Source organism: Phocaeicola plebeius DSM 17135 (assembly GCF_000187895.1).
In the GTDB taxonomy this organism is placed as follows: Bacteria; Bacteroidota; Bacteroidia; order Bacteroidales; family Bacteroidaceae; genus Phocaeicola; species Phocaeicola plebeius.
Map to the genome: position 1 here is coordinate 115,343 of NZ_DS990131.1, position 56,739 is coordinate 172,081.

Consider the following 56,739-nt stretch of genomic DNA (forward strand, 5'->3'; position numbering starts at 1 on the left):
GACAGAACGCCACGGCCACGGACGGATTGCTGAACGCAACCGCCGACCGAACCTTGGACAAAAGCAGCGTCGTCAGAAACGCCATGAGCCGCTGGAACGAATCGCGCCTTGCGGTGCGAGGTTCACAGTCGGACGGCGGTACTGGAACGGGCGACGGAGACGAGACGGTAAACAGAAGGAACTAAAAGCATATAACCTATGGCTGACGGAAATATTCTTTCGGATTTCGGTATCGACCTCTTGGAAGAGGAGATCGACGACGTGATTTTTCAGACCAATGAGTTCCTGACCGACGCGACCTTTACCGGCTCGCAAGGTCCATTTTGGTGGATATTGCAGATGTGCATGGCGCTGGCCGCCCTGTTCGCTATCGTCATGGCGGCAGGCATGGCGTACAAAATGATGGTCAAGCACGAGCCTTTGGACGTGATGAAGCTCTTCAGACCGCTGGCCGTATCGCTCATTCTCTGCTGGTGGTATCCTCCGGCAGATACGGGCATGGCAAACAGCGGGAGCAACTGGTGCTTTTTAGATTTCCTCTCCTATATCCCGAACTGCGTCGGTTCGTACACACATGACCTGTACGAGGCCGAAGCCTCGCAAATCTCGGACAAGTTCGAGGAAGTGCAGGAGTTGATTTACGTGCGCGACACGATGTACACTGCCCTGCAGGCACAAGCCGATGTCGCCCACACGGGTACGTCCGATCCCAACCTTATCGAGGCAACGATGGAACAGACGGGCGTAGACGAGGTGACGAATATGGAGAAGGACGCAGCGAAGCTGTGGTTCACGTCGCTGACATCGGGTGTCATCGTGGGAATAGACAAAATCATCATGCTTATCGCCTTGGTGGTGTTCCGTATCGGTTGGTGGGCGACGATATATTGTCAGCAAATTCTTTTGGGAATGCTCACCGTATTCGGGCCTATCCAGTGGGCGTTCTCGCTCCTGCCCAAATGGGAAGGTGCGTGGGCGAAGTGGCTCACGAGGTATCTGACGGTACATTTCTACGGGGCGATGCTCTACTTCGTGGGCTTCTACGTACTGCTGCTGTTCGACATCGTGCTCTGCATACAGGTGGAGAACCTGACGGCGATAACGACAAGCGAGCAGACGATGGCGGCCTACCTGCAAAACTCCTTCTTCTCGGCGGGCTATCTGATGGCGGCAAGCATCGTGGCCCTGAAATGCCTGAACCTCGTCCCCGACCTTGCGGCATGGATGATACCGGAGGGTGACACGGCGTTCTCAACCCGAAACTTCGGCGAGGGTGTGGCACAACAGGCTAAAATGACGGCAACAGGCGCAATGGGTACGGTAATGAGATAACAAAGTAACGATAAATATTCAAACAAAATGGTCATCAAGAATTTAGAGAACAAAATCAAACTGGTCGGAATTATTTGCTCTGCCTTTCTTGTGGGCTGCGTCATCATCAGCGTGTCGAGTATCTGGACGGCCCGCACGATGGTTACGGACGCTCAAAAGAAAGTGTATGTGCTGGACGGCAACGTGCCCATACTGGTACGCCGCACGACAATGGAGGAAACGCTCGACGTGGAAGCCAAGAGCCATGTCGAAATGTTCCACCACTACTTCTTTACCCTTGCTCCCGACGACAAGTACATCCGCTACACGATGGAGAAAGCGATGTACTTAGTGGACGAAACGGGCTTGGCGCAGTACAATACGCTCAAGGAGAAAGGCTTCTATTCCAACATCTTGGGAACGAGTGCCGTCTTTTCGATTTTCTGCGACAGTATCACCTTCAACAAGGAGAAGATGGAGTTCACTTACTACGGGCGGCAGCGTATCGAACGGCGCAGCAATATCCTGATGCGCGAACTGGTTACGGCGGGACAGCTCAAGCGTGTACCCCGGACGGAGAACAACCCGCACGGGCTGCTCATCGTGAACTGGCGCACGCTGCTGAACAAGGACATCGAGCAAAAGACAAAAAGCAACTATTAACTCTACCAGCCCTATGAATATCAAAGGATTCAGACGTATGCTGTTCGGCGAGAAGATGCCGGACAAAAACGACCCGAAATACAAGGAGCGCTACGAACGCGACGTGGACGCCGGGCGACGCTTCGCCAAGGCGACACGTATCGACAAGGCAGTGGCCAAAGTACAGGGTTTCGCCAACGCCCACCGGACGCTGTTTCTCGTCATCGTATTCGGCTTCGCCATCTGCGGGCTGACATGGAATATTTACCGCCTGACGGTGGTGTACCGCCATCATCCGGTCCGCCGAACGGCCACGGAAATGCAGGATTCCGTGCTCCGGGAACGGCATAAGATGCTTTCCGTACCGCATGTACGAAGATTCGATACGAAGGAAAGCGGTACGGAAAGGCCGGAATAGAACGGCAGGCTTATGAATATGCCGTTCGAGAGAACTATAAGCAAGTATGTGCAACTCAATTAAAGGGAAACAATGAACAATATCTTCAAGAGAATCAATTTCAGGCAGCCGAAGTATATGCTTCCAGCTATCCTCTATATTCCCCTTCTCGGCACGTCGTACTTCTTTTTCGACCTGTTCCATACCGAGAAGGCCGAGGTACAGGATAAGACACTCCAGACGACCGAGTTCCTGAATCCCGAATTGCCGGACGCCCAAATCAAGGGCGGCGACGGTATCGGCAGCAAGTATGAGAACATGGCCAAATCATGGGGCAAGATACAAGATTATTCTGCTGTGGACAACATCGAGCGGGACGAACCGGACAATAACCAAGAGGAATATGAATCGCAATACACCGAAGAGGATATCGCCCTGCTTGACCGGCAGGAAAAGGAGAAAGATCTGGCAGCGGAAGCGGCCGATGCCAAGAGACGGGAGCAGGAAGCTCTTGCAGAACTGGAAAAAGCACTCGCCGAAGCGAGGTTGAGAGGACAACGGGAGGTCATGCCGTCCGAAACGGACAGCACCGCAACGGCGGCTCCGCCGGACACGATGACGCAGGCCAAGGGAACCATCGACGAGGAAAGCCGTTCGGTCAAAGCTCCTGCGGAGACGGACAAGGCAAGTGAGGTGGTGAAGAAGGTAAAGACGACTTCGGACTACTTCAACACACTGGCGAAAGATGCACGGGAACCGAAACTCATCAAGGCGATCATCGACGAGAACATCAAGGCCGTGGACGGCTCGCGTGTGCGGCTGCGCCTGCTGGACGACATCGAAATCAACGAGAGCGTGGTCAGGCGTGGTACTTACCTGTATGCCACAGTCAGCGGTTTCTCTTCCGGACGTGTAAAAGGAAGCATCAACAGCATATTGGTGGAGGACGAACTGGTCAAGGTCAGCTTGTCAATCTACGATACGGACGGGCTGGAAGGACTTTACGTACCCATCAGCCAATTCCGCGAGACAAGCAAGGACGTGGCGAGCAGTGCCATGTCGGGCAGCATGAACATGAATACCAGCGGATACGGTAACAGCCTCGCCCAATGGGGTATGCAAGCGATGAACAATGCCTACCAGAAAACGAGTAACGCCATCAGCAAGGCCATCAAGAAAAACAAGGTGAAGCTGAAATACGGGACGTTTGTGTATCTGGTGAACGGCAGGGAAAACAGGAACTAAAAGGTCAGTGACAATGGAAACAGATATATCAAAACTTCATAGGGGAACGGACGGCTTCTATTACGAGGACTACATCGCTCCCGATAAGCCCGAAACATTCGTTGGGAAGCTCGTAAGTACCGAATGGTGGCACAAGGGGGTACGATTCGCCCTGATATGCAACTTTCAGGCAGTGGACGGGCGGAGGATTGCCTTATTCGCCTTCCAGAAGCATACCGGTTTTTACGGACCGAGAGACGGTGCGGTCAATTTCAAACATGTGGAGAAGAATACCCTCTGGGAGTGTGAAATCCGGAAAACCCGGACGGAACGCTGTACCTGGATGAGCGCCCGGCAAATTGTAGAACCGAAAACAGACTCAATATGATAGAGGCGGATCGCATTTACCTTATGGACTGCATGGAGGGCATGAAACAGATAGCGGATGGTAGCGTGGACGCCATAATCGCCGACCTGCCTTACGGGGTGTTAAATCGCAGCAATCCGTCGGTGAACTGGGACCGCCAGATACCGTTCGCAGCCTTGTGGGAGCAATATCAGCGGATTACCAAGCCGGACAGCCCCATTATCCTGTTCGGGCAGGGGCTTTTCTCCGCATGGCTCATGCTGTCGCAACCCCGGCTGTGGCGGTACAACCTCGTGTGGCAGAAAGATCGGGTGACGGGACATCTCAATGCCAAACGTATGCCGCTCCGGCAGCACGAGGATATTCTGGTATTCTATAAAAAACAGCCGGTCTATCATCCGCAGATGACACCGTGTCCTCCGGAACGGAGATATCACGGGAGGCGTAAAACGGAGGGATTTACCAACCGTTGTTACGGAACGATGAAACTCTCACCAGTACGCATAGCCGATGACAAATATCCGACCTCGGTCATCTTCATGCCGAAGGAACACAAGAAAGGTGCGTTCTACCACCCGACACAAAAGCCCGTGGCGTTGATGGAGTACCTGATACGGACCTACACTGACGAAGGCGATGTTGTACTGGACAACTGTATCGGGTCAGGCACAACCGCCGTGGCCGCTATCCGCACGGGACGGCACTACATCGGATTTGAAATCGAACAGGCGTACTGCGAGATTGCCGAGCGGCGGATTCAGGAGGAACTGGAATGCAGGAACAAGGCACAAGAGGAAAAAGAGATAAGGGAAGAAAAACAAAATCAATAAATCAATGACATGGACAAAAAAGGAATCGTAACGGCATTTCTTCTGGCGGCAGGGCTGCTGGGAACGCCGAATGTACAGGCACAACGAACCTACGAGGAGATGGAACAACTTACGGTAAATGAACAGGTAACGACGGTCATCACGGCCTCGGAACCGATACGCTTCGTGGACATCTCCACCGATAAGGTTGTCGGCGACCAACCGATAGACAACATCGTCCGCCTGAAACCGAAAGAGGGCGGACACGAGGACGGCGAGGTGCTGGCCATCGTGACCATCGTAACGGAATGCTACCGCACGCAGTATGCGCTGCTCTACACCACACGGGTGCGGGAGGCGGTAACAGACAAGGAAATCCAGTTGCAGGAACGGAACGCCTATCACAACCCGGCGGTCTCGATGTCCACCGTGGATATGACACGCTTCGCCCGGCGTATCTGGAACTCGCCCGCAAAGATCCGCAACGTCGCCACCAAGGCACATCGCATGACCATGCGGCTGAACAACATCTACTCCGTGGGCGAGTATTTCTTCATCGACTTCTCGATAGAGAACCGGACGAACATCCGCTTCGACATCGACGAGATACGGGTGAAGCTGGCAGACAAGAAACTGACCAAGGCGACCAACGCACAGGTCATCGAACTGACCCCGGCACTGGTGCTGGAGGCGGGCAAGACGTTCCGGCACGGCTACCGGAATGTGGTCGTGGTCAAGAAAATGACGTTCCCGAACGACAAGGTGCTGACCATCGAGATGACGGAGAAACAAATCAGCGGGCGTAACATCAGCCTGAATATCGACTATGAAGACGTGCTGTCAGCCGATTCGTTCAGCGCGGCATTGCTGGAGGAGGAATGACAATGAGAAAGACGATTATCCTGACGATTGCCTGCATGTGCCTCGCCGTAGGAGCGTATGCACAGCGAGGCAGCGGCCGCCTTTCGCTCGGTGCGGGGCTGCTGTACAAGAACGGGCTGGACGTGACGCTTGCCTACGAACACGAGATGAACTACCGCCATGCGTGGGAGTTCTTTGCCAACGGCTACCTGCAATGGGCGGAGTGCGAATCCTGCAAGCATGTATGCCCGAAATCTTTCTGGCGGAATTACCGTACCTACGGATTCGGCGTGGCTTACAAACCCTGCGTCACGAGGGGACGCAACCATTACGGAAGCCTCCGAATCGGGGCTTCGGGCGGAAGCGACACGAATAAATTCCTTGCAGGACTGCACTTCGGCTACGAACACAACTATGTGTTGCGGGCGGGCTGGACGCTATACTGGCAAGTCAAGGGAGACGTAATGATAAAGGGGGCCGATGTGCTGCGTACAGGGGTCGCCCTCGGTATTAAACTACCTATAAAATAAGGGAAAGATGAAACAGAACATTATCAGAAAAACGTGCCAGATAGTGCCGGTTCTCCTCATAACCGGGGCATTGGCTGCCTGCGACGCACATATAGAAGAACCCGACAAGACGGTACGTCCCGGACATGTCCTCTGCGTGGACGGCAAGGCCGTACCGTACAGCGAGTACGAAAGTTATGGGGAACAGGCGATTGCCGTCGTCTTCCATACCTATTCGGACGGGGAAACGGAAGGAAACGGCTATGCCGTCTATCTGTGGGATATGACGCCGAAGGCTTTTGCCGACAGCCTCGGTGTCGAGCAGGGTACGTCGGCGGACATAACGGCATACGACGGGAATGAAAACACGAATGCCCTGCACGCGACGGACGAAACGACTTCTCCGATGGCCCAATCCGTTTTTGCCCTGTGGAAATACGGGCAGAGCGCCTATGTTCCCTCGGTGGCTCAGATGCGCCTGCTGTATGCGGCACGTGGCATTATCAATCCGGTCATCGAGAAATGCGGTGGAGACCCGCTGCCGACCGAGGCCGACGAGTGCTGGTACTGGACATCGACGGAGGTGGAAGGACAGCAGACGGTCAAAGCATGGCTCTACTCGACAGCCAGCGGAGCCATGCAGGAAACGCCCAAGACGCAGGCGCATAAAGTGCGTCCCATTATAACCATCAACAACTGAATTTATGATTATGAACGGAATTAAAGATTTCAATGCACCACAATATGTGGATATAGTACATCCGGACAAAGGATTTTTCGGGTATCTGTTGAGATGCAAATGTCCTAAGCAAGAGGACGTTTCCGGTAATTACATATTCCTCGATGATGGAATAGACTGCTACGAGAGGTTTCCTTCCGCAAAGAACCGCAGGGAAGAAATCCGGACGGAATGGAACGGTCGTATCAGCCGTTACCATGATATTTTCCAAGGGCAGCTCTACTATGTCAATGAAGAATTGATTGAAGGTTTCATTGATTTCATGACTTGTGGCTCTGACGATGCTGTCCGGATTTTCCTTGAGAAGTTTACAGCGGAAGTACGGGCTTCTGCAATATATGACGCTTTAAGGCTTAAACCTCTATATGCAGTTTCCCATGTCTGCCAGCTTACTGCTGATAACCGTATGCAATGGCCTCATATCCATGTCCTCTGGGGCATTAAAAAGAATTGACATAGCAATGGAAGAGAGCAAGGAATTACAAGGGTTCTACAATATATTCCGTGCAGCAGTGTACGTCTCCGTGCTGATGGAGTTTTTCGAGTATGCCATTGACCCGGCGACATTGGACCACTGGGACGGTATCCTTTGCAATATTCACGGGCGTATCAAGCAATGGATGATATACAACGACGGGAATCTCGTGTACAGCAAGCTCGCCACGATACTGCTCATCTGTATCACCTGTCTCGGAACCCGGAACAAGAAGCATTTGGAGTTCAACGCCCGCCGCCAAGTGTTATACCCGCTCACGGGTGGCCTGTTGCTGCTGGCCCTGTCAGTATGGCTGTTCGGTCATCCGATAGAAACAAAGTTTTATACACTGCCTTTGAATGTCATTTTTTACATGACTACTTCCCTCGTAGGCGTGATACTGGTACATATCGCACTGGACAACATACCGAAGTTCACCAAGGACGGCCTGATGAAAGACCGCTTCAACTTCGAGAACGAAAGTTTTGAACAATGCGAAAAATTGATAGAGAACGAATACAGCGTAAATATCCCCATGCGATACTACTATAAGGGAAAATTTAGAAAAGGATTCGTTAATATAATAAACTGTTTTAGAGGAACTTGGTGCGTCGGAACTCCGGGCAGCGGTAAAACTTTTTCGCTAATAGAACCGTTCATCAGGCAACATTCGGCCAAAGGCTTCGCGATGGTCGTATATGATTACAAATTTCCGACACTGGCCACAAAGCTCTATTATCATTACAAGAAAAATCAAAAGCTCGGCAAAGTACCTAAAGGATGCACATTCAACATGATCAACTTCGTGGACGTCGAGTACAGTCGCCGGGTGAATCCCATTCAGGCAAAGTACATCAACAGTCTCGCCGCTGCGAGCGAAACGGCGGAAACGCTGTTGGAATCCCTGCAGAAAGGCAAGAAAGAGGGCGGCGGAGGCAGCGACCAGTTTTTCCAGACCTCGGCGGTGAACTTCCTTGCTGCCTGCATCTACTTTTTCGTGAATTACGAAAAAGAGCCTTACGATACCGACGGCAATATTCTATACGCGGAGAAGCAGCAAGATCCGGAAACAAAGTTCTGGAAGCCGACGGGCGTGGTACGAGACCGTGAAGGCGGCAACATCGTGGAACCGGCCTATTGGCTGGGCAAATATTCGGACATGCCGCATATCCTGTCGTTCCTGAACGAGAGTTACCAGACCATTTTCGAGGTACTGGAGACAGATAACGAGGTCGCCCCATTGCTCGGTCCGTTCCAGACGGCTTTCAAAAACAAGGCAATGGAGCAGCTGGAAGGTATGATAGGTACGCTGCGTGTCTATACCTCGCGCTTGGCGACTAAAGAGAGTTACTGGATATTCCATCGTGACGGCGACGACTTCGACCTGAAGGTGAGCGACCCGAAGAATCCGAGTTACCTGCTGATAGCGAACGACCCGGAGATGGAGAGCATCATCGGTGCGCTGAACGCCCTTATTTTAAACCGTCTCGTTACCCGTGTGAATACGGGACAGGGCAAGAATATTCCCGTGAGCATCATCGTGGATGAGCTGCCGACACTGTATTTCCACAAGATAGACCGCCTGATCGGTACGGCACGAAGCAACAAGGTAAGCGTGACGCTCGGCTTTCAAGAACTACCGCAGTTGGAAGCCGATTACGGCAAGGTGGGTATGCAGAAAATCATTACGACGGTGGGCAATGTGGTGAGCGGTTCAGCCCGTGCCAAGGAGACACTGGAATGGTTGTCCGGCGACATTTTCGGCAAGGTGGTACAGATTAAGAAGGGAGTTACGATAGACCGGGACAAAACCTCCTTCAACCTGAACGAGAACATGGACAGTCTCGTACCCGCTTCGAAAATCTCGGATATGCCAACGGGCTGGATATGCGGTCAGACGGCACGGGACTTCATCCAAACAAGAACCGGTATAGGCGATTCAATGAACGTACAGGAAGCGGAGGAGTTCAAGACCTCGAAGTTCTTCTGCAAAACGGATTTCGACATGAAGGAAATCAAGAAGGAGGAAGCGGCGTATGTACCGTTACCGAAGTTCTACACGTTCAAGTCGAGGGAGGAACGGGAACGCATTCTTTATCGGAATTTCGTGAATGTGGGAATGGAGGTAAAAGAAATGATAAAGGACGTGCTGAACAAACGGGGTGCGAAATAGAAAGCCGACTTTCGTTATGGAGGAAAGCAAAAACGCCTGCAATGATTCCGTGATTATTGCAGGCGTTTCGGTGTTTCCGGTCTATCTTAGAAAAATCCTGCGGAGTTGATTCTATCATTCAATACTACACAAAAAGTATATTATACTAAAACAAAATCAACTTTCATGACTCTTGAAACGGAAAATAATGCTACCTTTGCAGTTGAAACAGAAAACAAATCATATACTGTGGATATAGAACAAAAAAGCAAAATAAACCAACTGCTGCTTTCCGCCACTCCTAAAGGACTGTTGTTCTCTGAATGGCTGAAAAGGAACGGTTATTCCGACCAGTTGATAAAAAGATACCGGGAATCCGGCTGGCTTGAGATGTTGTCAAAAGGAGTCATGTACCGCACAGGAGACAGCCTGTCGGCATACGCCGCATTGTCCTGCTACAACAAGCAATTAGGCAGGATGTTCCGCATTGCAGCGCATTCCGCATTGGAGCTGTTCGGCTTCAATCACTATGTGCCTATGGGCAAGCCGTTGCTGATGGTGACACATGGCAAACAGCGTGTTCCGGAATGGATACGCAACGATGTTTTCGACAGGGTGATAAAACCGTTTTCCACCGATACCTTTTCAGAGCCGCAGACCACAACGATTGTGAAAGACGAAGTGGATCTGCTGGTCTCCACTCCCGAGCAGGCATTTTTGGAATGTCTGTTGCTCGCGCCGCAACAATATTCCTACATGGACTTATTCTATATGATGGAACAATTGACAACACTACGTCCCGAAATGCTACAGCGACTGCTTGAAACGACCAAGAGCCTGAAAGTAAAGCGCATGTTCCTTTATATGGCGGAAAAGTCGGGACACTATTGGCTTGATGCTCTCGATACCTCAAAAATAGAACTGGGAACTTCCAAATTGCAACTGGCAAAAAACGGGGTTTATATCTCCAAATACAAAATAACCGTACCCAAAGAACTGAACGAATATGAATGACATCTATAAAAAACAGGTGGCATTGCTGATACGCATTATGCCGTCCGTGTACCGCATCAAAGATTTTGCAGTGCATGGAGGTACGGCTATCAACCTGTTCCACAAAAATATGCCGCGGTATTCAGTCGATATAGACCTCACCTATATTCCCGTACAGGAAAGGACCGAGAGTCTGGAAACAATCAACAATCATCTGCAAACCCTGAAAACCAGCATAGAAAAATCCATACCGGGTATCAGGGTGATTCACAAGCCTGATGTCTGGAAATTACAGTGTACTTTGGGCGGTGCGACCGTCAAGATCGAAGTAAACGGAACAAAACGGGGCATCATCGGGGAAACAGAGGACAGGAAACTGTGCGAACGGGCTGAAACGGAGTTCAATATGACCTGTAAAGCACGTACCGTTTCTTATTCGCAACTTTACGGGGGTAAGATTGCGGCGGCATTAAGCCGCCAACACCCACGAGACTTATTCGATTGCAAATATATGGAAATGGCATCGTTCCATGATGTCAAAGACGGCTTCATGCTTTGCCTGTTAGGGAGCGACAAGCCTGTTATCGAATCTTTGCAGCCGAACGCCATCGACCAGACGGAAGCACTGGAGAACCAGTTTGAGGGAATGTCCGATACCCCATTCACGTATGCGGATTATGAAAAGGCAAGGCGTAACCTTATTCAACAGGTAAACGATAGCCTGACCGAAACGGACCGGGAATTTCTTCTGTCATTTGAAAACGGCGAACCCGATTGGGAAAAATGCTGTGCCGGGGATTTAAGCCGCTATCCGTCCGTAAAATGGAAGTTACAGAATATAGCCAAGCTGAAAAAGAGCAATCCTCAAAAGCACAAGGCGGGATTGGAAAAGCTACAGGCATTCTTATTTCCGGAGGAATGACAAGTTTTTATGGGCCCCAATACGAGTATAATATTTCAAAAGCGAGTCGGACGACAGATGCGGCATACGACATCGTGATAAATGGTAGGAAACCAGAAATGTGGAATTACAAGCTGATACTCGGCTTCATTCCAACCTGTCATTATTAGCCTATTTTTAAGCCGTGCCCTGCTCGTTTTCCGAAAGGCACGGCTTTCATCCCCCAAAAAGAGGAATCAGACAGTGACAACAGTTACATATAAATTCTGTCGCTCCTGTTCGCAGAATTTATCGTACTCGGCTTTGTCCGTACCGCTCTCGATAGCCCGGTCGATGACACCGCCCAGTTCGTCGAAACAAACCTCGTTGTTCACGCATTCCACGTCCATTCCCTTCACAAGATAAACCTCGTAATAATCCGAGCCATTGAGCACGACGATGACATATCCCGCGTGCAGTCGTCCGTTTACCTTGATGCGGAGTGCCGGCAAATCCCTGTATAGAGTGGCGGCAAATTCTTCGATACTCCATGACATGAGGACAGTCATAGGAGTTAATGTTACTAACTGTTCCTTAATAATCTGTGCGATCTGCATTACATATTCTTTTTCCATAACTCTAAATTTGTAAGTTTATAAATTATTATTCCATGATTCACTCGAACCAGTCCGGGTTATCCTTTTTGAGTTCGGCTACCAGCTCGTTTTCGGGCAGTTGAAGGGTTCTCTCATCGGTAAAGAAAAAAACTTCGTCATAAATGCTTTCGGCTTCTTTACTGGCGAAATCTTCATTTTCGTCATTGAAACTACCGGGCTGCAAGGCATCCAGCAGTGTGGTCGGGGCAATCAGCAGTTCTTCGCCATCGTTGGCTTCCACAACACGGCATACATAGCTCTTGCCGCCAAATTGAATTTCATTTGTTCTCATATTATCCTCCTTATTTTAATGGTATATTACGTCCGTGTTCATTGAGGTACTCCATGATGCGCTTCGCTTCCTCGTGCGAGACTTGGTTTCGTTCGTCATAGTGCCGCGTTTCGTCCGCCATGACCTTGATACACGCCTTAATCAGGCGATACAGGCTTTGCTGAAGCGTGGGGTGCATGTCGGGGATTGCTGCCGCGAACCGTTCGGGGTTGAAACTGAAACTGTTTACCGCCATTTCCCAATCTTTGGCGAGGCGGTACTCTTTGCTTTCTTTAATGTCCATATTCTTGAATTTTAATAGTTCTCGTTGCATATTCTGTCAAGTTCCCTAATTATGGGTGTCACCTCTTTGCCTGTAAGCCTTTCTATGTCATACAGCAAATGCTCCAAGCGGTCATACGCCTTTTCTCCCGCTTTTGTAAATTCTCCGGTGCTGTCGAATGCGTTACCTTCACACCCCAGTTCTTGCAATAATTCTTCTAATGTCTTCATTTGTTGAATTTTTAATGTTTGTTTTTCTTTCCCTCTGCTCGGCTTCCTTGTTACCGGAGCCGCTTCGGGTTTTATGGTGCTTTCCGGGGCTGGCGAAAAAGCCCTTTCCGACGTTTTTTCTTGCCAATTACGCTTCGTAGAAGGAAGAATTTGCAAGAAATACACTTCAAAACGACGGAATCAGGCGCGACAGCCCATATTTGCACCGATAAAAACCGATGCGGCGACGGACAGGAAAGCCAGACGGAAGAGAATATGGAAACCTGAAAGCAATAGAAAAGGAGGACTGGAAGCTAAAAAAGAGAATTATATATCTATATATGGATAATTGTTGCTATATTTGCATATAAATAGCGATATATTGATATTATGGAAGCAACGAACTATACCACAAACAGCGATATGCTGACGCTTCTGGCGTTGCGTGTCAAGGAGTACCGTCTGGCAGCTCGCATGAGCCAGAAGGAGCTGGCCGAACAGTCGGGCGTGAGCCAGACGACAATCAGCCATTTTGAACAAGGGGTCAGCCGTAACCTAACCTTGGCCAATTTCATCTCCCTGCTGCGTGCGCTCGGTCAGGAAGAACGGCTCGCGGAAATCCTGCCGGAACTGCCCATGCCGCCGATGGCACTTCGGGAAATCGAGAAACTGATACCTAAACGAGTTAGGAGGGGCAAGAAATGATAGAAAGTCTCGATGTGATACTATGGGATAAAAAGGTCGGCACGCTTGTCGCCAACCGGGAAGGACACCGCAGTAAAGCCTGTTTCTACTTCGACAGCGATTATGTCCGCGACGGCTATGATATCGCCCCGCTCCGTGCGCCGATAAAAGGGGTTGCCGCACAGCGTGGCCTACCGGTCTATCCCGATGAAGAGCGGCTTTTCGGCGGCCTGCCGTCGTTTATAGCCGATTCACTGCCCGACCATTGGGGAAACACCGTGTTCAACGAATGGGCCAAAGTGCATCATATCCGTATGAGGGACTTGTCCGCCCTCGACCGTCTCGCCTATATCGGACGGCGTGGCATGGGGGGATTGGAGTTCGTCCCGCCCGCTGCCGAGGAACTGGAGACACCGTTCAAGGTCGAGATCGCCGATCTCTACCAACTGGCCCGGCAGGCTTTCGAGGAAGCCGGACGGTTCAACGTCCCGGTATCGGGCAACCTGATGGTCGAAAGCCTGTTCAAGGTGGGTACGTCCGCAGGAGGGCGACGGCCCAAGGCAGTGGTCAACGTCAATTTCGAGGAGGGACAATGTTACTCCGGACAGGTGGCGACCCCTTATCCGGGCTACACGCCGATGATCGTCAAGTTCGACGAACACCAGAAAATGCCGACGACACGGATAGAATACAGCTATTACCTGATGGCCGTGGATGCCGGGCTTCAGATGATGCCGAGCCGCCTGCTTGAAGGCGAGCAGACAGCGCACTTCCTGACCGAGCGTTTCGACCGCCGGAACGGCAAGAAGGTGCATATCCAAACGTTGGCGGCCATGAATCCCTCGGCGGATTCTTACGAAGCACTGTTCGAGGCAGCTTGCCGTATCGGCGTGCCGCCGGGGGAACTCCGGCAACTGTTCCGCTCGATGGTGCTGAACGTGCTGGGCGGAAATGTCGATGACCACAACAAGAATTTCAGCTTCCTGATGGGCAATGACGGGCGTTGGCACGTTGCTCCGGCCTACGACTACACGTTCTCGGTCGATCCGGACGCGCCGTACTATGTAAACCGCCACAGCATGACGGTCAACAACAAAACGGAGGGTATTGCAGCAGAGGATTTGATGGAAGTAGCCCGCCGGTATGGTATAAAGGCCGCAGAGCCGTTCATAGAAAAGGCCATAGGCATCGTCTCGCATTACCCGGAATACGGCCGGGAGGCCGGTGTCGGAGAAGAATGGATAGGAACGATAGAAAAGGAAATCGCCGCACGAGTGGAATGCGTGAGCGACAACCGGGCAGACCGATTAAAATAGAGCATGGGATTTCATGTAGGGGAAATGAACCCACCCGACACAAAAGCGGGTGGGTTTGTCATTGTCATTCCGCCGCCCCTTTCTTGCTTAGGAGGGTCAACTGGTCGGGACGGTCGGGAAACCAATAGGCGTCGCTGTCAAGATACACGCATCTGTCACCGTTCCAAGGCTTCCTGAAAGCTAATACCTCTTGAGGGCCGAATACTACTCCATAATCGTTTGTAAATGCCACTATGTCGCCTACGGTCAAATCGTCCTCCGTATCCATGACTTCGGAAAGGCGATTGTAAAACTCCATACCTTCGGCCTCGCGTTCCGCTTTCCAGCGCAAAAAATCCTCTTTGTGACTTCTGCCCGTACTTATCGGTGATAATTCCGAAGGCAAAACCTCCGCTTCCGAAGTACCGGACGAAATCAGAATAATGCTGTCGTCTTCCACGTTTTCCGGTGCAGAAATCACTCGGTAAGCCCCGTCGGATAAACCGTTGTCCGGGTCATGCCAATAAAGCAGATTCCCGGTCTTGATAAAATCGTATTTTCCCATTGTCTTGTGAGTTATTGATTATTTATTTCCCTTTTTTCGATTCCTTTCCTTCGGAATCGCTTCGAGGTTTTACAGATGCAATGCACGGTTGTCGGCACGGCTTCATACGACGGCTCTTCTTGCCAATTACGCTTCACTTGGGAAGGAAGAATTTGCAAGAAGTGTACTTCAAGCCGGCGAATCAAGCGCGACGTCCGACTTTCGCATCGGATAAAACCCGTGCGGTGAGGGACGGAAAAGCCGGATGGGAAGAACAGGCGGTTCATACCGCTACAAAAGGGAAAGAATGCAATTATAAAAGGAAACGGGCGGTGGTGGGGTATTCGGGAGGCTGACTATAAAAGGACGAAAGCGGGCGATAAAGACAAAGGAGATAGCGCACCGCCTGTGTTATCGGTACGCTATCTTGTACATTCAATTTTCGGAACCCGAAGCTTTTCATTTTGAGGAACAACCCTTTTTAAAGACCTTCCTCTCCGAATAGCTCGATGTTCGCTTTTTGGAAAATTTGCGGGTTATGCTGATAAAGAAGCGGCAAGTTCAGCATAGCCATCGGATATTCTACGAATCCGCTTCTGCGTTTGTAGCCGGAATCGGTCGCCAGTCCGTTTTTCACCAAGAACTCCATTGCTTCGGGGTAATGATTGACGTCGATAAATGTACGGTCCGGCAGACCGAGTGCATCCATTTCCTCCAAATTGACGGAAAGCACGATATATTCGTCTTCATCTTCCACCATTACCAAGGTGAGAGCCAACCAACCATTGCGGTAAAACTCTGGTACAAAATAATACTTTTCGCCTCTGAACTCGTATTCTTTCTGCCTGAAAGAGCTGTCCGGCTCTACGATTTCAAATTCATCTTCACCTGCGGTAAAGGTAATCATGGGATTACTGGCATCTACATACGCTTCACCTGCTTTGTAGCACAAATACTCTCTGTTTTCGGAACGCACGATAGCAAATTGAATTTCCATAAAATTTTAACATTAATCAGTTGAACAATCTGTTTATTTTTTCCCTCCTTTCGGAAGCCTTCAGGCTTCTCCCGTCGGGATTTGATTTTTACGTGCATCAAAGATTGCCTTTCAGGGAGAAACAGGCAAGGAATTTGGGCAGAATTTTATAGCTGCGGTATTGAGCGTCCGCGAAATATGGACGATTGAAAATCGGGAAAGCTGCTGAAAAATTGTGTTCAAATAGCGTAGCGGTACTTGAATGTTCCTCCAAGGCAATACCTTTGCACCGGAAAAAGCATGTCCCGACGGGCAGAGCCGTTGGCGAAGGGATTTCCATACAAAAGGAAAACGAAGGGGTAAAAAGGGAGATCTGCCGGCGGCAGTGCTAAAAAAGACAGCCGCTCCTGCGGCTATCTCCCTGTAGCGTTGCGCTATTTTTTCCCGGCCTTGCTATCCGGCTTGTCTTTCCGTTTCTTCGGAGAAAACAATCCGTTGAAACAAACCGTCGTGGCAAAGGTACGTGCCTGTGTCGCATTGCACAATCCTGCTCCGGGCATTGTTGCACCGTTGTAATGTTTGCAGTCCTTACATTTCATCATTACCTCTTTTTAGAAACCAGCAGGGCGGATTTCTCCGTCCTGCTATTGAATTATGGTCAAGCAGCAACCTCTTCGGTTTGCGTATGTTCTTCGGGTTGTACCTCTGCCGTGGGTTGTGTATTTTCCGCCTCGGCGGCTTCTTCGGGCTTCGTCTGCCGTTCCTTTGCCAACAAGGCGGCTTTGCGTTCCTCGATACGTTTATGGCGTTTCTCATACACCTCATTATATCCACTTTCAATTTCGGCGAGCGTGTCGGGCATGTGCTTACGGGCAAAATCAAGCAAGAGGGTGGCAGCAGCGTTATTGCCGTATGCGCCTTTGAAGTTGTCTATCAAGAAATCCCTGCGGATAACGGCTTTCTGCTTGGCTGTTAGGTTGGCGATGATGTTCATTTTTTCTTCGTCCTCAAGGTGTTGGTAGGCTTTTTTCTCCCCGATACCGAATACCCCGAAGTGTTCCCTGCGGAGAGACGACAGCAGGAAGAAATATATCATCTTTTCTTCGTCCTGCGTGAATTTGCTTTCAGACGTATCAACGTCCAAAATCTGTTTCTGATAAAGGCGCACGTATGGGGCGGCTATATCGTGAACAAAATCAAGGAACTGACGAAATGAAAGAGTTACGTTCGATAACGGAATAAACTAATACGCGAGAAACATGGCTGCTACTGTCATCTGGCAGTAATAGCGGACTATCAGCCGCTCAAACCATTCAAGTCGCACGGAATAAAAGTCGCTCTCTACGGGCAAGTACCTCTATCTTTTACGATATACGGATCTGTTCGGTGATGATGAACAATAGAATCTCATTTTTTACATCATTTATTATAACTGATTTGTGTTCATTGAATTATCCCGCTATTTTTGCAAACATAATTCTTGCTTTCCAGAAAAGCCAAGAATATAGGGACAAGTATTTTTTAGTCGTTGCATTAAAAACATTATAATTTATGAAGAAAATCGTATTGACTTGTGTCCTCGTTTTTTCAGCCTGCTGTGTGACCCTGTTTGCACAAGAGGACAAAAAAGAAAAGGAAAAAGTGAAAATAGAATGCTGTTGCGAAGACTGTACCTGCCGCGAGTGTAAATGCGATACAAACTGCTCGGAATGCAAAAGTTGCCGCAAAAATGAAGAATGCAAAAGCTGTGTAGATTGTGAACATGAAGGTCGTTGCTGCGATTATCATCGTCATCACAAGAAACACAGAAGAGGCGGATGTTGCAGGGGATGTTAAACAATCGCCGTTCCAAATTATAAAAAGTGAGGTTATGTCAGGGTTTGACACAACCTCATTTTTTATGCGCAAAGAGACAACGTCCCCTTCCAGTCCTGCGTGAAAATAAGCAGGGCATTCTACCGTATGCCATCACATTTTGGGCAGAACCGGGTATGCTTAATCTTCAAGAGACTTTCTTAAAACAAGTTTTATTGCTTGTTTCCTTTTCTCACCCTATATCCTGTCCACAGACACCATACACATCCTCCTCCCACGAGAAAGATAAACACGTAAAAAGCCATTTTTTTACCATTCCCGTGAAATGATTAATGATTAACAAAAACAAACGGAATCATCTGTGTTTTCCACCCGCAGGACTTAATGCGGGGGCCTCTCTGGATTCGGCCAGTGCCGCCACGCACTCTTCGCATATGGACTTGATGTAATCCAGTACCATTAACGGATCGACGCTTTTGCCGTCGAGCTTGCAGGAAATATGCAGGTGTTCACCGGTGCTGCGTCCTGTAGAACCGGTAATGCCGACGACATCCCTCGGCCGGATAGCCGCTCCTTTCCGGGTAAGGATACGTGATAGGTGGCAATAGCTGACCGTGTAGTCTCCATGCCGTAAGGTCACATACTTGCCGGAGGATTTGTCCTGCCCGACTTTCACTACCACTCCCGCCATCATGGCCATTACCTCGTCGCCCCTCGCATGGAGGTCGATTCCGTTGTGAAACTTTCTTTTTCCGGTAAAAGGGTCTTTCCGATACCCATAAAGCGAGTTGATTTTCATCCGGCGCAGCGGATAGCTTACGCTAAGATAACGTTCTATCCATACGTGCTTGCAAGTGTCGGCGGACAATGCCGGAGCACCGACTCCTGCCGGCGGTAAAGTGTCTTGGACGGAAAGCGTGTATCCGGGCAAGGTTACCGCATTATCCCTACCGGCAGAAACGACTTCAACCCTGTATCGGAACGGCACGGTCGAAACCGTATTGAATTGTGCTTGAACGGGGCCTGCGACACTTGCAGCACCCGCCATCAAAAACAGTAGTTTCTTTCTCATGCGGCAAATATAACCAGCTCTGCCCAAGATGTCCCGTTTCCACGACCTTTTTCGACCAAAGTACAACAAAAAAAGCATTCAGAGTATGAATTTATGCATAAAATCATACTTTGAACATAAAAATAAACACTCTTAATACACTAATATTATTCTATTATATACAGCGAAATGAAAAGAATCTATCTTTGCAAAGTATAATTCAAAATACAAAATCAATTATGAATACAGTACGATTTGAACTAATTGAATTGCCCTATCCGACACTGGCCCGCTTCGGGCTTACACAGGAGATGATCGAGGACTTGCCGATGCGTGTCCTTGATGAGATTTGCGACGGTCGGCACTCTCCCGTGCTTCCGGTCCGTGTCCGTGACGAGAAGGGAGAACTGATAGAGAGCCGCAGTCGCTTCGCCCTTGTCCGCAGGGACGACGGCCGGCCGGACGTGGTGTTCTATCCCGTCCTGGAATCCTCGCCGCTGGAACGCTATGACGAGGCGCAACAGAAACAGCTTCTTGACGGCAAAGCCATCATTGCGGACGTGGAGACAGCGGACGGGCGGCACAGCAAGGCATTCGTGCAGATAGACGAGGGAACGAAGCAAGTGATGTATGTCCCCACGCCGATTATCGGGCGCAACCTGCAAGTGCTGGCCGAAATAATGCATCTCGGTCCGGTAGAGGTAAACGGAATGCAGAACGGCGAACCGCTGACGCTGGTCGTAGACGACGAACCCGTCACAGTGGGTATCGACCTGCACGACAAGACCGGCATCCGCTTCTGTTCGGGCGACAGCCAAAAATGGAAAGAACAACCCAAACGCGAGTGGGACAAATACACTTTCGGCGTGTACGGCTGCTGGGTGATGGACGACGACGGCAATCTCGGCTACGTTCCCGAAGAGGAATATACCGAGGAACTGTGGAACGAACAGAAGAAAAGCGCCGAGCGCAACCGTGCGGCGGGACTTCACAAATAACATCTTAACATTCATCAAATATGGCAGAACACCAATATTATCCCGAAGAGGTACTTATCGAGAAGATGGAGCGCGGCCAGTACGGCTGGCTCGACTATGTGAATCATTTCTCACCCGAATGGCAGGAGGAATATACCCGCTATTGCAAGGAGCGCGGTCTCATGGTGGGCAATGAATCGGCCGCCGAGTTCGTCCACTACAAGGACGAGCAACTGGAAGCGGCGATGGAGAGCGGAGACGCATAACGGAAAACCTTTTTAACAACGGATTATGGCGATACGAAAGAATACCAACCCCCGAATGATGGACCTGCAACCCGAAATGCAGGACATATTGAGGCGTAACGGTATGCAGGCCCACGTGGTCAGTAACGGCACGGGCTACCGGCTCGTGGTGCAGGGCCACGATTCGCCGCTGCTGACCTACGACCTTACCGAGCGTCAGATGTTGGCCCTGACGGACTGGGGGACAAACTCGGCCAACAAGAAAGCCTACAACGTGTTCACGAGCATTGTAGGGAAAGACTTTTATATGCCCAAGAACTTCGTCCATGCCCGTAACGCCAACGGCCGTGTCGCTATGGGACTGCACGGCTATCGTATCGGTATGGGCGAATACGGACGTGTGGGACGGCTGGGTATGCCGCCTCCGTTCCTCGGTTGGACGCCACGCCACCAATGGGGTTTCCATCTGCGGCGGGTCGGCGGACAACTGTTCTATCCGGGACCACCCATTGTCCCTGAACGGTGGGACGGGCGCATGAAGCCGGGCGAATTGCAATCGGGCGGCTACGGATTTTATTACAAGTACAAGGACGGACAACCTATACAGTCCGCACGACAGACTGATGTCCTGCAGGACTTGCAAACGGTCATCACGCCGATAGTCAGCCGTCCGCGCAGCACGGAACCGGCTCGTACCTACAAGGAGTTGATTGCTTCTCCGGTTTATTTTTCCAACGAGAAATGGCAGGAGTGTCTTGCCTCCCACGGTCTTATCGTCGATAAGGAGGCACGGACCCTGACCGTACAGTCCGAAAAGGTGGCCGCCGATATGGTCTATGACCTGACGGAAGAAGAAACGGCCGTCCTGACCTCCAACTCCATCGAGGAACAACCTGTCGAGAAACGACTGGAAGTCCTGAACGGGGTAATCAGGGCGGATTTCGCCGACAAGGTAACAATGGCGGATCTCGACAGCGAGCGGCGTATCACCCTCGGCTTGCACCCCGAAGTGCAGGAGGAACTGACGCAACGCCAGCAACAGGAGCAGGAAATCCTCTCCCCTCTGGAAAACCAGCTCCGGCAGGAGATGCCGTATGGCGCAACCGCTTCCGTCGATGGACGGGATATTTCCGTGCTCGACGAGCGCAAGGGCTGGTACCGGGAAGAACGGCACGGCAGAGAGATCGAGGTCGGCGAAATAGCCGTACATCCATCCCCCATAGAGGGTAAGTACAAAATGACGGCCGTCATCGACGGGCAAGTCATCAGCCATGAGATCAGCCAGAAGGATTACGATAAATTCCTTGCGGTCGATGACTACCATCGCATGAAAATCTTTTCGAAGATATTCAGCGAGGTGGACATGAAGATGCGGCCGGAAGCACAGCGCGGTCTCGGCGTGAAAATTTTCGCCGCCCTCACAGCGGGAACGGTCATCACGGCGGGCGTCGTCCACGGCTTGCGGCATCATCATCACGGTCCGGAGTTCTACGGCGAGCGTTTCGGTGGCCCGCCACACCCGTATTTCAAACCCGGTGTCGATACGCCGAGAGACGTGGCCATACGCAATTTCGAGGCACAGATGAATCAGGATATTAACGATATGAGAAGAGGGAGATAAAGACAACCATGAGAGAAGGAGACCTTACCTACGACGACTTCCTGCAAAGGCTGAACATTCAGGACGTGCTGATTGATGCGGGCTACCACCTGAACCGGCGCGACGGCCTGCGCTATCCCTCGTATGTCCGTATAGACAGCGAAGGACGACGTATCCGCGGCGACAAGTTCATCGTGACGCAACAGGGAAAATGCTGCTTCCAAGCCCAACAGCAGAAAGTCTATAACATCATCTCGTTCATCAAGGAGCACCCGCAGTTTTTCGCTGAATATCGTGCGGGCATGTCTCCCGACCGGCTGGTGAACCTCGTGTGCAACCGGCTGCTGAACCATCCCATCGAGGACCGGACAACGCGGATTATCCAGCCCAAGCGGGACATCCGCCCGTTCGACATCGCGGACTACGACATCCACAAGTTCAACCCGCAGGACCGGGAGACACAGAAGAAGTTCTATCCTTATTTCAAGAGCCGGGGTATCGACCTCTACACGCAATATGCTTTCCACCGCCACTTCTGTCTGGCGACGAAACATCGTGAGGACGGTGCGGCCTACACCAATCTCGCTTTTCCGCTGACCTTGCCCAAAGGCGACGGTACGGTCGTGGGCTTCGAGGAACGGGGACGTGCAAGAATGGACGGAAGCGGCAGCTACAAAGGCAAGGCCGAGGGCAGCAATTCGAGCGAGGGGCTGTGGATTGCCAGCCCTGCCAAGACCCCACTTGCGGAAGCCAAGCGTATCTACTGGTTCGAGAGTGCCTACGATGCGATGGCTTATTACCAGCTTAACCAAAAATGGAACAAGGAACTGCGAAAGGAAGTGTTCGTCTCTACCGGTGGGGCACCGAGTCAGCAGCAGTTCAAAGCCATGATAGAGGCTGCTCCACGCGCTTACCACCATCTCTGCTTCGACCGGGACCGTGCCGGACAGATCTTCGCCATCAACTTCGCGCTCACCCATGCGGGCAAGACATTCACCAGCAACGTGACGAAAGACGACAAACTGCTGGTCCGTATCAGTGGCGAGGAGAACCAGAACTACGAAGTAAAACTCGAACCCTTCGACTTTCACAGGATAATCGGCACGCTTTTACGTCCCAAAGAAATCTATCGGGAAGATGGTACGCTTGACTATCGGACAATCGGCGACGGATATTTACAGGAGATGAGCATGGTGTGCCAAGACGAGTACGAGATGGCTCTTGCCGAGGGTTCGGCCAGTGAGGAAACACTGGAGGGCATGAGACAAAATATCATGGCCATAGAAGATGCGATCCGTAATCTTCCCGCTCCCGGCGAGGACAGCACCGACCTTATCGTGTACGAGCCTGCTGAAAAAGGCTATAAGGACTGGAACGAACAGCTCTTGGCAAAGGCCAAGCTGCAAGAATCAGTTCACGAAGAGCCGGCCAGAAGAGAAGAACCCGAACAGGAACGGCAAGCACGTTTCCACCGATGACAATGCGGCACACCCCACATGAAACAACAAAAGAGAAGACAATGAATGACAAAGAACTGACACATGACGATTTTTTGCAAAGGATCGACATCCGGGATGTACTGCTCGATGCCGGTTATCGCCAGAACCGACGCTTCGGTTTGCGTCTCTCTTCGTTTATCCGTACGGACAGTGAGGGAAAGCGTATCCGGGGCGACAAGTTCGTCATCACACAGCATGGGAAGTGCTGTTGCCAGCCACCCCGGCAGAAGGAATACAACGTCGTTTCGTTCATCAAGGAGCACCCGCATCTTTTTGCAGAATACCATGAGGGCATAAATCCGGATCGGCTGGTGGAACTCGTATGCTACCGCCTGCTGCATTACCCTATTCCCGAACAGGAAACCCGCACAGGACAACCCCAGCGGGACACCCGACCGTTCGACATTGCGGACTACAACATTCAGAAGTTCGATCCGCAGGACAGGGGTATGCAGGAGAAGTTTGCACCCTATTTCGAGAAAAGGGGTATCGACCTCTGTACGCAGCAAACCTTTTACCGGGACTTCTGTCTGGCGACCCGACACAGCGAGGACGGTCAGAGGCGCACTTGCCTCGCCTTTCCGATGACGTTACCCCAAGATACGGACAGAATCGTAGGCTTCGAGAAGCGAGGACACGCCTACACGGACGGTAACTCCAGCTACGACGACATGACCGAGGGCAACCATTCGGGGGAAGGTGTATGGATTGCCAGTCCTGCCCGGACAGCTCTTTCGGAAGCCAAGCATATCTACTGGTTCGAGAGTGCCAGCGAGGCGATGGCCTACTACCAGCTTCATCAGGCGAAAAACCAAGAGCTGCGAAAGGCGGTCTTCGTCTCAACGGGCGGCGAACCTACCGAGAAACAGATGCGAGGCGTGCTTGAGCTTACGATCCCGGCCCGGCAGCATATCTGTTTCGACACCGGTCGGGAGGGGTGGAAGTTTGCCCAAACCCTGCAAAAGGAAATCTGCCGCACGATACGCTCCACCATTGAGGAGACACCGGAGAGGAAGCCATACCTCGATTCCATACCGGACGGCAATGATCTGGACGAAGGAGAATTTTATCTGTTGCCCAAAGGCGGCTTGCAAGAGAGCTGCATACGATTCGATGCCGAACGGGAAGAAGCCATGTTAATGAGTTCGAGCAGGTTGTGTGCTCCGGAAGATGTGCAGGACCAAATAGATACCATGAGGAAGTGTTACCGTGAGTTCCGCGAGAAATTACGGGATTTTCTCGGTATCGACAAGGAGCATGATGTCGCCATTTCCCGTGAAATGCCGGACTGTCGCTATACAGGCTGGAATGAACAATTGCTGGCAGAGCAACAGCAGGAATCGGTCCGTGAAGAGCCGGTCAGAGAGGAAGAACCTGAACAAGAACGACAAACACATTTTCGCCGATGACTATGCAGCATTCCATACAAGACGAGTGGAATATCCTTCTGCGGCCGCATACCGGGCAATTCGTCATCGACGAACTGCCGCTGATGTTCGTGTGTATGGCGGGGCTGGTGTACGGCGGCATGGAAGGTCTGCCGTTGAGCAGTATGGCGAGAGTCGTTTCCTTATTTCTGCTCCTCGTGTTGCTGTATCGCTTCATCTACCTGCGTCGGATACGTTACAGGGTCGGCGAAGAACAGCTTGTCAGCGAACACGGCATTTTCATACGCAGGGTGGACTACATGGAACTGTACCGTATCGTGGACTTTCAAGAACACCAGAGCCTCCTGCAACAGATTTGCGGGTTAAAGACGGTTCGCATTCTCTCGATGGACCGGAACACGCCAAGTCTCGACCTTATCGGCATCCGGCGCAGAAACGACATTGTGGCAATTATCCGTGAACGTGTGGAAATCAATAAACGAAAAAAGGGAATCTATGAGATTACGAATCATTAGTATATGGGTGTGTTTTGTATTTGCCAGTCTGCTTCCGCAACTGGCCAAGGCGCAGATTGCCGCCTCAAACCCGCTGGAATGGGCGGCGTTGGCCGAGGGCAATGAATTGATTAACGGCCAGATAGACAAACAAATCAAAGGACAGACGCAGACCGCCCTGATGCAAAACAGTATCGCAGCAGAGTTCAACCGCATACACGAGTGGGAGAAACAGTACAACAGCTACCTCAAGACGGCGAGCGGCTATGCCTCGTCGCTGAAAGCCTGCACGCACCTCTATAATGACGGTGTACGGATTTTCCTCACACTGGGAAAATTGGGCAAAGCGATACGGAACAATCCGCAGGGTATCGTCGCCAGCATGAACATGAACAACCTCTATATCGAGACGGCGACGGAACTGGTCTCCGTGTTCACGCTGCTGAACGATGCCGTGGCCAAAGGCGGAACGGAAAACATGCTCACGGGGGCGGAACGGAGCAAAACCCTGTGGGCTTTGAACGACCAGCTCGCGGCATTCAGCCGGAAACTGCATCTGCTCTATTTGAGCCTGCGCTATTATACCCTGAACGACGTGTGGAACAACATAACGGCGGGTATGATAGACCGCAGCAACGGCGAGGTGGCCCGTCTGGCCATGTCCCGCTGGCGCAGGGCGGCAGCCACCGCCCGTTGAAAAAAGGATAATAAAAAACGAAGAACGATGAAGCGGATAATCTCGATATGGATTCTGTTGCTGTGCGCCGGTATCTCGAAGGTACAGGCGCAGAACGATGCGACCCTTGCGGGAATGATTCTGGTTTATACCAACAAGGCCGAGAAGGAACTGAAAAACCAAGAGAAGGTCATGCTGATGCAAACCACAGGGCATGTGTGGACAAAAGAAGAAGTGGAAGGTACGACGGACTTGCAACGGGAGTTCAACAATTACCTGAACTCGTTTCGTTCGATTGTCTGCTATGCGGCGCAGATTTACGGTTTCTACCATGAAATATCGCAGCTTACGGACAACATGGGCGACTTCACCAAACAATTGAGCAGACATTCGACGGGTGCATTGGCTGTCGCCCTCTCCACGCGGCGCAACCAGATTTATCGGGAGATGATATTGAACAGCGTGGAGATTGTGAACGACATCCGCACGGCCTGCCTGTCGGACAACAAGATGACGGAAAGGGAACGTATGGAGATCGTGTTCGGCATACGCCCGAAACTCCGGTCGATGAACCGGACGCTGCAACGGCTGACCAAAGCCGTGAAATATACCACGATGGGCGACATCTGGCGAGAAATCGACGAGGGCGCACGCCCTGTCGCGGACAAGTACGACATCGTGAAAGCTGCCCAACGGCGATGGCGGCAAAATGGAAGAAATGTTAGACCCTAAAAAAGAATAAAAATATGGGAGCTTGGGATACGATATTGAAATACGGCGGAAAGGCCATGAAAGGCATGGGCAAGGCCGCCAATGCGACGGGAAAAAGTGCCGGTCATGCGGTACTGCATCCCTCGCAGACCCTTCGGGGAGCCGGGCAGGCGGTCAAAATGGCCACCACCGGAGCTGCCGTCGGCTATGTGGGCTGGGAAAAACTGACCACCGACAAAAGTGTCGCACGGATCGTCAGTGAGGCCGTAGTCGGCAAATCCGCCACGAATGCCCTTGCAGGTACGACCGAAGACATGAAGGAACTGAAAGACAAAGCCGGAGAGACGGTCTCTGCCATAGGCGAGGCTGTGGGAGGCACGGACTCGAAACTGAACGGGGTATCGAACTTCCTGCGGGAAGCCTCCGGCGGTGGGTTGTTCAACATGCTCAGCGGCTTTTTGCGAAACCTCGGAGGAGGCAATGTGTCGGGATTGAACATTGCAGGACTGATTGCGGCGGCGTACCTCGTGTTCGGACGTTCCGGCTGGCTGGGTAAAATCGCCGGTCTGTTTCTGGGCATGATGCTTATCGGTAACAATGCGGGCGTTGTCCGCACGGTTCCCTCGGAAACGGTATCGAGGACACAGACGCCGACACTCTCTCCGGAGGAACAAGCGCAAAGCGGAGGAATGAGAAGGTAGGAACACATAAAAAATATATATCACAATGAAATATACGGAAGAAATGATCCTGCACTCGGACAGCGGCTACTGTATGCCGTTCGAAGAGCCGCGGGGAAAAGACGTGGAACTGTCGCTCGGTTACGGTGAGCAGGTACACCCGACAACGGGAGAAAAGTTCTTTCATCACGGGATAGACTTCAAAGCGCGGTGCTACATGCTGTCGGCTGTGGCCAGCGGCATCGTGTCGGGCGTGGGAAACGACCCGGTACACGGCATTTGCCAGACAGTCCGTTACGGCGGGTACGAGGTGACATACGGTCATCTGTCGAATGTGTTCGCCCAATTCGGACAGCGGGTGAAAGCCGGACAAACGGTGGCTTTGAGCGGTGAACGGCTGCATATAGAAGTCAAATTCAAGGGTGAGGAACTGAACCCGATAGAGTTCCTGACCATGTTGTACGGCAACATCAAGGCTTTGCAGGAAGCCGGGGATAACGGCACGGCAGGTTTTTACGATGCGGAAACGGGAGTAAAAAACGACTACGAGAAGGACCAAAGGGAAATAGAAGAGCTGATGCTCCGCTTTCTGCCGCTTTACATGGAGGATTTGCAGCGGGGAACGTACACGGTGCCCGCACATACGGAACAGTCGCTACGCCACATCTTCACGATGGGAGCGATGAAAGAGTATTTCTACGAGCAGATGCCGAGCATAGCCAATCCCCTCGGACTGGGGCGCAAAGCCATGCCGCTTGCCTGCAAAGTTCAGAACCTGCTGATAGCGGATTTCCTGAACTACCTTGCCCTGCGGCATGAGGTGTACCTCTCCACAATGGGCGGCGAGGTAAAAAAAAACTTCATGACGAAGCTGTAGCGGGCTGCGGACTCATCGACCCGCTGGCGGAGCTGGACATCGACATCCAGAGCTTCGACATATCGAGGATTGTCTCCGTCTATCCCGACCGAGCCGGAGTCCGCTGGTGGACGAAAGCATGGTTCAACAACCGGGAAGAAGGGGAAGCCTCGGTGGAAATCGAACGGGAACAGGCGGTACGCTTCATTCAAGACCGTATCGAAAAAGATGCATGGCTCGAAGAGTTCTTCCCCAAGCAAATGGAAGTGTACCACAACGCCATCGAACAAACGAAGGAACAACTGCTGAAACAGATAAACATGATATAGAAAGATATTGATTATATGGACGAAATCAAACATAGCAGGAGGTTTGCGGAAATAGAGACCCTCATGGGCAGTTATTTCCGCCATCATCTCGTCCCCGTCATGACGCAGACGCAAACCTACCTGACCGAGAAGCAGGGCGAGGAAATGAAGGAGTATTCGACTTCCATAAACGGCATACTCGGCATGATGGCGTCGGCGGGCCAACCGCTCTCCGACCCGTACCAAACACTCAAGGTAACGGGAGAATGGAACTCCAAGACAACCGAAGACTACATCGGGATGTGCAAGGAACGGATTCTCTCGTCGGAGGAAATACAGCACGATCTCGCCTACATGGCCGGCGAGTGGCGCAATGCCGTCGTGCAGGAAGTCGGACGCGAGCGTTACGATGAACTGTCGCAGGAATTGGGCTGTGACCTCGCCTACGCTTTCGTGGACTACCGCATGGAGCAACTGATGATAGATCATCTGGTGAAGGAACGTATGCCCAAATCCTCGGCGGACTACATCATCCGCAAAGCGGCTGAATCGAGCTTGTTGGGGTTGCCGCAGGCGTTGAGCCGCTCGCCGCTGGCCGAAGAGATAGAGAGGCGCGGAGAGGCCGCTTATCGTCCGAGCAAGTTTGAGAAAGGCGCAGGTTGGGTATTGGGGGCTTCAGCCGATACCGTCATGCTGGGCGGCGCAGGTTCGTGGGCGAGCTTCGCACGGTTCATCGGAGCGGATACAGCCATCTCGGCCGTTGCCGATCACTTCGGGGCAGAAGAGACACAGACGCTCTCCGCAGAGGAGTGTATCAGCAAGGGGGTGTTTGGCAGCGAGAAAAACGTTTTCGACACTTTCCGTAAGGAAGCAGCCTCAATTTCCTCCAAAGAAAACACACTCTTGGCCGAAGCCAACGGAGAGTTACAGAAAAAGATACCGATTATAACATTCGATTTTATGGATTGGTGGAAAACAGACAGTATAAATATGCCGTGGCGGGAAGAAACTGCCGGGGAAGAACGGAAGCGGACAGAACGGTATAAAGATGTGCCGATGGTGGTCGCTCCCGGACAGGAGGAAGCCTATCTGCAAGACTTGGAAAGAGGGAAAACCGAAACGGAACAAGCTGGTCAGGAATCCGAACAGAGGGAAAAAGAGGCGAAAGAAGTGCAGGCTTCCACAGTTTCCACCGAGAAAACGATACGGGAAGAGCCATCCGGACAAGAACCGCAGACCATACAGACCAACGAGAACGGTTGGGACGGGCTGACCCGTTTCCTCGGACTGGAAGGTTTCAGCGAAGTCATGAGTAATCCGGGCAGTGTGTTGGCCATGCTGCCAGACATGCTATTGGGTATATTCACAGGCAAGACGCAATCGCTGGGACTGAAAGAAAACCTGCTGCCGATAGCGAGTATCGTGGCGGGCATATTCGTCAAGAATCCGATGCTGAAGATGTTGCTTATCGGCTTGGGTGGTGCGAACCTGCTGAACAAGGCGGGGTACGAAGCATTGGGAAAAGAAAGGACGGAGAGAAACGGAAATGTGGCCACGACCGACAAAAAGGTGCAGTACAGACGCTATCCCGATGAGCCGCTCAATCCACGTATTGTGAATCCGGTACTGCAAGGCAATACCCTTATTGCCACGATAGACCACGTGCCCTGCACGGTGCAGCTTAATTCCACGGTGGCGGACGCCTACCGTGCCGGTGCCTTGCCGCTGAACACGCTGGCCAATGCCGTGCTCGCTCAAAGCGACCGTCTCCGTCAGATGGCTTCACAGAACTATGACAACGGACAACAGGAGACCATCGTGCGGACACGGGGCATCCAGTAATCCCATCTTGTAACCGACAAAAATTTTGGAATATGAAAGAGAAATCGCAGATAGAAAAGAATGCCGAGGAGCGACAGATAGAGTTGCTCTCCACAGCTTTGAACGAAGCATCGAACGCCGGAGGCCACTGGCTCAACGCCGCTGGCAAAGGTTTTCCAAAATTCTACCCGCGCGGTGTCGCCGTCAGCCCGTTCAACGGGTTGTTCATGGCCTTGCATTCAGACCGGAACGGGTGCAAGACCAACCTGTTTACCCTTTACAGCGATGCCAAGGCTCGCGGCACATCTGTCCGTGAGCACGAGCAGGGAGTTCCGTTCCTGTTCTACAACTGGAATAAGTACGTCCATCGCAACAATCCGGAGGACATCATCAGCCGGGACGCCTATCTGAAACTGGACGAGGAGGTGCAGAAACAGTACAAGGGCATACATAACCGGGAGATTCGCACACTTTTCAATATCGACCAAACGACACTACCTTACGTGGATAAGGAGGAATACGATATGGTATTGCTGAAAGACGGCAGTGCTGTGGAACGGGGATATTCCGAGGCCGACGAACGGCGATTGCATATCCGTTTCAACGACTTCCTGCTGAAAATGCGGGACAATCTCGTGCCCGTGCGTTCGGACGGAAGCGGAATGCCCCATTACGAGACAGACCGCGATGCGGTCTATATGCCGCGCCAACGGGATTTCGGACACTACAACGATTATGTACAGGAGGCACTGCGGCAAATCGTAAGTGCCACGGGACACCAGCAACGGCTGGCCCGTGAAGGCATGGTGATGAAAAACGGTATGGGTCCCTCGGAAGATGCCCTCAAACAGGAACGGCTAATCGTGGAGATGGCTTCGGGAATCAAAATGCTGGAATTGGGACTGCCCGCCCGTCTGTCCGACAAAAGCCTTGAACTGGTGGACTACTGGAACCGGGAACTCAAGGAGAACCCCAACCTGATGGACGCCCTCGAAAGCGACGTGAACAACGCCCTCGAAGTAATCCATAAGGCAGAACGGGGCGAGAAAATCGAATATGCCACGATGCGCAACCGCCGGCAGACCTCGGACATGCAGGAGCAGTTACCCAAGCATTTCTATGTAGCTGACGAGATCCGGAAACACCCGAACAAGGAGGATAAGACCATTGTCATCGTCATCGACCCGTCCTCGAAATCGGCGGATGTGATACTCCCTGCCGGTGCGTCGCCGGAAGTGGACAATGAAGTGCCGGGCATAAACAAGGCCCGTATCGGCAGGGCTTTGCGAAGGGAAGGGATCGAAAACGTGCGTTTCTTCAATCCTGACGGCGCATGGGGGTACAGGCCCGATGATACTTATTTCGCCCAAAAACAGGTGTCACTGGCCCGGCTGAAGAACTGGGCATTGGAGATGCTTTCCACACTGGACGTAACGCCTGCGGTCAAACGGGCGGACGAAATCGGCTTCGACCAAGTACAGATGATTCAGGACGACAAGAACCGCTGGGCGCTGTATCTGAAGCCCGAACATCAGAGCGGGTACAGTATCTATCCCGACAAGGACGACCTGAACCGCTTCTTCTCCACACTCAAACAGTCGATGGACAATATCGAAAATGTACGCATGGAGCTGGCGCACAAGTATTATACACTGGCGGAAACACAACCCGATCTGAAAGTGGACCTGTTCAGCAGCGGGGCGCAGGACATCGACCTGAACCGGATTCAGCGTGTGTCCGTGTTCAAGACCAAACAAGAAGGGACTCTGTGCGTGGCGACCATCGACGGAAAGAAATTACAACCCCGAAGCGTCACCCGGCAACAATGGCAACGCATGTGGGTGGCGGAGGACCGTGCCAAATACAAATGCCATCTGGCGGCCACGCTTTTCGCCGACGTACTGCGCAAAGGACAGACGCAGGAAGAGAGTGCCGGAAAGAAACAAGGAGAAGAAGATACCCAGCAGCAGGATAAAGACAAGAATCCTAAACAAACCGCCGGGGAAGCCCAGAAAACCGGTTCATCCCTAAAAGAGTTGTCCATAAAAGATATACCGGAACAACTGTATGACAAATACGAGAAAATCAAAGAGGAACAACCGGAAGCGGTCGTCCTTTTCAAACATGGGAACAACTATTATGCTTCCATGTATGATGCGGAGACCATTGCGAACGAACTGAACCTGCCTCCGAGCAAAGAACGCGTTCCGTATGATGCAAACAAAATCATATTGGTATTCGAGCATGACAATGAGGAAACAAGGCAGCAAATTCATGCGCTACGGGCATACGTGATGGATTGTGACGGTATGTCTAAGGCACAGCAAAACGGGTCTGCAGAAACAACCGACGAAGAGAACGAGAACGAACAACGTCCAACTATGAGGAGGTAGAAATATGGCAAACAAGAATCAAGAATATACAAGACAATACGCAGACTATGCGATGGAACAGATGCGGCGATACGGCATTCCGGCCTCCGTGACGCTGGCACAGGGCATACTGGAAAGTTCCAACGGACAGAGCCGTTTGGCGCAGAATGAGAACAACCACTTCGGTATCAAGGCCACGCCCGAATGGATTGCCGGGGGTGGCCGGTACGGCCTGTATTCCGATGACAAGCCGAACGAGAAGTTCTGCAGTTACGACAGTGTGGGCGATTCGTATGAGCACCACTCACGCTTCCTGAAAGAGAACAGCCGCTATGCCCGCTGTTTCTCGCTCTCTCCCGACGACTACAAAGGCTGGACGCAGGGCCTCGAAAAGGCGGGCTATGCCACGGGCGGGCATTATGCCGACAGTCTGCAACGTATCATCGAGCAGAACGGGCTGCAAAAGTACGACCGTCAGGTCATGCAGGAGATGGAAGCGCAGGGAAAGCGGTTCGGTGTAGAGGAGAATCCGCTCCGGGAGGCCGGAAATGCAGTGGACTATTCGTTTCCGGTGGAACGGAAAGAGTTTCTTTTCGTTACCTCACCGTTCGGTATGCGGCAAGATCCGACAGACGGCAAGGAGCGTATGCACAAGGGTATCGACATCCGGTGCGACGGCGATGCGGTCTTGGCCACGGAAAAAGACGGAAAGGTCATTGCCGTCAACGGCAAAAGCAATACGCCCGGCGGCAAGTCTCTGACAGTGGAATACACCCGTCCGGACGGCAGCAAGGTACAATGTACCTACATGCACCTCGGCGAAATTTCCGTAAAGGCAGGTGATACGGTACAGGCGGGCCAGAAGCTCGGTCGGTCCGGCAACACTGGAACACGAACGACGGGAGAACATCTGCACTTCGGTGTCAAACAGATTTATGCGGACGGTACACAGCGGGACGTCGATCCGGCGGCTTATCTGGCTGAAATCGCCCAAAAAGGCCACATCAAACAACAGGTGCTGCATAACGGAAACGACCTACTCGCCCGATATAAGGGAACAGAAGAAAATGTCACCGGCAAAAGCCTTTCGCCCGATGCATGGATGAAAAAACTACTCTCCTCGGAGGACAGCGGCGTGGGACTGTCAGGGTGTAGCGACCCTATCGTGGAGATGGCCATGACCGCTTTTACCTCCCTGATGTTGCTGGCGACGCAAATCGACAGCAAAAACGAGGAAGAACAAAAGGCGGCCATTTCCGAGGCGATAGACCGCCGGGAAATCGACCTGACATCGCTGTTGCCCGGCATGAAAAGTTGCGACCTCGTGATCGGGGAAAACGGGCGGGCTGTCCTACAGGCGGACAACGGAAGCGTCCAGGTATCGCGGGAACTGACCTCTGCCGAGTTAAGCCGCCTGTCGGTGACGCTGAACGACGGTTCTCTTTCGGAAGAAGCCAAACGACTGCGTGTGACCGGAGTGCTGAACACGGTCATCCTCTCGGAGGCGGCTTCGCAGAACTTTGAACGGGGAATGTCCGAACAACGGGCACAATCGGAAAACCTGAAAAGATAATCCCAAAAGTCATGATAAAACGCGTGATGATACGACTTTGCGGGTATTTGTCCGGGTTGTCCGCCTGCGCCCTGCATATCCTGTTCTGTTCCCGACTCTTCGGTTGGACGGCGACGTTTGTCATCGTGGGCATTCAACTGGGTATTGCCGGCTGGATTATCTACATGAGAATACGTGCACCCGATTAGGAAACAGTTTCAGCATGTTCAACTTCAAGATACCTCGCTTTGTCCGGTGGACTATGTATCACTAAAAAGATAAAAGAAGATGATTAAGTGTAATATTACGGCGTGCGGCACTATCGGCCGCGATGCTTCGATGCGCACGACCAAGGAAGATAAAACATTCCTGACCTTTCCGCTCCGCATCGTGATCCAAGGTAAGGATGGCCGGAACGAAACGGTCGAAATCAGTGTCAGCAAGGAGGGTGCCCCAAAGAAGGTATCCAGCTATCGAAACGGACTGCGTGTCGAGGTTGCGGGGACGCTGTTCCTGAAACGCCGGGGCGAAAAGCTCTATTTCAACCTCTTTGCCGACCGTATCGATCCGGCAGCAGACATCGCAGATTCCATCAAGGGTGAACTGTCATTCCGCGGCAAGGTGGGCAAGAACATCGAGGAACGGAAGGACAAAAAGGATAAGTTCTATACGATGTTCTCGGCATTCAGTACCGAGAAGGTCGATGAGACTTTCGAGTACCAGTGGGTGCGCTTCTTCTGCTTCGACAGGCAACGCGAAGAGTGGTTGCAACCGGGTGTCAAGGTAGAGGCCAAGGGCGAACTGACGGTCTCGGTACATAACGGGAAGCCGGACATCTCCTGCCGGGTGGAAGAATTGATGCAATATGTTCCCGAATCGGATAACTCCAATCAGTAGCAGTCATGGCCGGTTATAGAAAGCGAAATACGGAGGGACCGAACAGCGAGGATAAGGCGCTGGACCTCTTTGCCGAGATGATGATCGAGAAAATCGAAAGCATCCAGAAAGATTGGCACAAGCCGTGGCTCACCGAAGGGACGCTGCAATGGCCCCGCAACCTCTCCGGACGGGAATATAACGGCCTGAACGCCCTGATGCTGCTCCTGCATTGTGAGAACGAAGGGTACAAGATTCCCCGTTTCTGTACGTTCGACTGCGTGCAGCGGCTCAACAAGCCCGGTAAGGACGGACAAGAACTGCCAAGGGTATCTGTGCTGAAAGGCGAGAAATCCTTTCCCGTGATGCTGACCACATTCACCTGCATACACAAGGAGACAAAGGAAAAAATCAAGTATGACGATTACAAGAAGCTCTCCGACGAGGAGAAGGCGCAATACAACGTCTATCCCAAAATGCAGGTGTTCCGGGTGTTCAATGTCGCCCAGACCAACTTGCGGGAGGCACGACCGGAGTTGTGGGAGCAGTTGGAGGTAGAGAACGGGAAAAGGGTCGAAAACGGCGAACATTTCAGTTTCGTGCCCGTCGATACGATGATTCGGGATAACCTTTGGATTTGTCCTATCAAACCGAGACATCAGGACGAAGCATACTACTCGATTACGAGAAACGAGATAATCGTGCCCGAAAAAGAACAGTTCCAGTCCGGAGAAGCCTTTTACGGAACGCTGTTTCATGAAATGGTCCACTCCACCGGCGCCGAGGGTATTCTCGACCGTCTCCAGCCGACATCTTTCGGCTCGAAAGAGTATGCCCGCGAGGAACTGGTGGCCGAACTCGGCAGTGCCCTGATCGCACAACGCTATGGCATGACCAAGCATATCAAGGAAGACAGTTGCGCATACCTCAAAGGGTGGCTCGATGAATTGAAGGAATTGCCACAGTTTATCAAGACGACGCTTCTGGACGTGAAAAGGGCTTCGTCAATCGTTACTCAAAAGGTGGATAAGATTGCACAGGAGTTGGAACAAAATGTTACTGAAGAGCAAGAGAACAAACACTCGACCAAGGAACGTATCTTTTACGCATCGGTGGCTTATCTCCAATCTACCGATGACACGACGCAACTGGACGAATTGAAGGACAAAGGCGACTACAAGGGATTGCTGGCACTCGCCAAGGAGTATTACGACGGCAACGGTATGGACGAGCAGCATACATTCGCTTCTCCCCTCCAGAACCGGGGAGATGATCTGCTAATCGAGGATAAAGACTTTGCCGTGGTGTACAACGGAAGTGTCGGGGGCACTTACGACATCATGCTGAAGTACACGGAGCAGGAGGTACGAGACCATATCCGGCGTTACGGGACCGACCGCGCCAGCGATGATGTGAAAGAGGTGGCCAAGGATATGGCGGCAGAACAATTCGCCGTCTTGTCACAGCAGAAAATGCCTGTATTCGAGATGCCGAGCGGCGATATTCTGTATGTCGGATATAACAGGGAAACCGATACGCTCGACGTAGGACAGGCCACCAACGCTGGTCTCGCCGTGCAACACAGCTTTCCTTTCGACCACGATACGACGCTCGAAACCAACCTGCAAAGCGTGAGCGAGAAACTGGGCGAAATGGAGAAGTATCAGGGTGAAATGGCCATGCAAAGCATGTTTCACCGATAGGTCTTTTAACGGATGTATGTACAAAAACGAGGGTGGCCGATATGATGTGACCACCCTCATTTTTTACTGGTTTATACACTCACGCCAGATTCACATCGAGGCGGAGCATGATACCCAATGCCTCTGCAATGCGGATAAACGAAGAGAGCTGTAAATCGGTTTCTCCTCTCTCTATACGATTGATATAGGTACGTTCACGCCCCACACGTTCGGCAAGCTCTTTCTGTGTCATACCGAGTTCTTTGCGTCGCTCCCGCAGTATTTCGCCATAATACCATGCACGAGCCTTTGCATCGAACTCGGCTCTTTGCAAAGTTCCGACCTCGCCAACCTCTTTGGCGAGTACCGTTTCGGCCTTCACAAATCCCGGTTTTTTGCTAAAATCCGTCTGACGGAGTTTTTGCAATTCCTCTGCTGTTAATCGGTTATTTGTCATACTCATAGCAACCTCCTTAAAATATTGATAGCCTTTGTAATCTCTTTGTCATAATCCTTTGTGCTCTTCTTCACAAAGCCATTCAGCAGGACCACGCTCGATGCGAGATTGATATTTTCATTGTCTGCCGCAAACAGGATAACCCGTACCTCGTTATCAACCGAAACCCGCAACTCATAAAAATCAGTATTCGTCAGTTTCTTCACAAACTTGGTCGGTATCGGCTGCACGGTTTCCAAAATAGCTACCGCATAGCGCAGTTTTTCTTGTGTCCGAGGAGTCAACTCTGTTCAAACTCGATGTATTCCGGAGAAAATATCAACTCTCTTTTCATTCATGCCATTGTTCTTATTCTGCAAAAGTAACTAATTCGTTACACTTATACAAATCTTAGACAAAAAATATACCTGTTTCTCCCGTTTTTTATTTCGGGAATCTCCATCACCGAATAAAAATTGTTATGATATTATAATTATCATTCGGTGATTTTATGTATTTTTGCAATCAGGAAATGGTTTCGGGAGGTTTACCACCTTCCGGATGAAAAGGGAATCCGGTGAAAATCCGGGACAGTACCCGCTGCTGTGAATCCACAAAAACGGACATCGAATTTTTGCCACTGGTGTAATACCGGGAAGGCACGATGACCGGGACGAGTCAGAAGACCTGCCATGACCGGAATGAGATTTACACCTGCGGGATATACAGGTCGTAACCAAATAAGGAATAGCTCATCGGCCATTCAATATTTGAAGACAGACATATTCCCGTTCGTGTAAGTCCGCACGAACGGGATTTTTTGTGTTTGTTAATAATATTTTTACATTAAAATGAGTGACCTATGAAAAGAAAATTACACTTTCTGGCGGGTGCTTTCTTATTGACGGCAACTGCCCTGTTTACCGGCTGTAGCTCGGACGATGACTTTTTGATGGAACCGGTTGATTCCGGAACTTCGCAAACCCGAGCTGTAACGAATCCGGACGGAACCTTGACTATCACTTTTGACGATTTCGATTCCGGCATGTTGGCAGGACCTACCTCGGCAGGAGAAAACCTCTATTCGTACCAAGGCTATCCTCAAGTAACTACCATTTACGACAATACTCCGGAAGAGTATCTCTTCCTCTCAATGTTTAATACAGTAGGTGGAAGCACAGAGTATTCCAGCGGCGGCATCGCACTTTCCAACTGGAACATCCGCTCCAATCAGTCGGGGAATACCGGCGACTGGTGGTATTCTTATCTGAACCAGTGTTCTGTCTATAACACTGCGGTGGAAGCGGAAGGACAGGATAAGGAAGCCGGGCACAGCGGGTCCAACTTCGGTGTCGTTTACGGATATGTGGATGATTACAATCAGGCATGGATGGCTAAACCAGAATTTTATTTCAATGTTCCCCGGAAGTTGGTCGGTCTGTGGATCTGCAACTCGTCATACACTTATGGGGTCATCACTTATGGCAATCAGTTCGGCTCTACGGGAGTTGCGACTCCATTGAAAGAGATGAAAGGATATTTCCAAGTGAATCTGGAATGTTACGATATAAATGGCAGCTTAATCCGCACTTACACACGCCTTTTGGCTGATTATCGTGACGGTCACCAACAGGTTGACCCTATCACGACATGGGATTATTGGGAAATCAATGCCGAAGGGGTGCAAAGTGTGAAATTCAATTTCAAGGGTTCGGATTCGGGAGCATACGGTTTGAATACTCCGGCTTATATCTGTATCGATGATATCACCATACAATAAAAAGAATACAGGGATATCCCTTCTGTCGGGGGTATCCCTGTTATTTTTCTAAAATCCACACATCATGCATCGTTTTTACTATTTTATTATTTCGGCCTGTATGCTGTTCACCTCCTGCAACAAGGATGAAGTCATTACCGAAGAAGTAGGAGGACAACCTATAATAGAACTTGACAGCGAAACCGGTATTTACACGGTCAAGGTCGGTCACGAATTGACTATCGCCCCGACATACCAGAATGTTGAAGATGCTCTTTTTGCTTGGACGATAGACGGTACGCTGGTTTCTTCGGGTCCGTCTCTTCAACGTACATGGAATGAATGCGGGGATTTTTACGTCAAACTAAGAGTAGACAATGCGGAAGGCTATGCCGAAGAGGAACTGAAAGTAGAAGTGAAAGAACTTACCCCTCCGGTCATTTCGCTGGCACTACCTTCGCAAGGGCTAAAAGTCGTCCGGAATACCGATTACACATTTACTCCCGATATTCAGCATTCGGATGTAGAAGGTTTCAAAATCGAATGGGTACGGGAAGGAAAAATCGTTTCCACCGAGAATACTTATACTTTCAATGAAAAAGAACTCGGTGTTTATACGGTGACAATCAACGCTTCCAATATAGATGGGACAACAACGAAGGACATAAGCGTAGAGGTCGTGGAAACGATGCCCTACGTTGTCAAATTCCAGACCCCATCTTACCGGCAAACATCCACGGACAGGTACACTTTCGCCGACCGACCTGTTTTCCTGCGCCCGTTGTTGGAGTATTTCGACAATCCCCGTTTTGAGTGGAGTGTGGACGGTCAGGTCATGGAAGGGGAAGTGGAACGCATGTTCAAGTTCACGCCGTCCGCACCCGGAGAATACACCGTCTCCTGTACTGTGTCGGAAGACGCACCGACGGAAAAAATAAGCAGGAATATCGACAAAGGAAAAACGGCTGTCACCGCCACCGTAAAAGTCGTTTGTGTGGACAAAAAGGAACAGGATGGATTCCGGGCTTCGGGAAGTTCCAAGCTCTGGAATAAAGTCTATGAATATACCCCGGCTCCCGGCCAATTTATCAACGAGACGAGCACGATAGGCGGTATGACCGGCAACGAAACATCCCCTGAAGCGGCAGTCGCATGGGCAACACAGCGTTTGAAAGACAAACTGCACGTCTCTTTGGGTTCTTTCGGCGGTTATATCATCGTCGGCTTCGACCACAGTATCCCCAATTCGGGCAACCAGTATGATTTTTCAATTCAAGGGAATGCTTTCGACGGCAGTTCCGAGCCGGGTATCGTGTGGGTCATGCAGGATATAAACGGAAACGGATTGCCGGACGACGAATGGTACGAACTGAAAGGTTCTGAAGCAGGCAAGGATGAAACAATACGAAACTTTGAAGTGACCTATTACCGTCCGGAAGGTAAAAAAAATGGATGTCCAATGGATCAGTTCTGACGGAAGAAACGGCTGGGTAGACTATCTGTCCGCTTATCATACGCAGGACTATTATTATCCGGCTTGGATAACGGAAAACAGTTATACCCTGACCGGTACTTGCTTGGCTTCTCGCAACATCCAAGATTCACAAACCGGTTATTGGGACAATCAGGCTTATGACTGGGGATATGTGGACAACTTCGGAAACGACCAGATAGAAGGCGGCAGTACGGTGGATGGAAGCGGTCAAAGGAACGGTTTCAAAATTTCCAATGCCATCCATGCCGACGGCACGGAAGCCAATCTGCAATATATCGACTTTATCAAAGTACAATGCGGCGTTCTGGCCAAAAGCGGCTGGCTGGGCGAAGTTTCAACAGAAGTTTTTTCTTTTGAAGATCTAACCAAATAATAAAAATTACAAGTATGAAAATTACAAGTATGAAAATTTACTTTCTTACCATGCTCCTATCCTTGTTCTTCTTGGGTGCATGTGACAAAAATGATGAAATTGTACCTGAAGATGCAGATGAGAATTTCATCACGTCGGTCGTGATGACCGTGGACGGGAAATCGTACACGGCCGACATTGCGGACAATACAGTAACAATAACCGTTCCCTATACGGTATCGCTGAACAACGCCGAAGTGGAATTCAAGTACACAACTTCTGCAACAATCATACCTGATCCTGAAACGGTAACGGACTGGGATAACGAACGGACCTTCCGGGTGACATCCTATAACGGAGATGCCCGCGAATATGCCTATAAAGTGGTAAAAAGCGAGATAGAATCTGACGGAGATGTGGAGTTGAAGACCACCGAGGAGGTAGCTTCTTTTGCCGAGAGCAAAACAACCGTTGTCAAAGGGAACCTGATTATCGGCTCTGATGCGGAAGAGGCAGAAAAAATCACAGACATATCTGCATTGGCATCTTTGAAAGAGGTTACTGGCAACATTGTCATTCGTAACAGTTACAACGGTGCAGACTTGACAGGGTTGGATAATATCGTTTCTGCCGGAGGTTTGCAGGTAGGTTCGACCGATGTCGCCTCGAAAGCTACGGAGCTTCACATGATTTCCATGAAAGCTCTGGAAACGCTCTCTGGAGACATATCGGTATATAACGACCAAGTGACGTATGTCCTATTCGAGAAACTGGCAACTATTGAAGGAAGTGTAATGTTCAATGCGCCGTCGTTACAGAGCTTTGGGTTTCCGGTTCTGACCACTGTAGGTCAGGATCTGAATATCCAAGGACTCAATGAAGAAAACAAGGCAGCCGGAACAATCGCTACTTTAGAGTTACCGAAACTGACACGTGTCGGAGGAGTCTTGTCTGTAAACAATCTTGCCAAGCTGACCTCCATGAACTTCCTTAAACTGAAAGAGACCGGTGGGCTTGATTTCCACACCGTCCCCGTGATGCTGGAAACTATCAACCTGCCGGAAATCGAGACAGTAAACGGAAGTATTATTATGGAAGCCAATATGGAAACTCCTCCTACCGGTAGTTTTGTTCCCCAACGAAATGACGTGCTTCTGGCTTTCGGTGGGATGGACAAACTGACAACGGTAAAGGGACAGATAAAGATAAAGAATTTCACGGCTCTCAAGCAGCTTCCCGACTGGAGTAAAATCACCACACTTGGAAGCATCACGCTGGATTATCTTGAAGACGTGAGCGGGGCACTGATATTGCCGAACGCCCGATTTGAAACTTTTGGAGAAACGGCACCCCAGATTGAAATTATAAACAAAGTGCAGCTCTCCAAAATTGAAACGACCGAAGATTTGTCAAACGTAAATTTTGTCATCACCAGTCTAACGAATAACAAGTTCCCTGAAATCACGTTCAAGAATATCAAAGACTTCACTTGTAAGCCAACCACCAACAATACCGATTATACCATATCGACAATTCAACATGTATATGGAAATCTAAATGTGACAGGCCAAATGCGAAGCAATGCCAAATTTCCCGACTTGGAAATCATAGATGGATATGGATACATCCAAATACCCTTGTTTGCTTCAATCACAATGTCAGCCTTGAAAGAAGTGGGAGGACAGCTTCATTTGTCTGGAAATTTTACCGACTGTAACTTGCCCTTACTATCCAAAGTTTGTTGCTCAGCCTCTCCTGTATATTATAAAGAGGGAGAGGGTTCGTTAGCAATATCTTTACAAAGTAAATCGCTGAATCTTCCGGAATTGCTTCACGTAGGAGGTGAAGGGTTGTTCGTTAATAAAGCAACAGGCATTACTTGTGATAAATTACAGACTATAGACGGTACGCTACAGATAAAAAGTGCGACATCTCTTTCTCAGGAAACATTTTCCATGAAGAAATTGGAGACCTTGCATGGAGTTGTTTTTGACGGTTTGACGAAATTTACCGACTACACTTTCTTCGGTAAGTTCATAGAAAACGGAATGATTACGGAGGAAAGCTGGAGTGTGACGAAATGTGGGTATAGCCCAACCTTCCAAAATATGAAGGACAAACAATATACGCAGGAGGATTAAACCTTATACCTTAACCAGAGTACCCGAATCATTACGGGTACTCTTTTTTATTTGAATGACAATGAGCAGGACAATACAACGGATTTGTTTTCTTCTTTTCTGCTTGCTGCCCCTCGGCAGTTGCATGAAATGGGATTACGGAGAGATGGAAGATTTCTCTGTATCGGCCTCTGGTCTTTTCATCACCAACGAGGGGAATTTCCAGTACAGCAATGCCACGCTTTCCTACTACGATCCCGCCACGTGCGAAGTGGAGAATGAAGTGTTTTACCGTGCCAACGGGTTCAAGTTGGGCGATGTGGCCCAGTCTATGGTTATCCGGAACGGTATAGGCTGGATCGTGGTGAACAACTCGCATGTGATTTTCGCCATCGACATCAATACTTTCAAGGAAGTGGGCCGTATCACAGGTTTCACTTCACCCCGGTATATCCATTTCCTGTCGGATGAAAAAGCCTATGTGACGCAGATATGGGACTACCGTATCTTCATCATCAACCCCAAGACATACGAGATTACCGGCTATATCGAATGTCCCGACATGGACATGGAATCGGGTTCCACCGAACAAATGGTACAATACGGCAAGTACGTCTATGTGAACTGCTGGTCGTACCAGAACCGCATCCTGAAAATCGACACGGAAACGGACAAGGTCGTGGACGAACTGACCATCGGCATACAGCCGACCTCGCTGGTCATGGACAAATACAACAAGATGTGGACCATCACGGATGGCGGTTACGAGGGCAGCCCATACGGTTACGAGGCACCGTCTCTCTACCGTATAGATGCCGAGACTTTCACCGTAGAGAAACAGTTCAAGTTCAAGTTGGGCGACTGGCCTTCGGAAGTCCAGCTCAACGGTACACGGGATACGCTTTACTGGATCAACAACGATATTTGGCGGATGCCGGTGGAAGCCGACCGTGTTCCCGTCCGGCCTTTTCTGGAGTTTCGGGACACCAAATACTACGGCCTTACGGTCAATCCCAACAACGGGGAAGTCTACGTGGCCGACGCTATTGATTACCAGCAGCAAGGTGTCGTATATCGCTATTCGCCGCAAGGCAAGCTGATCGATGAATTTTATGTAGGAATCATTCCGGGGGCTTTCTGCTGGAAATAATGGATAACAGCATCATGAAAAGAAAACTTATAGCAACATTCTTCGTTTTGCTGTGTCCTGTCCTGCTTGCAGCGCAGGAACAAAAACAGGAGCACAGCTCCAAAGATTGGACGAAACGTACCCTCATGATTCCCGAAGTTACGGTAGTGGGCAAACGCCCAATGAAGGATATAGGCGTGCAACGAACCCGTTTCGATTCCATCGCCATGAAAGAGAACATCGCCTTGTCTATGGCCGATGTACTGACATTCAACTCGTCCGTTTTTGTCAAGAACTACGGACGTGCCACACTGTCCACAGTGGCTTTTCGGGGTACCTCTCCCTCGCATACCCAAGTAACATGGAACGGTATGCGCATTAACAATCCGATGCTGGGTATGACGGATTTTTCCACCATACCTTCCTATTTTATCGATGACGCCTCGCTGCTGCATGGTACTTCGTCGGTAAACGAAACGGGCGGTGGTTTGGGAGGTCTGGTCAAGCTATCCACAGCACCGGCCAACCACAAAGGATTCGGATTGCAATATGTGCAGGGTATCGGTTCGTTCAGCACATTCGACGAGTTTCTCCGCCTGACCTACGGCGACAAGCACTGGCAGTCCTCCACCCGTGTGGTATATTCCTCTTCCCCCAACGACTACAAATACCGAAACAGGGACAAGAAGGAAAACATCTATGACGAGGACAAAAACATCATCGGTTCCTATTATCCGACGGAGCGCAACCGCAGCGGAGCTTATAAGGATATGCACGTTTTGCAGGAGATTTATTATAACACGGGTGAAGGCGACAGGTTCGGACTGAACGCCTGGTATATCAATTCCAACCGGGAACTGGCGATGCTCAGCACGGATTACGGGAACGACATGGACTTCGAGAACCGACAGAGAGAGCAGACTTTTCGCGGTGTCCTCTCGTGGGATCGCGTGCGGGAGAAATGGAAGGTCGGTGTAAAAGGCGGCTATATACACACGTGGATGGCCTATGATTACAAGCGGGACAAGGGAAACGGCGAAATGGCTTCGATGACCCGCTCGCGCAGTAAGATCAACACGTTCTACGGAAGTGCGGACGGGGATTATGCACCTTCAGAGAAATGGCTGTTCACGGCCGGTGTTTCCGTACACCAGCATTTGGTGGAAAGCGCAGACAAAAATATCATCTCACAGGAAGGCAGCAAGGCTGTTGTCGGATACGACAAGGGACGTGTCGAGTTTTCCGGCTCCGTTTCGGCCAAATGGAGGCCGACCGACCGTTTCGCCGCCTCGCTTGTTCTCCGCGAGGATATGTTCGGCACGGAATGGGCACCGGTTATCCCGGCCTTCTTCATCGACGGGGTACTGTCAAAGAAAGGAAATATCGTGGCGAAAGCATCCATCTCCCGGAACTACCGTTTTCCCACGCTGAACGACCTCTATTTTCTGCCGGGCGGTAATCCCGACCTGAAAAGCGAACACGGCTTCACATACGACGTGGGGTTGTCGTTCTCTGTGGGGAAAGAAAATGTATATGCTTTGAGCGGTGGTATCAACTGGTTCGATTCGCACATCGACGACTGGATCATTTGGCTACCCACAACCAAGGGATTCTTCTCTCCCAGAAACCTCAAGAAGGTACATGCTTACGGGGCGGAGGCCAACGCCCACCTTGATGTAATGCTCGGAAAGGACTGGAAACTGGATATGAACGGAACTTTCTCGTGGACTCCTTCGATCAACGAGAGCGAACCGATGAGTCCGGCAGACCAATCCGTCGGCAAACAGTTGCCATACGTGCCGGAGTTTTCCGCAACGGTGACCGGGCGTCTGTCATGGCGTACATGGAGCCTGCTTTACAAGTGGTGTTATTACAGCCAGCGTTATACCATGTCGAGTAATGACTATACCCTGACGGGCTATCTGCCTCCTTACTTCATGAATAACGTGACACTGGAAAAACAGCTTTCTTTCCGATGGGCCGATCTGTCGCTAAAGGGCAGCATCAACAACCTGTTCGATGAAGAATACCTTTCCGTATTGTCCCGTCCCATGCCGGGCATCAATTTCGAGATATTCATCGGTATAACGCCCAAGTTCGGAAAAAACAAGAATAACAAACGATAATCTGTAACAATATGAACGCATTGAAGAATTTAAGCCTGATATTATTACTTTCTCTGGCATTTGCAGGCTGCCACGACAAGAGTTCCAAACTCGACGATTTCAACCAGTCGCTCTACGCTCCCGAATATGCCTCCGGCTTCGACATCAAAGGGGCGGACGGCAAGGAAAGCGTACTGATAACCGTAACGAATCCTTGGCAGGGAGCGGACAGTGTAACCACATGGTTATTTATCGCCCGCAACGGCGAAGAGATTCCCGAAGGGTTTGCCGGACAGGCGCTCGAAGGAGACGCAAAACGTATCGTGGCGATGTCTTCCACCCATATCGCCATGCTCGATGCCATCGGCGAAGTCGGGCGTGTGGCCGGCGTTTCGGGAATCGACTACATTTCCAACCCCGACATCCAAGCTCGCCGCGACAGTATCGGCGATGTCGGCTATGAAGGAAACATCAACTACGAACTGCTGCTTTCGCTCGATCCCGACCTCGTTCTGCTCTATGGGGTGAATGGAGCAAGCGCAATGGAAAGCAAGCTCGAAGAACTCGACATACCGTTCATGTATGTCGGCGACTACCTCGAAGAATCGCCACTCGGCAAAGCCGAATGGATGGTGGCACTTTCGGAAGTAGCCGGAAAACGAGGGGATGGAGAGAAAACCTTTGCAGCAATTCCTGTCAGATACAACGCTTTGAAAAAGAAAGTGGCCGACAGTGCCCTTGATGCTCCTTCGGTTATGCTTAATGTTCCCTACGGCGACTCGTGGTTCATGCCTTCAACCCAAAGTTATGCCGCCCGATTGATTGCCGATGCAGGCGGCCATTATGTCTATCAAAAAAATACGGGAAACGCTTCTGTCCCCATCGACATGGAGGAAGCCTATCTGCTTGCATCGGATGCGGACATGTGGCTGAACGTGGGAATGGCGAACTCGCTTGACGAATTGAAAGCATCGTGTCCGAAGTTTACCGACACCCGGTGTTTCAAAAACGGAAATGTATATAACAACAATGCCCGCACCAACGCCGGCGGCGGAAACGACTATTACGAGTCTGCCGTCGTGAATCCCGACATCGTGCTCCGTGACCTCGTGAAGATATTCCATCCCGAACTGGTGCAGGAAGAGTGTGTATATTACAAGCGACTGAAATAGATGCGTTCCCGTTCGACTATATTATTCTTCATATTGATTACGCTCACGGTCAGTCTTTTTTTACTGGACTTGGCCGTGGGAGCTGTCAACATTCCGATCCGCGATGTATGGGCAGCGCTGACCGGGGGAAATTGTCCCCCTGCCACGAAAAAAATCGTACTCAACATACGCCTCATAAAAGCTGTCGTGGCACTGTTGGCCGGGGCTGCCTTGTCGGTCAGCGGTCTTCAGATGCAGACCCTCTTCCGTAATCCTCTTGCCGGTCCCTATGTCCTCGGTATCAGTTCCGGTGCAAGTCTCGGCGTGGCACTCGTGGTGCTTGCCGGGATCGGTTCGTCAATAGGCATTGCCGGAGCCGCGTGGGTGGGTGCGGCTGTCGTGTTGCTCGTGATAACTGCCGTCGGACGTCGAATAAAGGATATCATGGTAATCCTGATTCTGGGTATGATGTTCTCATCGGGTGTAGGTGCTGTCGTGCAGATTTTGCAGTATTTCAGCCATGAGGAATCCCTGAAGGCTTTCGTCATCTGGACGATGGGGGCGCTCGGCGACGTGACCTTGCCGCAACTCACCCTGCTCGGTCCCTCGGTCGTTGTTGGGCTGCTATTGGCCGTATTGACCATTAAACCGCTCAACCTCCTGCTTTTCGGCGAGGAATATGCCGTAACGATGGGACTGGATATCCGGCGTTCACGCGGCCTGCTGTTTCTATCGACAACGCTGCTTGCCGGAACGATAACCGCCTTTTGCGGTCCGATAGGTTTCATCGGTCTCGCTATACCTCATGTCACAAGAATGCTTTTCCAAAACAGCGATCATCGTGTCCTTCTGCCCGGAACGATTCTTTCAGGAGCATCGATATTGCTTTTTTGCGACGTCATTTCCAAAATATTCACCTTGCCGATCAACGCCATTACAGCTCTATTGGGAATCCCAATCGTCGTATGGGTGGTTTTACGCAACAAATCCATCACCGCATGATAGAATTACAGCATTTTTCCATAGGTTATAAAGAGAACTCGTTGCTTCACGAGGTTAATGCCACGATAAAAAAAGGCCAACTGACAGCCCTTATCGGAAGAAACGGAACGGGGAAATCAACGCTGCTCCGCGCCATAGCCGGTCTGAACCGGTGTTATTCCGGAAAAATCATTCTCGACGAGCACGACATTGCTTGCATGAGAACCGAGGATATGGCAAAAACGCTGGCCGTCGTCACTACCGAACGCATGCGTATCGCCAACCTGCGGTGCAAGGATGTCGTAGCCATAGGCCGTGCTCCTTATACCAACTGGATAGGCAGGATGCAGGAGGCGGATAAGGAGATAGTCATGCAATCGCTCGTCTCTGTAGGAATGGAGGCTTACGCAAACCGCACGATGGATAAGATGTCGGATGGCGAATGCCAGCGTGTGATGATCGCCCGTGCATTGGCACAATCCACTCCCATTATCCTGCTGGACGAACCGACCTCATTTCTTGATATGCCCAACCGTTACGAGCTATGCACACTCCTTGCACGGCTCGCCCACGATGAAGGAAAGTGTATCCTATTCTCTACTCACGAACTGGACATAGCCTTGTCACTCACTGATGCAATAGCTCTTATCGATTCTCCACGACTATTATGTATGACGACGGAGAAAATGCGTCAGAGCGGCTGTATAGAGCGGCTTTTTCAAAACAGCCGGATATTGTTCGATGTTACAACAAACACTATAAAAGTAAAAAACAGTCCTATATAACTGAACGATTTTATATAGAACCAACATAAGGGGGAACAAGCTCATTTTATACTTCCAGAACGAGGAATGCTTTTACCAATACCGACCTTGCCGTGCAACACAGCTTTCCTTTCGATCACGATACAACACTGGACGATAACCTGCAAAAGGTAAACGAAAAGCTGGAGGGTATGGAAGAATACCAGGCCGAAGTGCAAGAGGAAAGCTACATCAGCGGTCTGCACCGATAACGGAAACGAATGTGAGGTGACTTCACTTCAACGCCACCTCACATTCTTATACATTACATTAAGACAACAGTTTGTCAATCATTGACTGTAGCTGTGACATATCGCAATATTGATTGATACCACCGGTATAATCCTTTGCGTGCCGGGCGGTCCGTATCAGGAACGAATCAAGTTCTATCTTTACCATATCATTCATCCGCATATTCGAAAAATGGTGTATGTATACGAATTTACCGTTACGTTCAATAAAGCAACTTGTAAAGTAATGTCCCTTATTCTCGGACACGACGACCGCATTCACCGCTTCTGCATATTTGGAAATTTCATGCAGCAATGCCGTTTGGAAATTGCGATATTCTTTTGAAACACAAGTCCCTGCGTCCTCCCCAGCCTTGGGGTTGCTATATGCACCTTACAAAGCACGCCTTATGAGGGCAAGCACAATATGGCAGGCGGAGTGAGATACACGCTTTTTTATGTACAACGGATATTTTATACCTCCGGGGACTGTTTACGGCATTCGTCCATCAAGAACTGTTCCAACTGCCGGCGATCCGGCAACTGCAACTGATAGGTCGATACGAAAAGCCGGTTATCCATGTTGCCGAGGGCGTATTCCACCATCTTCTTTCCCTTGCGGGTGCAAAGCAGGATTCCCACCGGAGGGTTGTCGCCTGGCTGCATTTCATGCTCGGCATAATAGCTGACATAGGCATTCAACTGTCCTATGTGTTCGTGGCGGAACTCGTCGTTTTTCAACTCCACAATGACGTTGCAGTGAAGCAACCGGTTGTAGAAAACGAGGTCTGCAAAATAATACTCCCCGTCTATGACGATGCGTTTCTGACGCGCCTCGAAACAGAAGCCTTTCCCCAATTCCAGCAGGAACTCCTGCAAATGCGCAATCAAGGCTTCCTCTATGTCGCTTTCCGTAAGGACATCCTTGGCTTGGAGACCGAGAAACTCGAACGTATAGGGGTCGCGTATCTGAAGAAGCGGGGTATGCCGCTCCGCCCGGCTGTCTGCAAGCATCATCGCTTTCATCTTATCCTCCGACAGCCCGACGCGGACATGGAGATTGGAGACAATCTGGCGGCGCAGTTCGCGCACGCTCCACGTCCCCCGGATACATTCCGTTTCGTAGAAAAAGCGTACCAGCGGGTCGTCCACCGTGAGCAATTCCCGGATATGCGAAAAGGAAAGCGCCGAAATCAGCTTTTCCGCCGGTGTACCGAATGCTTCGGGCAGCTTGTCCGCATACTTCCCGCCAACGGCAGGACTATGAAGCCGACACAATTTGTGCGACAGTGTCGCACAAATTGCCGTTGCCGGAGAATTATGCGACGGTGTCGCATAATTCGCGGAAACCAGCGTACCGACATGGGGATAATCCCTGTAAAACAGTCGAGAGAGCTGGAAAAGAGTGACATTCAACCCTTTCTGCCCGATATGCTGTTCCAGACTTTTCAGCAGCCTGTCGCCGTATTTGGCCCTGTCGCTGCCGTTCTGTTCGTATTCAACGATATAACACCCGATGATCCAATTCCGCAACGTGATTGCCTGATTGATGGTCTTGACCGCCAATCCCCGCATCGAATCGTCAACGGTCATGATATTTTGAGCCAACTGCTCAAAGGTCATGCTTTGCACCGAATTTGCCGTTTGTTCCATATCTACCTGTAAATCGGGAGCAAAAATACAAAAAATGCGGAAGATACAGGGTGTTTTCGTCAGGTTGTTTATCCCGGCATCGGGATTTTCCGTACATACCGTGGAAACGAACGCAAAGGCACGCCTGTCTTGCATGGTTCATCAAGGAGAGAATGGCACGGAAACGGATATTCATTAACCATAACGGAGCGAACGGATAAAGAAGAAAGGCGGCGCATCCGGAAAGAAACGGAGTGCCGGGACGGGGCGAATGATGCGAAATAAGGGGAGGGAAAATCGCTTGTATCAATATACACCTGTCCATGCTTCAGCCCGTTTCCGTTTCATAAAAAAACGGCGACCATGTTTCCGATGGCCGCCATCTGGCTGTATGGTTTCGGGGTCCCGTCAGAAGGCAAGAACGGGGCGTACAATATGATTATCGAGTGTCTTATCGCTGGTCATAAATGTTATGTAATTACTGCTCAAAACATAATGTGCGCTCTTGTTAGTATTATATTCCGATGAAGTCCGATGATAACCGTACGAAAATTCATCTTTCCCCTCCGAGGGAATTTTTTCCATCCACTTGTTCAGTGTAGTAAGAAGGTTTACCTGCCTAAAATCATGCTCATCTGCTATATCAACTTGTGAAGTCTGCCACTCCGTTTCTGCCATTTGTTGACAATCGCCCAGATTCTGATAAATATCCCACACCTGTCCGGCCGCAGGCAGGTACCAGCCCGTAGTCTTATTGCCGATGGGTATGGGGCAGGTTTTCCCGTGCTCGTCCGCCGCCTTGAAAGCGGGGAAATTATCGAAACCATTGTAATTCTCCTTGATATAGGTGTGATTATAGAAACCGCTAATATTGTTGTAACAGTCCTCCAGCGTCGTGCAGTCAGCCAGTCCCGTTTCATTCTGATTGTTAGACCATATAGCACTCTCTGCTTTCTTTACAGATACGACCAGCCTGTGCATGGCTTCCCGTCCCCCGAAGAAATCCGTCTCGGCAGAACCGAAGCGGCGTTTGTCGGTCTGGAACACGATACCGGAAGGTTCGTCGTCATCGGCAAGCTCTTCTACCTCGTGAGGCACGAGATACCAATCCGAGAGGTTTGCGGTCGGACAGAACAGGTCGCCGATGCGCACGATTTCGAGATAGTGGTAGTCTCCCTCTACCTCCTTCAGCCCGCCGTCCACCTTGCAGAGAGTGTAACAGCCCGCTTTCAGGTCATCCGCGCAGATTGCCACCTCGTAGTTGTGTACCACCTCGTCGGCCTTGTCCATATACTCGCCGTTTTGCGTATAGCCCTTATCCGGGCGGACGATGTAGCGGAGGCGGTAGTGGTAGTCGGCACTGCCTTCGCCTACGGGGTGGTCTTCGGGACGGTAAGGTTGGTCATTCCCCTCGAATTGTGCCTCCACACCGTCCAAGAAATAGAAGTCGCACTTCGTCGTTTTGGAATTGTAGCTCGTGATGTGGTAGAGCGTGCCGGGCATCTCTATGACCGCCAGCGCCATGCAGTGCTTCATGGTGAAATTCACCGCGACAGAATGCGCTTCCTTATCGACTGTCTCCACCACGCCTTTCGCCACCATGAGGTCGCTCGCCGTATAGTCGGCATATCTGCTCTGGTCTTCTTTCGGCTTCCACTCGTCGATGAGCGGCTTGAAAAAGTCCTCTGCTGTCTCCGCATAGACATCGACCTTGTTATGTGCGTCATTCTGAAAGGGGTAATACAGGAAATACTTCGTTTCCGGGGTGTGCATGAGCGTTTGCCCCTGTACGTCCCATGTGACTGTACCGTCGTCGTTCTTCTCTGCTGTCACTTTTATGTTCTGTATCCAGATTCTTCCCTCGGCATTGACGGCAAACAATCCGGCAGCATCCCCTTCGGTAAACTCGGTGGCATAGCCTTTTTCCACGGCGCGTGTCTGCGGCTCTCCGGACGACTGGTAGCCACCGTCCGTCACGGTGACGACAAGGCGTGTGCCGTCGGCAGGGTAAGCACCGTTATCCAACATATCCTCTTGGCTGCACGAGAAGGCGAGCAGCAATGCGGCGAGCAGCGTCCCGGCTATGCCGCACCGTGCCGCTTTCTTATCGGTTGTATATCGCTTGTCTGTTTTCATCGTTTTATGTTATTTCTTGATGTTCATACTTTGCGCCCGCTCAGAAGGCGAGGACGGGGCGGACATATTGTGCGGATAATCCCTTTTGATGGAAATATAATATCTTCGTAGAATTTTTGTTTTCTAAATCCCATGAAATAGCATAGCCTGCATTGCTTTCCGAAGATGTCCATATAGCCTTATCGTCGTTTTCCGGATTGAAGATGTCTGCATCCTCAATTCCCGACAGCCAACTGTTCAGGCGTGCCTTTTCCTCAACCGAAATCGAGATTGCGTCGTTGCCGACAAACTGTTCCGAGGTTTGCAGACTTTCATCCGCCAGACTCTTGATGTTTCCCAAGTTCTGGAACACATCCCACAACTGTCCGGCGGCGGGCAGATACCAGCCCGTTGTCTTCGCATCCTTAGTCAAGGCGCCGTATTGGTGCTCGGTGGCTTCCTTGAATGCGGGGTAGTCGCTGAAACCGTGTGTATCCTCGATGTGTCGGCTGTTGGCCAGCCCGCTTATATCCTTGTAGCAAAGGGACGGTCTGTTGGTTTTTGGCAGCCCGCTTTCAGGGGATTCATCGTCATTGTACCACTTGACGGAAGATGCGTTTTTCACCGCCACCACCAGCCCGCGCGGTTCGCGCCCGTACTGCCGCAATAAGGTATCCCGTTCCGCCTTGCCGAAACGGTCAGGGTGGTCTCTGAAAGTGGCGTACACGATGCCTACCACGGTCTTGCTTGCAACCGGCGTGGGTTTCGGACTGGCAATCACATACTCGCCGTCCTCTTTGATCCAACGCAGCCCGCCGTCGGAATAAGTACCGTCCGAATAGAAATAGTCGCCTATTTTCAACCGCTCCGGCAAGTAGGCAGGTTCGCCCTCTTCGTCAACTTCTTTATGCTTATTCCAAGCTGTGACATCCACGGATTCTATTATCAGTCTGTCTTCGACGATTTTTATCGTGTACGTCACATGCTCGCCCGGTTGCCATGCCTCCCTGTCCGAGAGGGAGGCGGTCAAGGTATGCCACTCAAACTGCTGGTCCTTGAAAGTCACTTCAAGTTCGGCATTTGCCAAATCCTGCGGCAGCAGCATGAAGGTCTGCGCCTCGGTCGTGATGGGCTTGTCTTCTTTTCCATTCGCAGAGATTGTGACGTTCGGGTCCAGCGAAAGCGAATAGGTGCTGTTCGGCTCGCTATAGTCTGTCCACTGAACTGTTCCCGTACCGTCGGATTGATACACCGCCTTGCCATACAACCCTTTCAGCGCGATGCGGGAAAATTTTGCATATGCCATCCCCTTACTCCCGACAAAGCTCACGGCGGTCAGCGCGTGGTGGAATGCCAAGTTCACCGTGCCGTCTTCCGTACCCCCCTTGAGGGTGGCGGGTACGGCGAAGCACAGGTCGGACTGCTGCGCCACGTCTTGCGGCACTTCATACTCATAATTCGGTGCGCCGATTGTACCCCGTTCGGGCAGGGTCAGCCCTTCAGCCCCGTAGGGCGCATAGGCGAGGAAAGTCACGTTCTGCCCTTTGCCCGGCACGAAATAGGTGTCCTTGGTGGTATAGTTCGTCCCGTCCTCTGTCGAGGCTTCGATGTTGAACATAAACTTAGGGGCTACATCCGTCCAATTCTCTTCACCGAGATGGGAATAGCCGAACACGCCGAAAGCGTCGTGAAACTTATTTTCGGTGACGGGCGTGGCGCGTGTCATCGCACGTTCAGCGTCCGCCTCTCCCTGCTGCGAGACACTGAATCGCAGCTCATTCCCCGCAGAGGGGAAGCCGTCGTACTCCTTCGTGCAGGATACCAGCAGCGCACCTGCTGCCGCGAACACCGCCACCCGGCGGAGCATTCCGGCAAATGGCAGTTCTTTCATTCGTTTCCTCATATTGCTGTATCTTTATTTGTTTCTCTTTGCCTCCCGCTGCGGGAAGTCTTCGTGACCGGGAGGGGACATTCAACCCCGCCCGGCCTGTGTGTCAGTCCGTCTACGATAGGGTAACGGACAAAAAGTCGTTAATCGTCTGTGTCATCCTTATCCGCATCCCAAGACAGGTCGGGGGTCTGATCTTTATCTATCCACTTTGCCACTTCGACCGTGAACTTAATCGGGCCGCCGAGGATCGGATCAACCGGTTCGTTCGGTTCGGGATTTTCCGGGTCAGGTTCGGGCTTTCCCGCACCCTCGGAGAAGTCGAGCGTATAGATGTACTTGTTGCCCATCTCCCACTTCGTGCCGATGCCCACAGCTACCCACGCATACTCCTCGGTGCCGTCGTCTTTTTTGGGATGAACCTGCGCACCGTCCTTGGTCTCAACATTCACCAGCACGGCGAGGTATGCGCCGCTGTTGGTATTGCCCGCCGTACCGTCCCATGCGGTCAGTTGCTGCGGAATCAGCATGGCGTTGCCGTTGGCCTTTGAATTTTCCTTATCCATAATGGTTACAGCTTCCTCACCCAACGTGATCTCAGTATCGTACTGTACCGTATAGATGGCTTTATCATCGGAAAGGTTCGACCATGCGTTTTCCTTTTCTGTAGCTGTTTCTGATACCGCCTTGTCGAAGTTGAGGTTGCCCTGCTTCTTGATATAGGCAATCTTCACGCCCTTGACCTTGTAGACATAGCCCTTGTTGTCGTTCTTTGCCTTGATTTCAATCTGCGAGAGCATGTGCTTGAAGTCGAGCTTCACGCCGTTTGCCTCGTTCGTTGATTTCTTGCCGGTAGCGGTGGCGTAGATAAGGTCTACTTGTTCTGCGATGTTATCTTTCGGCGAAAAACTGGTCAGCGTGTTGTTGTTATCGTCCAAAGCGAGTGTCATTGTACCGCTGATCCCGGTTGTCGGGGCATAGGCACGGAACGTCAGTTGGGTGTCATCGCCCGGCCAGTAGTAGAGCGGGTCGGAAATGTAAGCCTCGCCCTGCTTTCCCGTGAACTTCGCTTCCTTGAAATACGTCGCCCCTGTCGGGTCGAATGCCGACACGTTAAACTCCTCAATGTTGTTGGTCGTGATTTCGGCACCGCGCGTGAGGTTGTCCGCCGATGTGCGGAAGCCGATGCCCTTGCCCTCGTTGATACCGATCGTCTCGTCCTGCGAGCACGATGCCATGGCTATTGCCGCCACGGCCATATATGTCTGTTTTACTGTAATTTTGCGGTATAATTTAAAATTGAGAACGCAATGAAGAAAAGATTGATTGGAAATCTCGAAGTTTCCGAAATAGGAATGGGCTGCATGGGATTCTCCCACGGCTATGGCAAAGTACCCGAAGAGGGGTACGCTCTCGACGCAATACGGAAAGCGTATGAAACGGGCTGCACGTTCTTCGATACGGCAGAGGTGTATGGCGATGTCATGTTCTATCCGGGGCATAACGAGCAGTTGGTAGGAAAAGCAATCTCCGGTTTCCGCAAAGATGTCGTGCTGGCTACCAAACTGTTCATCTACTCCGAAGAGCTGTGCGGCGGGAAAAGCGTCTGCGAAGCAGTACGCACGCATTTGGAGAAATCACTGGCCAACCTGAATACGGACTA

The 56,739-nt window shown here is 51.0% G+C and carries 58 protein-coding genes, 3 pseudogenes and 1 riboswitch (2 of these 62 only partly in view); of the genes and pseudogenes, 45 read left to right on the forward strand and 16 right to left on the reverse strand.

Annotation, left to right across the window (positions count from 1 at the left end):
• From BACPLE_RS11715 to BACPLE_RS11780, 14 genes are all read left to right on the forward strand, one after another.
• Positions 1-185: the end of a DUF5045 domain-containing protein gene (locus tag BACPLE_RS11715; RefSeq protein WP_007562164.1), read on the forward strand. It extends 583 nt beyond the left edge of the window; 185 of the gene's 768 nt are visible here — the last part of the coding sequence; its start codon lies off the left edge, out of view; the stop codon is at positions 183-185.
• 13 nt (positions 186-198) lie between these two features.
• Complete coding sequence (locus tag BACPLE_RS11720) at positions 199-1,332, forward strand: membrane protein (protein WP_007562166.1); 1,134 nt, start codon at positions 199-201, stop codon at positions 1,330-1,332.
• Positions 1,333-1,359: 27 nt separating this feature from the next.
• On the forward strand, positions 1,360-1,974 hold the full coding sequence (gene traK, locus BACPLE_RS11725) for a conjugative transposon protein TraK (RefSeq protein ID WP_007562168.1): 615 nt from the start codon (positions 1,360-1,362) through the stop codon (positions 1,972-1,974).
• 13 nt (positions 1,975-1,987) lie between these two features.
• Entirely contained in the window at positions 1,988-2,371 is a 384-nt protein-coding gene (locus BACPLE_RS11730; protein WP_004294448.1) for a hypothetical protein, read from the forward strand.
• A gap of 72 nt (positions 2,372-2,443) precedes the next feature.
• The gene (gene traM / locus BACPLE_RS11735) at positions 2,444-3,595 is read left to right on the forward strand and encodes a conjugative transposon protein TraM (protein ID WP_007562170.1); all 1,152 of its coding nucleotides are present in this window, start codon (positions 2,444-2,446) and stop codon (positions 3,593-3,595) included.
• Between the two features lie 13 nt (positions 3,596-3,608).
• Entirely contained in the window at positions 3,609-3,962 is a 354-nt protein-coding gene (locus BACPLE_RS11740) for a hypothetical protein (protein WP_007562172.1), read from the forward strand.
• Positions 3,959-4,771 carry a DNA-methyltransferase gene (locus BACPLE_RS11745; RefSeq protein WP_007562174.1) on the forward strand — a complete coding sequence of 271 codons (813 nt, stop codon included), beginning with the start codon at positions 3,959-3,961 and terminating at the stop codon, positions 4,769-4,771. The genes BACPLE_RS11740 and BACPLE_RS11745 overlap by 4 nt, the downstream gene beginning before the upstream one ends.
• A 9-nt stretch (positions 4,772-4,780) precedes the next feature.
• The gene (gene traN, locus BACPLE_RS11750; protein ID WP_007562175.1) at positions 4,781-5,632 is read left to right on the forward strand and encodes a conjugative transposon protein TraN; all 852 of its coding nucleotides are present in this window, start codon (positions 4,781-4,783) and stop codon (positions 5,630-5,632) included.
• Complete coding sequence (locus tag BACPLE_RS11755) at positions 5,629-6,141, forward strand: hypothetical protein (RefSeq protein ID WP_007562177.1); 513 nt, start codon at positions 5,629-5,631, stop codon at positions 6,139-6,141. Before traN ends, BACPLE_RS11755 begins: the two co-directional genes overlap by 4 nt.
• A 7-nt stretch (positions 6,142-6,148) precedes the next feature.
• Entirely contained in the window at positions 6,149-6,820 is a 672-nt protein-coding gene (locus BACPLE_RS11760) for an Lcl C-terminal domain-containing protein (protein WP_007562178.1), read from the forward strand.
• 4 nt (positions 6,821-6,824) lie between these two features.
• Positions 6,825-7,313 (forward strand): hypothetical protein, encoded by a 489-nt coding sequence (locus BACPLE_RS11765; RefSeq protein WP_007562180.1) that lies wholly within the window; start codon positions 6,825-6,827, stop codon positions 7,311-7,313.
• Positions 7,314-7,320: 7 nt separating this feature from the next.
• On the forward strand, positions 7,321-9,507 hold the full coding sequence (locus BACPLE_RS11770; RefSeq protein ID WP_032953675.1) for a type IV secretory system conjugative DNA transfer family protein: 2,187 nt from the start codon (positions 7,321-7,323) through the stop codon (positions 9,505-9,507).
• 228 nt (positions 9,508-9,735) lie between these two features.
• Positions 9,736-10,500 carry a type IV toxin-antitoxin system AbiEi family antitoxin gene (locus BACPLE_RS11775; RefSeq protein ID WP_032953658.1) on the forward strand — a complete coding sequence of 255 codons (765 nt, stop codon included), beginning with the start codon at positions 9,736-9,738 and terminating at the stop codon, positions 10,498-10,500.
• Entirely contained in the window at positions 10,493-11,401 is a 909-nt protein-coding gene (locus BACPLE_RS11780; RefSeq protein ID WP_007562186.1) for a nucleotidyl transferase AbiEii/AbiGii toxin family protein, read from the forward strand. The genes BACPLE_RS11775 and BACPLE_RS11780 overlap by 8 nt, the downstream gene beginning before the upstream one ends.
• Positions 11,402-11,616: 215 nt before the next feature.
• Here BACPLE_RS11780 and BACPLE_RS11785 read toward each other — a convergent pair whose 3' ends face one another.
• The 4 genes from BACPLE_RS11785 to BACPLE_RS11800 are packed head-to-tail and all read right to left on the reverse strand — an operon-like array spanning position 11,617 to position 12,799.
• Positions 11,617-11,994 carry a hypothetical protein gene (locus BACPLE_RS11785; protein ID WP_007562188.1) on the reverse strand — a complete coding sequence of 126 codons (378 nt, stop codon included), beginning with the start codon at positions 11,992-11,994 and terminating at the stop codon, positions 11,617-11,619.
• 40 nt (positions 11,995-12,034) lie between these two features.
• Positions 12,035-12,307, reverse strand: a complete 273-nt coding sequence (locus BACPLE_RS11790) for a hypothetical protein (protein WP_007562190.1) — start codon at positions 12,305-12,307, stop codon at positions 12,035-12,037.
• Between the two features lie 10 nt (positions 12,308-12,317).
• A complete protein-coding gene (locus BACPLE_RS11795; protein WP_171030610.1) occupies positions 12,318-12,590 on the reverse strand; it encodes a hypothetical protein in 273 nt (90 codons plus the stop codon).
• 11 nt (positions 12,591-12,601) lie between these two features.
• Positions 12,602-12,799, reverse strand: a complete 198-nt coding sequence (locus BACPLE_RS11800) for a hypothetical protein (RefSeq protein WP_032953696.1) — start codon at positions 12,797-12,799, stop codon at positions 12,602-12,604.
• A 369-nt stretch (positions 12,800-13,168) separates the two neighbouring features.
• Between BACPLE_RS11800 and BACPLE_RS11805 the strand changes: the two genes are divergently transcribed.
• Together BACPLE_RS11805 and BACPLE_RS11810 are read left to right on the forward strand one after the other, a co-directional pair.
• On the forward strand, positions 13,169-13,483 hold the full coding sequence (locus BACPLE_RS11805) for a helix-turn-helix domain-containing protein (protein WP_007562198.1): 315 nt from the start codon (positions 13,169-13,171) through the stop codon (positions 13,481-13,483).
• Complete coding sequence (locus tag BACPLE_RS11810) at positions 13,480-14,778, forward strand: type II toxin-antitoxin system HipA family toxin (protein WP_007562200.1); 1,299 nt, start codon at positions 13,480-13,482, stop codon at positions 14,776-14,778. The genes BACPLE_RS11805 and BACPLE_RS11810 overlap by 4 nt, the downstream gene beginning before the upstream one ends.
• 64 nt (positions 14,779-14,842) lie before the next feature.
• Here the strand turns inward: BACPLE_RS11810 and BACPLE_RS11815 are convergent, their stop codons facing one another.
• On the reverse strand, positions 14,843-15,322 hold the full coding sequence (locus BACPLE_RS11815; RefSeq protein WP_007562202.1) for a hypothetical protein: 480 nt from the start codon (positions 15,320-15,322) through the stop codon (positions 14,843-14,845).
• A gap of 137 nt (positions 15,323-15,459) precedes the next feature.
• Here BACPLE_RS11815 and BACPLE_RS19325 point away from each other — a divergent pair, with 137 nt between their 5' ends.
• Positions 15,460-15,657 carry a hypothetical protein gene (locus tag BACPLE_RS19325; protein ID WP_155268266.1) on the forward strand — a complete coding sequence of 66 codons (198 nt, stop codon included), beginning with the start codon at positions 15,460-15,462 and terminating at the stop codon, positions 15,655-15,657.
• A 125-nt stretch (positions 15,658-15,782) separates the two neighbouring features.
• Here the strand turns inward: BACPLE_RS19325 and BACPLE_RS11825 are convergent, their stop codons facing one another.
• The 4 genes and pseudogenes from BACPLE_RS11825 to BACPLE_RS11840 form a co-directional block, all read right to left on the reverse strand.
• Positions 15,783-16,298, reverse strand: a complete 516-nt coding sequence (locus tag BACPLE_RS11825; protein ID WP_007562204.1) for a DUF4313 domain-containing protein — start codon at positions 16,296-16,298, stop codon at positions 15,783-15,785.
• Between the two features lie 413 nt (positions 16,299-16,711).
• The gene (locus BACPLE_RS19465) at positions 16,712-16,879 is read right to left on the reverse strand and encodes a hypothetical protein (protein WP_004289359.1); all 168 of its coding nucleotides are present in this window, start codon (positions 16,877-16,879) and stop codon (positions 16,712-16,714) included.
• Positions 16,880-16,935: 56 nt separating this feature from the next.
• Positions 16,936-17,433 (reverse strand): annotated as a pseudogene (locus tag BACPLE_RS11830) (ParB/RepB/Spo0J family partition protein); the annotation flags it as partial.
• 1,014 nt (positions 17,434-18,447) lie between these two features.
• Positions 18,448-19,242, reverse strand: coding sequence for a M23 family metallopeptidase (locus BACPLE_RS11840; RefSeq protein WP_007562211.1), 795 nt, complete (start codon positions 19,240-19,242; stop codon positions 18,448-18,450).
• A 140-nt stretch (positions 19,243-19,382) separates the two neighbouring features.
• Between BACPLE_RS11840 and BACPLE_RS11845 the strand changes: the two genes are divergently transcribed.
• From BACPLE_RS11845 to BACPLE_RS11920, 17 genes are all read left to right on the forward strand, one after another.
• Positions 19,383-20,141 carry a DUF4099 domain-containing protein gene (locus BACPLE_RS11845; protein ID WP_007562212.1) on the forward strand — a complete coding sequence of 253 codons (759 nt, stop codon included), beginning with the start codon at positions 19,383-19,385 and terminating at the stop codon, positions 20,139-20,141.
• Between the two features lie 20 nt (positions 20,142-20,161).
• Positions 20,162-20,386, forward strand: a complete 225-nt coding sequence (locus tag BACPLE_RS11850) for a hypothetical protein (RefSeq protein WP_007562213.1) — start codon at positions 20,162-20,164, stop codon at positions 20,384-20,386.
• Between the two features lie 25 nt (positions 20,387-20,411).
• Positions 20,412-21,986 (forward strand): hypothetical protein, encoded by a 1,575-nt coding sequence (locus BACPLE_RS11855; protein ID WP_007562214.1) that lies wholly within the window; start codon positions 20,412-20,414, stop codon positions 21,984-21,986.
• An 8-nt stretch (positions 21,987-21,994) separates the two neighbouring features.
• Positions 21,995-23,443, forward strand: coding sequence for a toprim domain-containing protein (locus BACPLE_RS11860; RefSeq protein ID WP_007562215.1), 1,449 nt, complete (start codon positions 21,995-21,997; stop codon positions 23,441-23,443).
• A gap of 41 nt (positions 23,444-23,484) precedes the next feature.
• Positions 23,485-24,873, forward strand: coding sequence for a toprim domain-containing protein (locus BACPLE_RS11865; protein WP_185150571.1), 1,389 nt, complete (start codon positions 23,485-23,487; stop codon positions 24,871-24,873).
• The gene (locus BACPLE_RS11870; protein WP_007562217.1) at positions 24,870-25,367 is read left to right on the forward strand and encodes a PH domain-containing protein; all 498 of its coding nucleotides are present in this window, start codon (positions 24,870-24,872) and stop codon (positions 25,365-25,367) included. Before BACPLE_RS11865 ends, BACPLE_RS11870 begins: the two co-directional genes overlap by 4 nt.
• A complete protein-coding gene (locus BACPLE_RS11875) occupies positions 25,348-26,043 on the forward strand; it encodes a hypothetical protein (protein WP_007562218.1) in 696 nt (231 codons plus the stop codon). The genes BACPLE_RS11870 and BACPLE_RS11875 overlap by 20 nt, the downstream gene beginning before the upstream one ends.
• 27 nt (positions 26,044-26,070) lie before the next feature.
• On the forward strand, positions 26,071-26,754 hold the full coding sequence (locus tag BACPLE_RS11880) for a hypothetical protein (RefSeq protein WP_007219811.1): 684 nt from the start codon (positions 26,071-26,073) through the stop codon (positions 26,752-26,754).
• 14 nt (positions 26,755-26,768) lie between these two features.
• Complete coding sequence (locus BACPLE_RS11885; protein WP_007562219.1) at positions 26,769-27,434, forward strand: hypothetical protein; 666 nt, start codon at positions 26,769-26,771, stop codon at positions 27,432-27,434.
• A gap of 25 nt (positions 27,435-27,459) precedes the next feature.
• Positions 27,460-28,290 (forward strand): M23 family metallopeptidase, encoded by an 831-nt coding sequence (locus BACPLE_RS11890; RefSeq protein WP_007562222.1) that lies wholly within the window; start codon positions 27,460-27,462, stop codon positions 28,288-28,290.
• A 23-nt stretch (positions 28,291-28,313) separates the two neighbouring features.
• Positions 28,314-28,598 (forward strand): hypothetical protein, encoded by a 285-nt coding sequence (locus BACPLE_RS11895; RefSeq protein WP_029429260.1) that lies wholly within the window; start codon positions 28,314-28,316, stop codon positions 28,596-28,598.
• 15 nt (positions 28,599-28,613) lie between these two features.
• Positions 28,614-30,419, forward strand: a complete 1,806-nt coding sequence (locus BACPLE_RS11900) for a hypothetical protein (protein WP_007562224.1) — start codon at positions 28,614-28,616, stop codon at positions 30,417-30,419.
• Positions 30,420-30,451: 32 nt separating this feature from the next.
• Positions 30,452-32,791 carry a zincin-like metallopeptidase domain-containing protein gene (locus BACPLE_RS11905; RefSeq protein WP_007562226.1) on the forward strand — a complete coding sequence of 780 codons (2,340 nt, stop codon included), beginning with the start codon at positions 30,452-30,454 and terminating at the stop codon, positions 32,789-32,791.
• 4 nt (positions 32,792-32,795) lie between these two features.
• Complete coding sequence (locus BACPLE_RS11910; RefSeq protein ID WP_007562228.1) at positions 32,796-34,343, forward strand: glucosaminidase domain-containing protein; 1,548 nt, start codon at positions 32,796-32,798, stop codon at positions 34,341-34,343.
• Between the two features lie 11 nt (positions 34,344-34,354).
• Positions 34,355-34,531 (forward strand): hypothetical protein, encoded by a 177-nt coding sequence (locus tag BACPLE_RS19470; RefSeq protein ID WP_007219676.1) that lies wholly within the window; start codon positions 34,355-34,357, stop codon positions 34,529-34,531.
• A gap of 79 nt (positions 34,532-34,610) precedes the next feature.
• Entirely contained in the window at positions 34,611-35,219 is a 609-nt protein-coding gene (locus BACPLE_RS11915; RefSeq protein WP_007562230.1) for a hypothetical protein, read from the forward strand.
• Positions 35,220-35,224: 5 nt separating this feature from the next.
• Positions 35,225-36,901: a zincin-like metallopeptidase domain-containing protein gene (locus BACPLE_RS11920; protein ID WP_007562232.1), complete on the forward strand. Its 1,677-nt coding sequence runs from the start codon at positions 35,225-35,227 to the stop codon at positions 36,899-36,901.
• A 79-nt stretch (positions 36,902-36,980) separates the two neighbouring features.
• On the opposite strand, the gene BACPLE_RS11925 is transcribed toward BACPLE_RS11920, so the two are convergent.
• Together BACPLE_RS11925 and BACPLE_RS11930 are read right to left on the reverse strand one after the other, a co-directional pair.
• Positions 36,981-37,343 (reverse strand): helix-turn-helix domain-containing protein, encoded by a 363-nt coding sequence (locus BACPLE_RS11925; RefSeq protein ID WP_007562234.1) that lies wholly within the window; start codon positions 37,341-37,343, stop codon positions 36,981-36,983.
• A complete protein-coding gene (locus tag BACPLE_RS11930; RefSeq protein ID WP_007562236.1) occupies positions 37,340-37,621 on the reverse strand; it encodes a type II toxin-antitoxin system RelE/ParE family toxin in 282 nt (93 codons plus the stop codon). The genes BACPLE_RS11925 and BACPLE_RS11930 overlap by 4 nt, the downstream gene beginning before the upstream one ends.
• A gap of 211 nt (positions 37,622-37,832) precedes the next feature.
• Positions 37,833-38,025: riboswitch (cobalamin riboswitch) on the forward strand.
• A gap of 153 nt (positions 38,026-38,178) precedes the next feature.
• Between BACPLE_RS11930 and BACPLE_RS11935 the strand changes: the two genes are divergently transcribed.
• The 9 genes and pseudogenes from BACPLE_RS11935 (at position 38,179) to BACPLE_RS19340 (ending at position 49,423) form a co-directional block, all read left to right on the forward strand.
• Positions 38,179-39,096 (forward strand): DUF4465 domain-containing protein, encoded by a 918-nt coding sequence (locus BACPLE_RS11935; protein WP_007562238.1) that lies wholly within the window; start codon positions 38,179-38,181, stop codon positions 39,094-39,096.
• A 64-nt stretch (positions 39,097-39,160) separates the two neighbouring features.
• Positions 39,161-40,943: pseudogene (locus tag BACPLE_RS11940) on the forward strand (PKD-like domain-containing protein).
• Positions 40,944-40,972: 29 nt separating this feature from the next.
• Positions 40,973-43,063: a receptor L domain-containing protein gene (locus BACPLE_RS11950; protein WP_032953694.1), complete on the forward strand. Its 2,091-nt coding sequence runs from the start codon at positions 40,973-40,975 to the stop codon at positions 43,061-43,063.
• Positions 43,064-43,124: 61 nt separating this feature from the next.
• Positions 43,125-44,192 (forward strand): DUF5074 domain-containing protein, encoded by a 1,068-nt coding sequence (locus BACPLE_RS11955; RefSeq protein ID WP_085930684.1) that lies wholly within the window; start codon positions 43,125-43,127, stop codon positions 44,190-44,192.
• A gap of 14 nt (positions 44,193-44,206) precedes the next feature.
• Entirely contained in the window at positions 44,207-46,297 is a 2,091-nt protein-coding gene (locus tag BACPLE_RS11960; protein ID WP_032953693.1) for a TonB-dependent receptor plug domain-containing protein, read from the forward strand.
• 11 nt (positions 46,298-46,308) lie between these two features.
• The gene (locus BACPLE_RS11965) at positions 46,309-47,448 is read left to right on the forward strand and encodes an ABC transporter substrate-binding protein (RefSeq protein WP_007562249.1); all 1,140 of its coding nucleotides are present in this window, start codon (positions 46,309-46,311) and stop codon (positions 47,446-47,448) included.
• Positions 47,449-48,429, forward strand: a complete 981-nt coding sequence (locus BACPLE_RS11970) for an iron ABC transporter permease (RefSeq protein WP_007562251.1) — start codon at positions 47,449-47,451, stop codon at positions 48,427-48,429. It begins immediately after the preceding gene.
• Entirely contained in the window at positions 48,426-49,193 is a 768-nt protein-coding gene (locus BACPLE_RS11975; RefSeq protein ID WP_007562253.1) for an ABC transporter ATP-binding protein, read from the forward strand. Before BACPLE_RS11970 ends, BACPLE_RS11975 begins: the two co-directional genes overlap by 4 nt.
• Before the next feature lie 92 nt (positions 49,194-49,285).
• Positions 49,286-49,423 carry a hypothetical protein gene (locus BACPLE_RS19340; RefSeq protein WP_007562255.1) on the forward strand — a complete coding sequence of 46 codons (138 nt, stop codon included), beginning with the start codon at positions 49,286-49,288 and terminating at the stop codon, positions 49,421-49,423.
• A gap of 58 nt (positions 49,424-49,481) precedes the next feature.
• Here BACPLE_RS19340 and BACPLE_RS18920 read toward each other — a convergent pair.
• Positions 49,482-49,805, reverse strand: a pseudogene (locus tag BACPLE_RS18920) (hypothetical protein); the annotation flags it as partial.
• Positions 49,806-49,915: 110 nt separating this feature from the next.
• Positions 49,916-51,094, reverse strand: coding sequence for a PDDEXK nuclease domain-containing protein (locus tag BACPLE_RS11985; protein ID WP_316928365.1), 1,179 nt, complete (start codon positions 51,092-51,094; stop codon positions 49,916-49,918).
• Between the two features lie 34 nt (positions 51,095-51,128).
• On the opposite strand from BACPLE_RS11985, the gene BACPLE_RS19345 reads away from it, so the two are divergent.
• Entirely contained in the window at positions 51,129-51,272 is a 144-nt protein-coding gene (locus tag BACPLE_RS19345; protein ID WP_155268265.1) for a hypothetical protein, read from the forward strand.
• A 209-nt stretch (positions 51,273-51,481) separates the two neighbouring features.
• Here the strand turns inward: BACPLE_RS19345 and BACPLE_RS11990 are convergent, their stop codons facing one another.
• From BACPLE_RS11990 to BACPLE_RS12000, 3 genes are all read right to left on the reverse strand, one after another.
• Positions 51,482-53,209, reverse strand: a complete 1,728-nt coding sequence (locus tag BACPLE_RS11990) for a fimbrillin family protein (protein ID WP_007562261.1) — start codon at positions 53,207-53,209, stop codon at positions 51,482-51,484.
• Between the two features lie 40 nt (positions 53,210-53,249).
• Entirely contained in the window at positions 53,250-55,079 is a 1,830-nt protein-coding gene (locus tag BACPLE_RS11995; RefSeq protein WP_032953668.1) for a fimbrillin family protein, read from the reverse strand.
• Between the two features lie 140 nt (positions 55,080-55,219).
• Positions 55,220-56,335 carry a fimbrillin family protein gene (locus tag BACPLE_RS12000; protein WP_007562264.1) on the reverse strand — a complete coding sequence of 372 codons (1,116 nt, stop codon included), beginning with the start codon at positions 56,333-56,335 and terminating at the stop codon, positions 55,220-55,222.
• A gap of 51 nt (positions 56,336-56,386) precedes the next feature.
• On the opposite strand from BACPLE_RS12000, the gene BACPLE_RS12005 reads away from it, so the two are divergent.
• Positions 56,387-56,739: the beginning of an aldo/keto reductase gene (locus BACPLE_RS12005; RefSeq protein WP_007562266.1), read on the forward strand. 664 nt of this gene lie beyond the right edge of the window; 353 of the gene's 1,017 nt are visible here — the first part of the coding sequence; it begins with the start codon at positions 56,387-56,389; its stop codon lies off the right edge, out of view.

What these genes read in the sequence shown, in the direction of transcription:
- traN (WP_007562175.1), top strand. Translation starts at nt 4,781, where the DNA reads ATGGACAAAAAAGGAATCGTAACGGCATTTCTTCTGGCGGCAGGGCTG.
- BACPLE_RS11905 (WP_007562226.1), top strand. Translation starts at nt 30,452, where the DNA reads ATGAAAGAGAAATCGCAGATAGAAAAGAATGCCGAGGAGCGACAGATA.
- BACPLE_RS11925 (WP_007562234.1), bottom strand. Translation starts at nt 37,343, where the DNA reads ATGAGTATGACAAATAACCGATTAACAGCAGAGGAATTGCAAAAACTC.
- BACPLE_RS11995 (WP_032953668.1), bottom strand. Translation starts at nt 55,079, where the DNA reads ATGAAAGAACTGCCATTTGCCGGAATGCTCCGCCGGGTGGCGGTGTTC.
- BACPLE_RS11765 (WP_007562180.1), top strand. Translation starts at nt 6,825, where the DNA reads ATGATTATGAACGGAATTAAAGATTTCAATGCACCACAATATGTGGAT.
- BACPLE_RS11975 (WP_007562253.1), top strand. Translation starts at nt 48,426, where the DNA reads ATGATAGAATTACAGCATTTTTCCATAGGTTATAAAGAGAACTCGTTG.
- BACPLE_RS11875 (WP_007562218.1), top strand. Translation starts at nt 25,348, where the DNA reads ATGAGATTACGAATCATTAGTATATGGGTGTGTTTTGTATTTGCCAGT.
- traK (WP_007562168.1), top strand. Translation starts at nt 1,360, where the DNA reads ATGGTCATCAAGAATTTAGAGAACAAAATCAAACTGGTCGGAATTATT.
- BACPLE_RS11845 (WP_007562212.1), top strand. Translation starts at nt 19,383, where the DNA reads ATGAATACAGTACGATTTGAACTAATTGAATTGCCCTATCCGACACTG.
- BACPLE_RS19470 (WP_007219676.1), top strand. Translation starts at nt 34,355, where the DNA reads ATGATAAAACGCGTGATGATACGACTTTGCGGGTATTTGTCCGGGTTG.
- BACPLE_RS11720 (WP_007562166.1), top strand. Translation starts at nt 199, where the DNA reads ATGGCTGACGGAAATATTCTTTCGGATTTCGGTATCGACCTCTTGGAA.
- BACPLE_RS11785 (WP_007562188.1), bottom strand. Translation starts at nt 11,994, where the DNA reads ATGGAAAAAGAATATGTAATGCAGATCGCACAGATTATTAAGGAACAG.
- BACPLE_RS11890 (WP_007562222.1), top strand. Translation starts at nt 27,460, where the DNA reads ATGAAATATACGGAAGAAATGATCCTGCACTCGGACAGCGGCTACTGT.
- BACPLE_RS11760 (WP_007562178.1), top strand. Translation starts at nt 6,149, where the DNA reads ATGAAACAGAACATTATCAGAAAAACGTGCCAGATAGTGCCGGTTCTC.
- BACPLE_RS19345 (WP_155268265.1), top strand. Translation starts at nt 51,129, where the DNA reads ATGCGGAAGATACAGGGTGTTTTCGTCAGGTTGTTTATCCCGGCATCG.
- BACPLE_RS11920 (WP_007562232.1), top strand. Translation starts at nt 35,225, where the DNA reads ATGGCCGGTTATAGAAAGCGAAATACGGAGGGACCGAACAGCGAGGAT.
- BACPLE_RS11960 (WP_032953693.1), top strand. Translation starts at nt 44,207, where the DNA reads ATGAAAAGAAAACTTATAGCAACATTCTTCGTTTTGCTGTGTCCTGTC.
- BACPLE_RS11740 (WP_007562172.1), top strand. Translation starts at nt 3,609, where the DNA reads ATGGAAACAGATATATCAAAACTTCATAGGGGAACGGACGGCTTCTAT.
- BACPLE_RS11780 (WP_007562186.1), top strand. Translation starts at nt 10,493, where the DNA reads ATGAATGACATCTATAAAAAACAGGTGGCATTGCTGATACGCATTATG.
- BACPLE_RS11745 (WP_007562174.1), top strand. Translation starts at nt 3,959, where the DNA reads ATGATAGAGGCGGATCGCATTTACCTTATGGACTGCATGGAGGGCATG.
- BACPLE_RS11855 (WP_007562214.1), top strand. Translation starts at nt 20,412, where the DNA reads ATGGCGATACGAAAGAATACCAACCCCCGAATGATGGACCTGCAACCC.
- BACPLE_RS11965 (WP_007562249.1), top strand. Translation starts at nt 46,309, where the DNA reads ATGAACGCATTGAAGAATTTAAGCCTGATATTATTACTTTCTCTGGCA.
- BACPLE_RS11810 (WP_007562200.1), top strand. Translation starts at nt 13,480, where the DNA reads ATGATAGAAAGTCTCGATGTGATACTATGGGATAAAAAGGTCGGCACG.
- BACPLE_RS11950 (WP_032953694.1), top strand. Translation starts at nt 40,973, where the DNA reads ATGAAAATTTACTTTCTTACCATGCTCCTATCCTTGTTCTTCTTGGGT.
- BACPLE_RS11825 (WP_007562204.1), bottom strand. Translation starts at nt 16,298, where the DNA reads ATGGAAATTCAATTTGCTATCGTGCGTTCCGAAAACAGAGAGTATTTG.
- BACPLE_RS11840 (WP_007562211.1), bottom strand. Translation starts at nt 19,242, where the DNA reads ATGCTTTTTTTGTTGTACTTTGGTCGAAAAAGGTCGTGGAAACGGGAC.
- BACPLE_RS11870 (WP_007562217.1), top strand. Translation starts at nt 24,870, where the DNA reads ATGACTATGCAGCATTCCATACAAGACGAGTGGAATATCCTTCTGCGG.
- BACPLE_RS11970 (WP_007562251.1), top strand. Translation starts at nt 47,449, where the DNA reads ATGCGTTCCCGTTCGACTATATTATTCTTCATATTGATTACGCTCACG.
- BACPLE_RS11990 (WP_007562261.1), bottom strand. Translation starts at nt 53,209, where the DNA reads ATGAAAACAGACAAGCGATATACAACCGATAAGAAAGCGGCACGGTGC.
- BACPLE_RS11865 (WP_185150571.1), top strand. Translation starts at nt 23,485, where the DNA reads ATGAATGACAAAGAACTGACACATGACGATTTTTTGCAAAGGATCGAC.
- BACPLE_RS19465 (WP_004289359.1), bottom strand. Translation starts at nt 16,879, where the DNA reads ATGATGAAATGTAAGGACTGCAAACATTACAACGGTGCAACAATGCCC.
- BACPLE_RS11860 (WP_007562215.1), top strand. Translation starts at nt 21,995, where the DNA reads ATGAGAGAAGGAGACCTTACCTACGACGACTTCCTGCAAAGGCTGAAC.
- BACPLE_RS11935 (WP_007562238.1), top strand. Translation starts at nt 38,179, where the DNA reads ATGAAAAGAAAATTACACTTTCTGGCGGGTGCTTTCTTATTGACGGCA.
- BACPLE_RS11815 (WP_007562202.1), bottom strand. Translation starts at nt 15,322, where the DNA reads ATGGGAAAATACGATTTTATCAAGACCGGGAATCTGCTTTATTGGCAT.
- BACPLE_RS11850 (WP_007562213.1), top strand. Translation starts at nt 20,162, where the DNA reads ATGGCAGAACACCAATATTATCCCGAAGAGGTACTTATCGAGAAGATG.
- BACPLE_RS11885 (WP_007562219.1), top strand. Translation starts at nt 26,769, where the DNA reads ATGGGAGCTTGGGATACGATATTGAAATACGGCGGAAAGGCCATGAAA.
- BACPLE_RS11800 (WP_032953696.1), bottom strand. Translation starts at nt 12,799, where the DNA reads ATGAAGACATTAGAAGAATTATTGCAAGAACTGGGGTGTGAAGGTAAC.
- BACPLE_RS12000 (WP_007562264.1), bottom strand. Translation starts at nt 56,335, where the DNA reads ATGGCCGTGGCGGCAATAGCCATGGCATCGTGCTCGCAGGACGAGACG.
- BACPLE_RS11985 (WP_316928365.1), bottom strand. Translation starts at nt 51,094, where the DNA reads ATGGAACAAACGGCAAATTCGGTGCAAAGCATGACCTTTGAGCAGTTG.
- BACPLE_RS11910 (WP_007562228.1), top strand. Translation starts at nt 32,796, where the DNA reads ATGGCAAACAAGAATCAAGAATATACAAGACAATACGCAGACTATGCG.
- BACPLE_RS11790 (WP_007562190.1), bottom strand. Translation starts at nt 12,307, where the DNA reads ATGAGAACAAATGAAATTCAATTTGGCGGCAAGAGCTATGTATGCCGT.
- BACPLE_RS11805 (WP_007562198.1), top strand. Translation starts at nt 13,169, where the DNA reads ATGGAAGCAACGAACTATACCACAAACAGCGATATGCTGACGCTTCTG.
- BACPLE_RS11730 (WP_004294448.1), top strand. Translation starts at nt 1,988, where the DNA reads ATGAATATCAAAGGATTCAGACGTATGCTGTTCGGCGAGAAGATGCCG.
- BACPLE_RS11755 (WP_007562177.1), top strand. Translation starts at nt 5,629, where the DNA reads ATGACAATGAGAAAGACGATTATCCTGACGATTGCCTGCATGTGCCTC.
- BACPLE_RS11770 (WP_032953675.1), top strand. Translation starts at nt 7,321, where the DNA reads ATGGAAGAGAGCAAGGAATTACAAGGGTTCTACAATATATTCCGTGCA.
- BACPLE_RS11955 (WP_085930684.1), top strand. Translation starts at nt 43,125, where the DNA reads ATGAGCAGGACAATACAACGGATTTGTTTTCTTCTTTTCTGCTTGCTG.
- traM (WP_007562170.1), top strand. Translation starts at nt 2,444, where the DNA reads ATGAACAATATCTTCAAGAGAATCAATTTCAGGCAGCCGAAGTATATG.
- BACPLE_RS11880 (WP_007219811.1), top strand. Translation starts at nt 26,071, where the DNA reads ATGAAGCGGATAATCTCGATATGGATTCTGTTGCTGTGCGCCGGTATC.
- BACPLE_RS11795 (WP_171030610.1), bottom strand. Translation starts at nt 12,590, where the DNA reads ATGGACATTAAAGAAAGCAAAGAGTACCGCCTCGCCAAAGATTGGGAA.
- BACPLE_RS11915 (WP_007562230.1), top strand. Translation starts at nt 34,611, where the DNA reads ATGATTAAGTGTAATATTACGGCGTGCGGCACTATCGGCCGCGATGCT.
- BACPLE_RS11900 (WP_007562224.1), top strand. Translation starts at nt 28,614, where the DNA reads ATGGACGAAATCAAACATAGCAGGAGGTTTGCGGAAATAGAGACCCTC.